Origin of the sequence: Ligilactobacillus aviarius subsp. aviarius DSM 20655 (assembly GCF_001436315.1) — a bacterium.
Lineage (GTDB): Bacteria > Bacillota > Bacilli > Lactobacillales > Lactobacillaceae > Ligilactobacillus > Ligilactobacillus aviarius.
On record NZ_AYZA01000008.1, the window covers coordinates 1 to 57,671 of the forward strand.

General features: G+C 41.8%; 62 protein-coding genes, 2 tRNA genes, 1 other RNA gene and 1 other annotated feature (1 of these 66 running past the window's edge). Of the genes, 15 read left to right on the forward strand and 50 right to left on the reverse strand.

The window, feature by feature from the left end:
• Both FC33_RS00895 and FC33_RS00900 read right to left on the reverse strand, forming a co-directional pair.
• On the reverse strand, positions 1-464 hold a 464-nt coding region (locus FC33_RS00895; protein WP_235803874.1), incomplete at its 3' end, for a glyceraldehyde 3-phosphate dehydrogenase NAD-binding domain-containing protein.
• A 293-nt stretch (positions 465-757) separates the two neighbouring features.
• Positions 758-829: transfer RNA gene (locus FC33_RS00900), tRNA-Arg, on the reverse strand.
• Between the two features lie 67 nt (positions 830-896).
• Here FC33_RS00900 and rpoN point away from each other — a divergent pair.
• Positions 897-2,171 (forward strand): RNA polymerase factor sigma-54, encoded by a 1,275-nt coding sequence (rpoN, locus tag FC33_RS00905; RefSeq protein WP_057826747.1) that lies wholly within the window; start codon positions 897-899, stop codon positions 2,169-2,171.
• A 38-nt stretch (positions 2,172-2,209) separates the two neighbouring features.
• Here rpoN and glmS read toward each other — a convergent pair whose 3' ends face one another.
• The 5 genes from glmS to FC33_RS00930 all read right to left on the reverse strand — a co-directional run bounded on the left by glmS (position 2,210) and on the right by FC33_RS00930 (position 9,526).
• Positions 2,210-4,027, reverse strand: a complete 1,818-nt coding sequence (glmS, locus tag FC33_RS00910; RefSeq protein WP_057826748.1) for a glutamine--fructose-6-phosphate transaminase (isomerizing) — start codon at positions 4,025-4,027, stop codon at positions 2,210-2,212.
• A gap of 213 nt (positions 4,028-4,240) precedes the next feature.
• A complete protein-coding gene (secA, locus tag FC33_RS00915) occupies positions 4,241-6,604 on the reverse strand; it encodes a preprotein translocase subunit SecA (protein ID WP_057826749.1) in 2,364 nt (787 codons plus the stop codon).
• A 238-nt stretch (positions 6,605-6,842) separates the two neighbouring features.
• Positions 6,843-7,391 carry a ribosome hibernation-promoting factor, HPF/YfiA family gene (hpf, locus tag FC33_RS00920; RefSeq protein WP_057826750.1) on the reverse strand — a complete coding sequence of 183 codons (549 nt, stop codon included), beginning with the start codon at positions 7,389-7,391 and terminating at the stop codon, positions 6,843-6,845.
• Positions 7,392-7,509: 118 nt separating this feature from the next.
• Complete coding sequence (locus tag FC33_RS00925; RefSeq protein ID WP_057826751.1) at positions 7,510-8,205, reverse strand: ComF family protein; 696 nt, start codon at positions 8,203-8,205, stop codon at positions 7,510-7,512.
• The gene (locus tag FC33_RS00930) at positions 8,195-9,526 is read right to left on the reverse strand and encodes an ATP-dependent helicase ComFA (protein WP_057826752.1); all 1,332 of its coding nucleotides are present in this window, start codon (positions 9,524-9,526) and stop codon (positions 8,195-8,197) included. Before FC33_RS00930 ends, FC33_RS00925 begins: the two co-directional genes overlap by 11 nt.
• Positions 9,527-9,577: 51 nt before the next feature.
• Between FC33_RS00930 and FC33_RS00935 the strand changes: the two genes are divergently transcribed.
• Entirely contained in the window at positions 9,578-10,216 is a 639-nt protein-coding gene (locus tag FC33_RS00935) for a YigZ family protein (protein WP_057826753.1), read from the forward strand.
• Between the two features lie 169 nt (positions 10,217-10,385).
• Here FC33_RS00935 and FC33_RS00940 read toward each other — a convergent pair whose 3' ends face one another.
• Positions 10,386-11,483, reverse strand: a complete 1,098-nt coding sequence (locus FC33_RS00940; RefSeq protein WP_057826754.1) for a glycosyltransferase family 4 protein — start codon at positions 11,481-11,483, stop codon at positions 10,386-10,388.
• Positions 11,484-11,659: 176 nt separating this feature from the next.
• On the opposite strand from FC33_RS00940, the gene FC33_RS00945 reads away from it, so the two are divergent.
• A complete protein-coding gene (locus FC33_RS00945) occupies positions 11,660-12,349 on the forward strand; it encodes a YjjG family noncanonical pyrimidine nucleotidase (protein WP_057826755.1) in 690 nt (229 codons plus the stop codon).
• Positions 12,350-12,409: 60 nt separating this feature from the next.
• Here FC33_RS00945 and groL read toward each other — a convergent pair whose 3' ends face one another.
• On the reverse strand, positions 12,410-14,029 hold the full coding sequence (gene groL / locus FC33_RS00950; protein ID WP_057826756.1) for a chaperonin GroEL: 1,620 nt from the start codon (positions 14,027-14,029) through the stop codon (positions 12,410-12,412).
• Positions 14,030-14,055: 26 nt separating this feature from the next.
• Complete coding sequence (gene groES, locus FC33_RS00955) at positions 14,056-14,340, reverse strand: co-chaperone GroES (RefSeq protein ID WP_057826757.1); 285 nt, start codon at positions 14,338-14,340, stop codon at positions 14,056-14,058.
• Between the two features lie 194 nt (positions 14,341-14,534).
• On the opposite strand from groES, the gene FC33_RS00960 reads away from it, so the two are divergent.
• Together FC33_RS00960 and FC33_RS00965 are read left to right on the forward strand one after the other, a co-directional pair.
• Positions 14,535-15,170, forward strand: a complete 636-nt coding sequence (locus FC33_RS00960; protein ID WP_057826758.1) for a CPBP family intramembrane glutamic endopeptidase — start codon at positions 14,535-14,537, stop codon at positions 15,168-15,170.
• A gap of 56 nt (positions 15,171-15,226) precedes the next feature.
• On the forward strand, positions 15,227-17,182 hold the full coding sequence (locus FC33_RS00965) for an ABC-F family ATP-binding cassette domain-containing protein (protein ID WP_057826759.1): 1,956 nt from the start codon (positions 15,227-15,229) through the stop codon (positions 17,180-17,182).
• Between the two features lie 34 nt (positions 17,183-17,216).
• Here the strand turns inward: FC33_RS00965 and FC33_RS00970 are convergent, their stop codons facing one another.
• The 10 genes from FC33_RS00970 to tmk all read right to left on the reverse strand — a co-directional run bounded on the left by FC33_RS00970 (position 17,217) and on the right by tmk (position 24,868).
• Positions 17,217-18,401, reverse strand: coding sequence for a CynX/NimT family MFS transporter (locus tag FC33_RS00970; RefSeq protein ID WP_057826760.1), 1,185 nt, complete (start codon positions 18,399-18,401; stop codon positions 17,217-17,219).
• Between the two features lie 93 nt (positions 18,402-18,494).
• Complete coding sequence (tsaD, locus tag FC33_RS00975; RefSeq protein ID WP_373863518.1) at positions 18,495-19,520, reverse strand: tRNA (adenosine(37)-N6)-threonylcarbamoyltransferase complex transferase subunit TsaD; 1,026 nt, start codon at positions 19,518-19,520, stop codon at positions 18,495-18,497.
• Between the two features lie 2 nt (positions 19,521-19,522).
• Complete coding sequence (gene rimI, locus FC33_RS00980; protein ID WP_057826762.1) at positions 19,523-20,092, reverse strand: ribosomal protein S18-alanine N-acetyltransferase; 570 nt, start codon at positions 20,090-20,092, stop codon at positions 19,523-19,525.
• Entirely contained in the window at positions 20,067-20,798 is a 732-nt protein-coding gene (gene tsaB, locus FC33_RS00985; RefSeq protein ID WP_057826763.1) for a tRNA (adenosine(37)-N6)-threonylcarbamoyltransferase complex dimerization subunit type 1 TsaB, read from the reverse strand. The genes rimI and tsaB overlap by 26 nt, the downstream gene beginning before the upstream one ends.
• Positions 20,799-20,868: 70 nt before the next feature.
• Positions 20,869-21,615: an acyl-[acyl-carrier-protein] thioesterase gene (locus tag FC33_RS00990; protein ID WP_057826764.1), complete on the reverse strand. Its 747-nt coding sequence runs from the start codon at positions 21,613-21,615 to the stop codon at positions 20,869-20,871.
• 25 nt (positions 21,616-21,640) lie between these two features.
• On the reverse strand, positions 21,641-22,525 hold the full coding sequence (gene rsmI / locus FC33_RS00995; RefSeq protein ID WP_057826765.1) for a 16S rRNA (cytidine(1402)-2'-O)-methyltransferase: 885 nt from the start codon (positions 22,523-22,525) through the stop codon (positions 21,641-21,643).
• Complete coding sequence (locus tag FC33_RS01000; RefSeq protein WP_057826766.1) at positions 22,503-22,865, reverse strand: initiation-control protein YabA; 363 nt, start codon at positions 22,863-22,865, stop codon at positions 22,503-22,505. Before FC33_RS01000 ends, rsmI begins: the two co-directional genes overlap by 23 nt.
• Positions 22,866-22,877: 12 nt before the next feature.
• Positions 22,878-23,876 (reverse strand): DNA polymerase III subunit delta', encoded by a 999-nt coding sequence (gene holB, locus FC33_RS01005; RefSeq protein ID WP_057826767.1) that lies wholly within the window; start codon positions 23,874-23,876, stop codon positions 22,878-22,880.
• Positions 23,877-23,891: 15 nt separating this feature from the next.
• Positions 23,892-24,224, reverse strand: a complete 333-nt coding sequence (locus FC33_RS01010; protein ID WP_057826768.1) for a cyclic-di-AMP receptor — start codon at positions 24,222-24,224, stop codon at positions 23,892-23,894.
• On the reverse strand, positions 24,221-24,868 hold the full coding sequence (gene tmk / locus FC33_RS01015; protein WP_057826813.1) for a dTMP kinase: 648 nt from the start codon (positions 24,866-24,868) through the stop codon (positions 24,221-24,223). Before tmk ends, FC33_RS01010 begins: the two co-directional genes overlap by 4 nt.
• A 319-nt stretch (positions 24,869-25,187) precedes the next feature.
• On the opposite strand from tmk, the gene FC33_RS01020 reads away from it, so the two are divergent.
• The gene (locus tag FC33_RS01020) at positions 25,188-25,574 is read left to right on the forward strand and encodes an iron-sulfur cluster biosynthesis family protein (protein ID WP_057826769.1); all 387 of its coding nucleotides are present in this window, start codon (positions 25,188-25,190) and stop codon (positions 25,572-25,574) included.
• Positions 25,575-25,610: 36 nt separating this feature from the next.
• Here FC33_RS01020 and FC33_RS01025 read toward each other — a convergent pair whose 3' ends face one another.
• The 6 genes from FC33_RS01025 to FC33_RS01045 all read right to left on the reverse strand — a co-directional run bounded on the left by FC33_RS01025 (position 25,611) and on the right by FC33_RS01045 (position 29,521).
• Positions 25,611-25,868, reverse strand: a complete 258-nt coding sequence (locus tag FC33_RS01025) for a YaaL family protein (RefSeq protein ID WP_057826770.1) — start codon at positions 25,866-25,868, stop codon at positions 25,611-25,613.
• Positions 25,868-26,467, reverse strand: a complete 600-nt coding sequence (gene recR / locus FC33_RS01030; protein WP_057826771.1) for a recombination mediator RecR — start codon at positions 26,465-26,467, stop codon at positions 25,868-25,870. Before recR ends, FC33_RS01025 begins: the two co-directional genes overlap by 1 nt.
• Positions 26,468-26,479: 12 nt before the next feature.
• Complete coding sequence (dnaX, locus tag FC33_RS01035; RefSeq protein WP_057826772.1) at positions 26,480-28,231, reverse strand: DNA polymerase III subunit gamma/tau; 1,752 nt, start codon at positions 28,229-28,231, stop codon at positions 26,480-26,482.
• Positions 28,232-28,294: 63 nt separating this feature from the next.
• Positions 28,295-28,394: signal recognition particle sRNA small type (gene ffs / locus FC33_RS08130), an RNA gene on the reverse strand.
• Between the two features lie 46 nt (positions 28,395-28,440).
• Positions 28,441-28,902 carry a nucleoside deaminase gene (locus FC33_RS01040; protein ID WP_057826773.1) on the reverse strand — a complete coding sequence of 154 codons (462 nt, stop codon included), beginning with the start codon at positions 28,900-28,902 and terminating at the stop codon, positions 28,441-28,443.
• 1 nt (position 28,903) lies between these two features.
• Positions 28,904-29,521, reverse strand: a complete 618-nt coding sequence (locus tag FC33_RS01045; protein ID WP_057826774.1) for a class I SAM-dependent methyltransferase — start codon at positions 29,519-29,521, stop codon at positions 28,904-28,906.
• Between the two features lie 194 nt (positions 29,522-29,715).
• Here FC33_RS01045 and nrdH point away from each other — a divergent pair, with 194 nt between their 5' ends.
• The 5 genes from nrdH to FC33_RS01070 are packed head-to-tail and all read left to right on the forward strand — an operon-like array spanning position 29,716 to position 34,054.
• A complete protein-coding gene (nrdH, locus tag FC33_RS01050; RefSeq protein WP_057826775.1) occupies positions 29,716-29,949 on the forward strand; it encodes a glutaredoxin-like protein NrdH in 234 nt (77 codons plus the stop codon).
• Between the two features lie 26 nt (positions 29,950-29,975).
• Positions 29,976-32,150, forward strand: coding sequence for a class 1b ribonucleoside-diphosphate reductase subunit alpha (nrdE, locus tag FC33_RS01055; RefSeq protein WP_057826776.1), 2,175 nt, complete (start codon positions 29,976-29,978; stop codon positions 32,148-32,150).
• A gap of 33 nt (positions 32,151-32,183) precedes the next feature.
• Positions 32,184-32,624: a class Ib ribonucleoside-diphosphate reductase assembly flavoprotein NrdI gene (gene nrdI, locus FC33_RS01060; RefSeq protein WP_057826777.1), complete on the forward strand. Its 441-nt coding sequence runs from the start codon at positions 32,184-32,186 to the stop codon at positions 32,622-32,624.
• A gap of 19 nt (positions 32,625-32,643) precedes the next feature.
• A complete protein-coding gene (gene nrdF / locus FC33_RS01065; RefSeq protein ID WP_057826778.1) occupies positions 32,644-33,627 on the forward strand; it encodes a class 1b ribonucleoside-diphosphate reductase subunit beta in 984 nt (327 codons plus the stop codon).
• 16 nt (positions 33,628-33,643) lie between these two features.
• The gene (locus FC33_RS01070) at positions 33,644-34,054 is read left to right on the forward strand and encodes a hypothetical protein (protein WP_146993421.1); all 411 of its coding nucleotides are present in this window, start codon (positions 33,644-33,646) and stop codon (positions 34,052-34,054) included.
• 31 nt (positions 34,055-34,085) lie between these two features.
• On the opposite strand, the gene FC33_RS01075 is transcribed toward FC33_RS01070, so the two are convergent.
• The 20 genes from FC33_RS01075 to FC33_RS01170 form a co-directional block, all read right to left on the reverse strand.
• Positions 34,086-34,622: a PadR family transcriptional regulator gene (locus tag FC33_RS01075; protein WP_057826780.1), complete on the reverse strand. Its 537-nt coding sequence runs from the start codon at positions 34,620-34,622 to the stop codon at positions 34,086-34,088.
• Between the two features lie 16 nt (positions 34,623-34,638).
• The gene (locus FC33_RS01080; RefSeq protein ID WP_057826781.1) at positions 34,639-35,175 is read right to left on the reverse strand and encodes a phenolic acid decarboxylase; all 537 of its coding nucleotides are present in this window, start codon (positions 35,173-35,175) and stop codon (positions 34,639-34,641) included.
• A gap of 114 nt (positions 35,176-35,289) precedes the next feature.
• Positions 35,290-37,872 (reverse strand): bifunctional lysylphosphatidylglycerol flippase/synthetase MprF, encoded by a 2,583-nt coding sequence (gene mprF / locus FC33_RS01085; protein WP_057826782.1) that lies wholly within the window; start codon positions 37,870-37,872, stop codon positions 35,290-35,292.
• 166 nt (positions 37,873-38,038) lie between these two features.
• Complete coding sequence (rplL, locus tag FC33_RS01090; RefSeq protein ID WP_057826783.1) at positions 38,039-38,407, reverse strand: 50S ribosomal protein L7/L12; 369 nt, start codon at positions 38,405-38,407, stop codon at positions 38,039-38,041.
• Between the two features lie 39 nt (positions 38,408-38,446).
• Positions 38,447-38,968 (reverse strand): 50S ribosomal protein L10, encoded by a 522-nt coding sequence (rplJ, locus tag FC33_RS01095; protein WP_057826784.1) that lies wholly within the window; start codon positions 38,966-38,968, stop codon positions 38,447-38,449.
• A gap of 22 nt (positions 38,969-38,990) precedes the next feature.
• Positions 38,991-39,106 (reverse strand) — a sequence feature (ribosomal protein L10 leader region).
• Positions 39,107-39,147: 41 nt separating this feature from the next.
• Positions 39,148-39,843, reverse strand: coding sequence for a 50S ribosomal protein L1 (rplA, locus tag FC33_RS01100; RefSeq protein ID WP_057826785.1), 696 nt, complete (start codon positions 39,841-39,843; stop codon positions 39,148-39,150).
• Positions 39,844-39,942: 99 nt separating this feature from the next.
• Positions 39,943-40,368 carry a 50S ribosomal protein L11 gene (gene rplK / locus FC33_RS01105; RefSeq protein WP_057826786.1) on the reverse strand — a complete coding sequence of 142 codons (426 nt, stop codon included), beginning with the start codon at positions 40,366-40,368 and terminating at the stop codon, positions 39,943-39,945.
• Positions 40,369-40,506: 138 nt separating this feature from the next.
• Positions 40,507-41,391 carry a ribose/proton symporter RbsU gene (rbsU, locus tag FC33_RS01110; RefSeq protein WP_057826787.1) on the reverse strand — a complete coding sequence of 295 codons (885 nt, stop codon included), beginning with the start codon at positions 41,389-41,391 and terminating at the stop codon, positions 40,507-40,509.
• Positions 41,392-41,419: 28 nt separating this feature from the next.
• Positions 41,420-42,145 (reverse strand): alpha/beta fold hydrolase, encoded by a 726-nt coding sequence (locus tag FC33_RS01115; protein WP_057826788.1) that lies wholly within the window; start codon positions 42,143-42,145, stop codon positions 41,420-41,422.
• Positions 42,146-42,233: 88 nt separating this feature from the next.
• Complete coding sequence (gene nusG / locus FC33_RS01120; protein WP_057826789.1) at positions 42,234-42,785, reverse strand: transcription termination/antitermination protein NusG; 552 nt, start codon at positions 42,783-42,785, stop codon at positions 42,234-42,236.
• A gap of 113 nt (positions 42,786-42,898) precedes the next feature.
• Positions 42,899-43,063: a preprotein translocase subunit SecE gene (gene secE, locus FC33_RS01125; RefSeq protein WP_057826790.1), complete on the reverse strand. Its 165-nt coding sequence runs from the start codon at positions 43,061-43,063 to the stop codon at positions 42,899-42,901.
• Positions 43,064-43,076: 13 nt separating this feature from the next.
• The gene (rpmG, locus tag FC33_RS01130) at positions 43,077-43,229 is read right to left on the reverse strand and encodes a 50S ribosomal protein L33 (protein WP_057826791.1); all 153 of its coding nucleotides are present in this window, start codon (positions 43,227-43,229) and stop codon (positions 43,077-43,079) included.
• A gap of 59 nt (positions 43,230-43,288) precedes the next feature.
• Entirely contained in the window at positions 43,289-43,810 is a 522-nt protein-coding gene (locus FC33_RS01135; RefSeq protein ID WP_057826792.1) for an NYN domain-containing protein, read from the reverse strand.
• A gap of 3 nt (positions 43,811-43,813) precedes the next feature.
• Complete coding sequence (rlmB, locus tag FC33_RS01140) at positions 43,814-44,536, reverse strand: 23S rRNA (guanosine(2251)-2'-O)-methyltransferase RlmB (protein WP_057826814.1); 723 nt, start codon at positions 44,534-44,536, stop codon at positions 43,814-43,816.
• Between the two features lie 10 nt (positions 44,537-44,546).
• Complete coding sequence (locus FC33_RS01145) at positions 44,547-44,960, reverse strand: Mini-ribonuclease 3 (protein ID WP_086427368.1); 414 nt, start codon at positions 44,958-44,960, stop codon at positions 44,547-44,549.
• Positions 44,960-46,366, reverse strand: a complete 1,407-nt coding sequence (cysS, locus tag FC33_RS01150) for a cysteine--tRNA ligase (protein ID WP_057826793.1) — start codon at positions 46,364-46,366, stop codon at positions 44,960-44,962. The genes FC33_RS01145 and cysS overlap by 1 nt, the downstream gene beginning before the upstream one ends.
• A gap of 66 nt (positions 46,367-46,432) precedes the next feature.
• Positions 46,433-47,923: a glutamate--tRNA ligase gene (gene gltX / locus FC33_RS01155; protein ID WP_057826794.1), complete on the reverse strand. Its 1,491-nt coding sequence runs from the start codon at positions 47,921-47,923 to the stop codon at positions 46,433-46,435.
• Between the two features lie 130 nt (positions 47,924-48,053).
• Entirely contained in the window at positions 48,054-49,169 is a 1,116-nt protein-coding gene (locus FC33_RS01160; RefSeq protein ID WP_057826795.1) for a PIN/TRAM domain-containing protein, read from the reverse strand.
• A gap of 15 nt (positions 49,170-49,184) precedes the next feature.
• On the reverse strand, positions 49,185-50,555 hold the full coding sequence (radA, locus tag FC33_RS01165; RefSeq protein ID WP_057826796.1) for a DNA repair protein RadA: 1,371 nt from the start codon (positions 50,553-50,555) through the stop codon (positions 49,185-49,187).
• Between the two features lie 14 nt (positions 50,556-50,569).
• Entirely contained in the window at positions 50,570-51,106 is a 537-nt protein-coding gene (locus FC33_RS01170) for a dCTP deaminase/dUTPase family protein (RefSeq protein WP_057826797.1), read from the reverse strand.
• 112 nt (positions 51,107-51,218) lie between these two features.
• Here FC33_RS01170 and FC33_RS01175 point away from each other — a divergent pair, with 112 nt between their 5' ends.
• Genes FC33_RS01175 through FC33_RS01185 form a run of 3 tightly spaced genes read left to right on the forward strand, consistent with a single transcriptional unit; the run spans position 51,219 to position 53,556 of the window.
• The gene (locus tag FC33_RS01175) at positions 51,219-51,500 is read left to right on the forward strand and encodes a GNAT family protein (protein WP_057826798.1); all 282 of its coding nucleotides are present in this window, start codon (positions 51,219-51,221) and stop codon (positions 51,498-51,500) included.
• Between the two features lie 14 nt (positions 51,501-51,514).
• Complete coding sequence (gene rpiA / locus FC33_RS01180) at positions 51,515-52,204, forward strand: ribose-5-phosphate isomerase RpiA (protein ID WP_057826799.1); 690 nt, start codon at positions 51,515-51,517, stop codon at positions 52,202-52,204.
• Positions 52,205-52,221: 17 nt separating this feature from the next.
• Positions 52,222-53,556: a C1 family peptidase gene (locus FC33_RS01185; protein WP_057826800.1), complete on the forward strand. Its 1,335-nt coding sequence runs from the start codon at positions 52,222-52,224 to the stop codon at positions 53,554-53,556.
• A gap of 31 nt (positions 53,557-53,587) precedes the next feature.
• On the opposite strand, the gene FC33_RS01190 is transcribed toward FC33_RS01185, so the two are convergent.
• On the reverse strand, positions 53,588-54,286 hold the full coding sequence (locus tag FC33_RS01190) for a 2,3-bisphosphoglycerate-dependent phosphoglycerate mutase (protein WP_057826801.1): 699 nt from the start codon (positions 54,284-54,286) through the stop codon (positions 53,588-53,590).
• 75 nt (positions 54,287-54,361) lie between these two features.
• Positions 54,362-54,919, reverse strand: a complete 558-nt coding sequence (locus FC33_RS01195) for a C40 family peptidase (protein ID WP_057826802.1) — start codon at positions 54,917-54,919, stop codon at positions 54,362-54,364.
• Between the two features lie 129 nt (positions 54,920-55,048).
• Between FC33_RS01195 and FC33_RS01200 the strand changes: the two genes are divergently transcribed.
• The gene (locus FC33_RS01200) at positions 55,049-56,419 is read left to right on the forward strand and encodes an LCP family glycopolymer transferase (protein WP_081037011.1); all 1,371 of its coding nucleotides are present in this window, start codon (positions 55,049-55,051) and stop codon (positions 56,417-56,419) included.
• Positions 56,420-56,453: 34 nt separating this feature from the next.
• On the opposite strand, the gene FC33_RS01205 is transcribed toward FC33_RS01200, so the two are convergent.
• Positions 56,454-57,434, reverse strand: coding sequence for a beta-ketoacyl-ACP synthase III (locus FC33_RS01205; protein WP_057826803.1), 981 nt, complete (start codon positions 57,432-57,434; stop codon positions 56,454-56,456).
• A gap of 158 nt (positions 57,435-57,592) precedes the next feature.
• Positions 57,593-57,671: transfer RNA gene (locus tag FC33_RS01210), tRNA-Leu, on the reverse strand (it continues 6 nt past the right edge of the window).

Genomic DNA, 57,671 nt, shown 5'->3' on the forward strand with positions numbered 1-57,671 from the left:
TTTGTTGTACATGAAGCAGCTGAGATGATGTCTGCATCTGGTGTGATGATGTCATCATTTACGCCGTATACAACTGTTGGCATGTCACCAGCTGGTGCTGATACAAGAACCTTCTTTGCGCCAGCCTTTAAGTGAGCTGATGCCTTTTCTTCTGATGTGTAGAAACCTGTTGATTCAAGTACTAATTCAACACCATCGTTCTTAACCCAAGGAATGTTTGTTGCGTCTGCTTCTGCGTATACAGGGATTTCCTTACCGTTAACGATAAGTGAGTGATCTGTTGCAGAAACTTCTGCATCAAATTGACCATGAGCTGTGTCGTACTTCAATAAGTGAGCCAACATAGCTGGTGATGTTAAATCGTTGATAGCAACGATTTCCAAGTCATCTGAAACTTCAGCAATCCGACGGAATGCTAAACGGCCGATACGACCAAAACCATTAATACCTACTTTTGTAGTCATATTAATATTCCTCCTAAAAGGTAAATTTATACTTAAAGGAAATTAAGAATCCTTAATAACCCTCAACACTTTTGAATTATATCAGTAAAAATAAACGTATGCAAGCATATTCATCTTATAAGAGACTAAATATTTATTATCCCAGTAAAACGTTTTCGCTCAAGGGTTTTATTCTCTTAGTAAAGCGTGTACAATACTTATGCGTATAAAAAATTTGAATAGACTATGTTGCTAATAATCTTTTATTTTTATAAGTACAAAAAAAGAGGTTCAACCTTGAACCTCTTGATGAATGCGCCAACTGGGAGTCGAACCCAGATTACAAGAACCGGAATCTTGTGTGCGATCCATTACACTATCGGCGCATTACTTTATTATACTAACCTATTCACTATAAAATTGCAACACCTATTTTCAATCTGTGAGGAAAAAATGGAAATTTCACAAAATTTGAAACAAAAACAACTGCAAAAGCTTGCAATGACGCAGCAAATGCAGCAATCGATCAAGATTTTAAAATCGACTAACGAAGAACTTACAAAACTGATCAAGCAACGTGAACTCGAAAATCCATTTATCGAAGTTCATGATTCGCATCCGCAAAATTCTGAGACGGTTGATTTCACTAACTTGATTTCCAACCGGCAACCATCGCTCGATGATTACCTGCTTGACCAGGTTCATCTTACGATGCGCAATACCCCGATCCGGACATTGGTGATCTACTTTATTGAAAATCTAGATGATAACGGTTATTTGAAACTTGATGTTGATCAAATGACCCACGACCGAAAATTTGATCCGACATTAGTTGCTGATGCGCTTACTCTCTTACATCAGCTTGATCCGCCCGGAATCGGGGCCCGCAACCTGCAAGAATGCCTTTTGCTTCAAGCTGAACTTGATCCTGATGCGCCCCAACTCGCAGTTCCAATTTTGCAAAACGACTTTGAACAGCTCGTAAATAAAAATTGGAATCAGATTGCAACTAAATATTCGATTACCGAAGATGATGCGGTTGCCATTTTGCAATACGTTCAGACCCTTTCACCCGCTCCCGGTTTAGGGTACCAGCATCCCAACACCGAATACATCTATCCTGACCTGAAAGTTACGGTAAATGGCGGGATTCCTGCAGTTACACTCACCAAGCATGCACTGCCGCAATTAACATTCAATCAGGAATATTTTGAGGAAATGAACCAGTCAGATGATCCTACCGTTCAGTCCTTTGTTAACCAGAAAAAGCGGGAATATGACCAGCTCGACAGCCAGATCAATCAGCGTGAAAAAACAATTTTGATGGTGGGGCAAGCAATTATTGCCCGCCAGCAAAAATTCTTTACGGATTCCACGCATCCGCTCAAGCCGTTACTCTTACGTGACATTGCTCATCAGCTTCAGCTTCATGAATCGACTATCAGCCGGGCTGTTAACGGGAAATATCTGAAAACTGACTTTGGAACGTATGAACTGAAATCCTTCTTTACAACCGCTGCCCGCTATGCGGCTGATCAAGAATTGAGTACCGATTCGGTTCAACGAATGATTCAAAACTTAGTTGCAAACGAAGATCCGCACCATCCGCTTTCTGATCAAAAAATCGTCAATCTTTTAACGGCTAAAGAAATCAAAATCTCACGGCGGACAGTCGCAAAATACCGTTCACAGCTTGGGATTCCATCATCAAGTAAACGAAAGCAATAAAAAACATCATTGGCGAAAATGCCAATGATGTTTTTTTACTATTCAACCGTTACACTCTTTGCAAGGTTCCGTGGTTTATCAACATCATATCCGCGTTGTTCACTTGCATAGTAAGCAAGTAATTGAGCTGGAATAATTGCGACCAATGATGTTAATAACGGGTGAACCGTTGGCAATACGATTTGATCAGTATCCTTTGCTAAATCCTTTGAAACAATCGAAATCACGTTTGCACCCCGGGCAACAACTTCTTCTTCGTTGCTCCGTGTGTGCGATGCAATTGCATGATCGGTGATAATTGAAATTACCGGTGTTCCTTCTTCGATCAAAGCAATTGTTCCGTGTTTCAATTCTCCGGCAGCAAATCCTTCAGTTTGAATATATGAAACTTCTTTCAACTTCAATGCTGCTTCAATTGCCGTATCGTAGTCGATTGCCCGGCCAATGTAAAATGCATTCCGTGCCTTTGCAAGGTACTTTTGAGCAAGCTTTTCAATATCGTGCTTTTCGTCGACCAATTCTTGCATTCCGTTCGCAACAATTGACAATTCCTTCCGCACATCAAAGCCTTTTGCTTCTTGGTATCCCATGTCGACTCCAAGAGCCTTTGCTAGTAAAGCTTCAACTGCAATCTGAGCCGTGTATGCTTTGGTTGAAGCAACCGCAATTTCTGGGCCCGCATACAATAACAAGGTATACGTTGCTTCCCGTGATAGCGTTGAGTTCGCAACGTTAGTAATCGTTAAACTTGGATAACCAGCTTCATTAACCTGGGTTAATACTTGGTGACTATCTGCGGTTTCACCACTTTGAGTCAAGAAGATGAAGAATGGCTTCTTTGATAACAATGGTTGGTTATAAGCAAATTCAGAAGCAACATGCACTTCAGTTGGAATCTTGGCGAATTTTTCAAACAATTCATGACCAACCAAGCCAGCATGGTAGCTTGTTCCAGCAGCCACAATGTAAAGCCGATCCGCATCTTCGATCGCATTGATCAAATCTTGATCGATTTTCATTGAGCCGTCTTCATTCGTATATTCTTGAATTAACTTGTGCATTACTGCCGGTTGTTCATCAATTTCCTTCAACATGAAGTGTTCGTAAGCACCCTTTTCTGAAGCACTTGCATCTTCATCAACGTGGAAGGTCTTCCGTTCAACCGGTTGGCCGTTAGCATCTTGAATCTTAATTTCATCTGCAGTTAATTCAACGATTTCGCCGTCATGTAATTCAATGAAATCATGCGTAACGTTTAACATTGCCATTGCGTCTGAGCAGACAACGTTGAAGCCGTCACAAACCCCAATCAATAATGGACTCTTCTTCTTTGCGATATATAAGGTTTCTGGATTTTCACGGTCGATCATCAAAATCCCGTAAGTTGAACCATCATCTAAAACGCTGATCGTCTTCTTGAATGCTTCAAGGGTTGACATTCCTTCCTTCGCAAAATGACCGACTAATTGAACGATCACTTCAGAATCTGTTTCGCCAGCAAATTTAACCCCTTGAAGATATTCTTCTTTCAATTCCTTAAAGTTTGTAATTACCCCATTGTGAACAAGGTAAAACCGACCATCTTCTGAAACATGCGGGTGGGCATTGGCTTCACTCGGAATTCCGTGCGTTGCCCACCGTGTATGAGCAACCCCAATTGTTCCGTGAACGTCGTCGCCGATCTTCTTTTCAAGTTCTGAGATGCGACCCTTCGTTTTGATTAAATAATCTTTTCCTTTTTCATCATTAACGTAAATTCCGGCTGAATCGTATCCCCGATATTCCAATTTCTTTAATCCGTGAATCAATAATTCAACTGCGTTGTCGTTTCCGACTTCACCGACAATTCCACACATAATGTTATCCTCTTCCTGTTTATCAATTTAAGATTTTTATAATTGGTATAGATTAATTTAAAATGATATTAATCAATGCAATTAATAATATATCCATGTTTTGATTAAATGTCAAACATAAAATCAATTATTGGTATAGGACTATACCAATATCAAAAAAGAGATCAAAAAAGAGGATGCAACCGCAATTGCATCCTCTTAGATATTAATTAATTACCGCCGAATGTTTTGCCGAATTTCAGCTTTCAAGAACAATTTTGTAACGTCCGCTTCAATATCAGCAACCATCCGTTCAAACATTTCGTAACCATCTGCTTGGTATTCAACTAACGGATTCAATTGACCATATCCCCGCAATCCGATTGATTGCCGTAATTGGTCCATTTCATCAATGTGGTTTGTCCAGTGGTCATCAACGACCCGCAAGATAACAACCTTTTCGAATTCAAGCATTTGAGCGGGATCGTTCAGTTGTTTTGCTTTGCCTTGATAGTTTTCTTCTGCAAGGTCCATCAAGTAGTCTTGGATTTCTTCCGGAGTCTTGCCGGCAAAATCATTGACCGTGATGCTGCCTTCCTTAACCATGTTAGCTTCTGCAAATTCAACTAAGCCATCTAAATCCCATTCAGACTTATCACCTTGAGTCCGAACTTCAACGGCGTGTTTAACCGTCCGGCGAATCATTGGCATAATAACGTCTTTCAAACTCTTATCTTCAAGAATGACTTCTTGACGCTGCTTGTAAATGACTTCCCGTTGAGCCCGCATAACATCATCGTATTGAAGAACTTGCTTCCGGGTATCGTAGTTGTTCCCTTCAACCCGCTTTTGAGCAGATTCAACTTGCTTGGTGATCATCTTTGATTGGATAACTGCTTCGTCATCGGCAACCTTCATGCTTTCAAGCAAATCCTTGATCTTTTCTGAACCGAACCGGAGCATCAAGTCATCTTCAAGTGAAAGATAGAATTGTGACAATCCTGGATCACCTTGACGACCTGAACGTCCCCGCAACTGGTTATCGATTCGCCGTGATTCGTGCCGTTCAGTTCCGATAACAGCAAGACCGCCTAAGTCACGCACTCCAGGTCCTAACTTAATATCAGTCCCACGACCAGCCATGTTCGTCGCAATCGTAACTGCGCCGCGTTGACCAGCATTCGCAACAATTTCCGCTTCCTTAGCGTGGTTCTTCGCATTCAAAACAGCGTGCGGAATACCGCGTTTATCAAGCAATTGTGAAAGATATTCAGACGTTTCAACCGCAACCGTTCCGACTAAGACTGGTTGACCAGCTTTGTGACGCCGTTCAATGTCATCAGCAACCGCATTGAACTTGCTCTTCAATGTTGGGTACAACAAGTCTGGACGGTCATCCCGAATAACCGGTTTGTTGGTTGGAATCGTAATAACTTGCATGTTGTAGATTTCACGGAATTCTTCTTCTTCAGTCTTTGCTGTCCCAGTCATTCCAGCTAACTTGCTGTACATCCGGAAGAAGTTCTGGTACGTGATGTTGGCCATGGTCTTCGTTTCTTCTTGGATTTCAACGTGTTCCTTGGCTTCAATTGCTTGGTGCAATCCATCTGAATAACGCCGACCATCCATTACACGTCCGGTAAATTGATCAACGATCAAAACTTCACCCTTTTGAACAACATAGTCTTTATCCCGCAACATAATGTAGTTTGCCCGCAAGGCATTGTCCAAGTGGTGGTTCAATGCCGTGTTGTCTGGATCGAACAAGTTTGTCAATCCAAAGTACTTTTCAGCTTTTTGAATCCCTTCTTCAGTCAATGAAACGGTCTTTGATTCAAGATCAATGTTGTAATCTTCGTCTTCAGTCAATGTCTTCGCAAACCGGTCTGTCCGAACATACAATGAAGTTGAGCCCGTTGCTTGACCAGAAATGATCAATGGAGTCCGCGCTTCATCGATCAAAATCGAGTCTACTTCGTCGACGATTACGTAGTTCAATGGCCGTTGAACCATATCTTCTTTATAAACAACCATGTTATCCCGCAAATAGTCGAATCCAAGTTCACTGTTTGTTGAATATGTGATGTCCGCATTGTATGCTTCCCGTTTTTCTTCTGGTGACTTGCTTGAAACGTTTAATCCAACCGTTAATCCAAGCCACTTATATAATTCACCCATTTCAGTTGCATCACGTTCTGAAAGGTATTCGTTAACCGTAACAACGTGAACCCCTTTCCCTGAAAGGGCGTTCAAGTAAACCGGCATGGTAGCCGTCAAGGTTTTCCCTTCACCAGTTTTCATTTCAGCAATGTTACCTTCATGAAGAACGATTCCACCTAAAATTTGAACGTGGTACGGGTATAAGCCCAAGACACGCTTAGCACCTTCACGAGCAACGGCAAATGCTTCTGGAAGCAAATCATCTAATGTTTCGCCGTTTTGATATCTTTCTTTAAATTTCGGTGTTTGAGCTTTTAATTCTTCATCTGAAAGCTTTGCCATTTGATCAGCATAACTTTCAACCTTATTTGCAATTTTATTTAAGCGTTTAATTTCGCGTTTATCACTTTCAACCCATTTTTTAAGAATATTAACCATATCTGATTCCCTTCTAAAGTTTTCATTTGGTTAATTGAAAAATACACCAAGTCTAATAATATCATTTTTCAACGGCTTTTCAAACCGCTAAAGAAGCGTTTCTTCCCTTTTATGAAAAATTTAATTAAAAAATTTAGTTATTTTGCCGTTAACATCGAAAAGAGGCCGCACTAACCTAGCGCAGCCTCTCCCACGGTAATGCCCACTTTACCGCAATTTCGATTTAGTTTTTAATTAATTATTCTTCATTAATATCAATCAAACCGTACCGACCATCACGCCGCCGGTAAACAATGTTAATGTCGTCATTTTCAGCATCTTTGTAAATAAAGAAGTTATGCCCAAGCATTTCCATTTGCAAAACTGCTTCTTCGCTGTCCATTGGTTTAACGGCAATGTTCTTTGTTCTTACGATTTCAATTTTCTTTTCATCAGCTTCGCCTTCAACGTCGTTAACGAAGTCTGCATGGTCAAAGCCCTTTTCACGTGACTTACGGTTCACCTTTGTCTTGTGTTTCCGAATTTGACGGATCAATTTATCGGTAACCAAATCAATGCTGCCATACATGTCAGTTGATGTTTCTTCTGCACGCAATACCAAGTATGGAAGCGGAATTGTAACTTCCACCTTCGCCGTCTTATCTGGATATGTCTTTAAATTAACATGCGCCGTTGCATTGATATTTTGATCCAAATACTTTTCTAATTTGGAAACTTTCTTTTCGATATAGTCCCGAATTGCCGATGTTACTTCAATATTTTCCCCGCGAACGTTAACCTTTAACATAATAATTTCTCCTTTCACAACTGAGTATCACTACTCAAAAGAGACCTCTCATCTCTTCACTTTTATTATATCCGAAAACGCTTTAATTAACAATCAATTGCATTAATTTAAATAAATCTTAACGTGCAAGGGTAACTGACCGAATCTCGGCCGCGCCGGCTTTTAGTAAAAGATCTTGCGCATGATAAAGGGTGCGGCCCGTCGTGTAAATATCATCGATCAATACTACAAATTGATTTTTGACTTTTGCCGGTGATTTCAAAATAAACGGCTGTTGTGTTTGCATTCGTTCTGCCCGATTTTTATGCGATTGTTTGACCCGATGCCGATCGTCATCCATCACCAGCCACTGTTCCGTTTTCAAACTCGCAGTCAATCCTTTTACCTGGTTAAATCCCCGCTCACTAACCATGGTTTGCTGATCAACCGGAATAATACAGTACTTCCATTTGCGCTGCGGATATTTTTGCTGAATAAACTGCTGAAATTCGGCTTGAAAAACCTTTCGTAAATAATAATCGCCCGCAAATTTGTACTGTTCAAAATAGTCCCGCATTGCTTCATTGTGATAACAATATAATGCCTGATTATCCAACAACGATTTCCCCATTTTTTGCCACCGCATACAATCAGCACAATATTGTGAAGCACACATCCGTCCGCATCCCATACAAGTTGGACCGTCAATTCGCTGGAAACGGCTTTGACAATCATCGCAAATAAATTTTTCTTTAAAAGGATCTGGTGAAAAAATCCACGCAAGGCTTAATGAATAATCTAAGTCACGCTTACATAATAAACATTTACGATTCATGGAGTAATTTAGCCGCCTTTCGGTTTAAACTTTTTATTTGCCTTGCAGCTTGCTGAACCTTTAAAGAATAATATCTGATTACAAAATATACATCTCCGGTTGGCCGCTCCCGACTACGTCCGACCCGGCCAGCAATTTGAACCAACGATGACCGTGAAAAATTCGAATCATTGGCATCCCAGACCATTAAATCCAAATTTTTAAACGTCACGCCCCGCTCTAAAATCGTCGTCGTTACTAAATACCGATATTCTCCATCCCGCAACCGCTGCACCTTTTCGAGACGCTGCGGATCATTGGCATGGACTGTGTCCCCGGTTACCGTTGAAGGGACAACTTTTTGGATTGCTTCATAAAGCGGCGCAAGAAGTTTCACCCGGGGGACAAAAATTAAAAACGGCGTTTGTTGCGCAACCCATTTGAGAATGATTTTCCAAAGCTTAGATGACAGCTTTTGGTGCTCGACCTGCCGTTCCATTTGACGTTCGACCATAAACTTAACTTCAGGAAGCTGATGCTGATGAAACCGTAATGGCAGGTAGTCAAGGGTCAGCTGACGTTTTCGAATCATTTTCATCGAATTTTCGTCTGGCGTCGCCGTTAAATAAAGCATTACACCGTTTTCCTTACACGCATTCTTTGCCCCGGCTGCAAGGCTTAAATTATTTACGTATGGAAACGAATCGACTTCATCGATGACTAAAACATCAAATGCATGATAAAACTTCATTAACTGGTGGGTCGTACACACCGTCAGCTGCGAATAAAAATATTGATTTGCCTGCCCGTGAAGCAGCAAACAATCAACGTTTGCAAACGCTGCTTGGATTCGCGGAAATAATTCATTGCAAACATCGATTCGCGGCGAGGCAAGCGCAATTCTTTTCCCCTGCCGAATACTTTCCGTCAACATCGGAAACAACATTTCCGTTTTCCCCGCCCCGGTAACTGCCCAAACCAAATGATTCTGTCGGTGTGCAGCCTTTTCAATCAGTTGCTGCGCGCATTGCGCTTGAAATGGCGAAAGCGTCCCTTTCCACGTTAAAATTTCAGCTGGAATGTCAAACTGGTTCGGCTCCTTAATCCGATAAAGTTTATTGCGATTCGTTAACCGTCCAAATTGAATACAGTTGCGACAATAATAATCACCGTTGGGCAACATTGCCTCCTTCAACGGTGTGCGTCCTAAACAACGTTGACAACATACTTCAGATCCAGATTTTAAAAGCGCATTCTCACCGATTAAATTTAATTGTATAATGTCATCAGGCGTTAGTTGACGGTCCGTTACTTGGCGACCGTATAATTGGGAAATCTCCATTTTCATCCCTCCACTAATAACTACGCAATTGTTTATCATTTTGGAGCAATCATGAAAGAAAATTATCGCACGATTCGCCAGTCAGGGAATTTTTCGCAGATTATTAAAAAATCGGAATTCATCTGCTCAATTGCCCGCTGTCAATCAGAAAAAGAAGCCCTTGCCTTTATCGATCAAATTTCAAATCAGCATAACAAAGCTCGCCATAATTGCTTTGCGTTTATGGTCGGATTAAACGATCAGATTCAACGTGCAAGTGATAACGGCGAGCCTTCCGGGACTGCCGGCGTTCCCATTTTAAACGCGCTCAAACAAAATCATTTGCATAACGTGGTCGCAGTCGTCACCCGTTACTTTGGCGGAATTAAATTAGGAACCGGCGGATTGATCAGGGCATATAACGGCACAACGGCCGAAGCGATTCGCCAAATCGGAATCGTTGAGCGCATCGGAATGAATGAGGTTCAGTTTCAGGTTGAATATTCGCGCTTTGAAAAGGTTAAATATTACTTAGAACAACATGATGTTCACCTTGCTTCAACTGATTATACGGAAAAAATTACCCTGACTGTTCTGCTTCCACATGCCGAAATCGACCATTTTGAAGAAGCCCTTCAAAACTTTCTCGGCGTTCAATTATCATTTACCATCGGCAAAGAAAGTTATGCTGATCAACTAGTTGAAAAATAAAAAAACGAGGTTGTGACATAAGTCGCAGCCTCGTTGCTATATCCGCATAATCGGGTTCCAAAACAAACGAGCTATGTGGAAAATTCGAAAATCTTCGAATCTATGCTTCGCGATTCGTTCGCTTTTCTGCTTCCACCACGCTCGTTTTTAATGTTTTGTCACACCTTCTCTATTCCTTACCGTTTTTATGTTCGCTTGATTTTAATACGATGCGTTTGATCAAATTCAAAAGCGGTTGGTGATTGCCGCCAACTAATCCAATCAACTCAACAAAAATTTCAAGTCCAAGCAGCGTTGCGATCGTCAGCAACAGTGAACCAAAAATATTTGAGATTGGGTAAAGCAATGAAATAAACGAGAAAATCAATGCGATTCCATAAATCACCAGCACTGTTTGCCGGTGTGATAATCCCATTTGCATCAACCGGTGATGCAAGTGGTGCTTATCAGGTTTCATAATCGGTTTCTTATTTAATGCCCGTCGAATAATCGCAAAAACCGTATCTGTGATTGGAACTCCCAAAATAATTACCGGGATAATGATCGAAATAAACGTTGCGTTCTTTAATCCAAACAACGCAAACACCGAAATCATAAAGCCGATAAATAACGATCCGGTATCCCCAAGATAAATCGTTGCGGGGTGAAAGTTATATGGTAAAAAACCAATCAGCGCAGCCACCAGCGTTGCAATCATCAACGAAATAAACGTATTCGTAACGTTTAAAAAGAAATACCCGGTCAGTGCACTGGTTGTGAGGGCAATGATCGCAATCCCCGTTGCCAATCCATCAAGCCCGTCGATCAGGTTGATCGCGTTTGTAATTGCCAAGATCCAAATCAACGTGATCGGCAAGCTCAGCAATCCGAGCTTGACCGTTCCGGCAAATGGAATCGTCAACGTTGTCATTCGGATATGGGCAACATAGTAAACGACCAGGGCCGCCGTTGTTAATCCAATCAATTTTTGAAATGGTTTTAATTCATAAATGTCATCAATAATTCCTGTAATCAATACAATGCACTGCGCAATAAACAGCGCAATCATCATCCGCATTGGGTATTGGCCATGCAATAAAACAAAGTTTGTAAAGTTAAATGCAATAAAAATTGCTAAGCCACCCATCGTCGGCATTGTTTTCTTATTTACCCGGCGCGCATTCGGCTTATCAACCGCGCCCACGCGAAATGCAAGCTGCCGTACCACCGGAACAAGCAATGCAGAAATTAAAATTGTTGCGAAAATCGACGCAAAAATTTTATACATAGGATGTCCTCTTTCTGTTATCCGTATCATCAATTCGACACGATACTACCTGATATCATATCATAATTAACCTGCCAAGGGGGATGAATATTGAAAATCACACCTTAATTTTCAAATTAAATTCACGTTTAAAGTTCAATATGATACGATACATGGAAGAGAAAGAAGGAATTTTTATGCAATATGATACCTTGCTTTTTGACATTGACAATACATTACTTGATTTTGAAGCTGACGAAAGCCAGGCTTTAAAACGTCTTTTTGATTTTGTCGGAATTGAATTGACCGCTGACCTTCATCAAAAATATTCAGCTTATAATCAAAGTCTTTGGCGAAAACTGGAACGCAATGAAATTACCCGTGAAGAACTCCTTGCCACCCGTTTCAACGTCTTCTTTAAGGAAAACTTCAACCGCGATGTAACGGACTTAAATTTAAATGACCGGTACATTAATTACCTAAGCGACGGTCACGATTTAATGCCGCATGCTACCGAACTTCTTCAACTGCTTGAGCAGGATCCAGCAATTCGGCTTGAAGTTGCCACCAATGGCGTTCCGCAAACCCAATACAAACGCCTTAAGGAAGCCGAAATTATGAATTACTTTGATCAAGTTTTCGTTTCCCAAGAAATCGGCGTCAATAAACCCAACATTGAATTTTACAATTATATCGAAGATCATCTTGAAAACTTTGATGCTCGCCGAACATTGATGATCGGCGATTCACTTACATCTGATATTCAAGGCGGTAATAATGCCAACATCGACACGGTATGGTTCAATCCGCAACACCTTGAAAATTCATCATCGGCCCAGCCAACTTATGAAATTGATGATTTATTACAAATTAAGAAACTTATCTAAATAAACAAAAAAACAGTGTGATTTTTCAATCACACTGTTTTTATTTCAAATTATCAGATTTTACATCATACCGCCCATGCCGGCATCTTGTTGAGGAGCATCCTTCTTTTCTTCTGGCTTGTCAGCAACAACTGCTTCAGTTGTTAATAACAATGCTGATACGGATGCGGCATTTTGAAGAGCTGAACGGGTAACTTTAGTTGGGTCTACGATTCCGGCTTCAACCATGTCTTCCCACTTGTCTGCGGCTGCGTTGTAACCAATACCGTCTTTTTGTTCTTTAAGTTTTTCAACAATTACAGAACCTTCAAGACCTGCGTTTTCAGCGATTTGACGAACTGGTTCTTCCAAAGCACGTTTTACAATGTTGATTCCAGTTTGAACGTCACCTTCTTCTTTCAATGCAGCAACATCCTTGATGGTATTTACTAATGCTGTTCCACCACCAGGAACGAAGCCTTCTTCAACGGCTGCACGAGTAGCGTTCAAGGCATCTTCAATCCGGTACTTTTGTTCTTTCAATTCAGTTTCAGTTGCGGCACCAACCTTGATTACAGCAACTCCGCCAGCTAATTTAGCTAACCGTTCTTGCATCTTTTCTTTATCAAAGTCAGATGTTGTTTCAGCAATTTGCTTCTTGATTTGGGCAACCCGTTCTTCGATCTTGTCCTTGTCGCCTGAACCTTCAACAATTGTTGTGTTTTCCTTTGTAACAGTTACCTTTGCAGCTGAACCTAATTGATCGATCGTTGTGTCTTTCAATTGTAAGCCAAGGTCATCTGTGATTACGGTCCCGCCTGTCAAAATAGCGATATCTTGAAGCATTTCTTTCCGGCGATCACCAAATCCAGGAGCCTTAACGGCAACAACATTGAATGTTCCCCGAATCTTGTTCAATACAAGAGTTGGTAATGCTTCACCATCAACGTCGTCAGCGATGATCAATAATGGACGACCTTGTTGAACAACTGATTGTAACAATGGTAAGACTTCTTGAATGTTTGAAATCTTCTTGTCAGTGATCAAGATGTATGGATTGTCTAAGTCAGCTTCCATCTTGTCTTCATCAGTTACCATGTATTGTGATAAGTAACCGCGATCGAATTGCATTCCTTCAACAACGTCTAATGAAGTATCAATTCCCTTTGATTCTTCAACGGTGATTACCCCATCGTTACCAACCTTTTCCATCGCATCAGCAATAAACTTGCCGACTTCTTCATTGGCAGCTGAAATTGAAGCGATTTGTTGGATATCACTCTTTGATTCAACCTTGTGTGACATCTTGTGTAATGAATCAACGGCCGTCTTCGTTGCCTTTTCGATTCCTTTCCGGATTCCAACAGGGTTAGCTCCAGCAGTAACGTTCTTCATTCCTTCGTTTACGATTGCTTGGGTCAATACCGTTGCAGTTGTTGTTCCGTCACCGGCAATATCATTTGTCTTTGAAGCAACTTCAGCAACTAACTTAGCACCCATGTTTTCAAAGTGGTCTTCTAATTCGATTGCCTTGGCAATTGTAACCCCATCATTGGTAATTGTTGGAGCACCATATGATTGTTCCAAAACAACGTTGCGGCCTTTAGGACCAATTGTTGATTTAACTGTGTTAGCTAATTTATCAACACCTGCAAGCATCTTTGCACGTGCATCTTCTGAAAACTTAATTTCTTTTGCCATAAAATATCACCTCTAAGTAAATTTAATTAGTCTACGATTGCCATGATGTCGCTATCACGGACAATTAAATAATCTTCACCATCGTACTTAACTTCAGTACCTGCATATTTATCAAATAAGACTTTATCGTCAACTTTTACACTAGGAACAGCCTTTTGACCGTTATCTAACATCTTACCATCGCCAACTGCGATTACTTTTCCGGTTTGTGGCTTTTCCTTAGCATTGCTTGCTAAAACAATTCCGCCAACGGTTTCTTCTTTTTCTTTTTCAACTTTTAAGACTACACGGTCTCCTAATGGTTTAAGCACAATAAATCCCTCCATTTTTTAGCACTCGATAGCTCTAAGTGCTAACTGATTACAACTATTACTATATACGCTTTGTTTCTAAAAAGCAAGGATTTTTTATCACTCGAACATCGAGAGTGCTAATTTAATTTTTGATGATGGCTGAAACATGCTACAATACAAGTAAATTCACAATAACGAAAGAAGTTGAACTCATGGCAATTGAGAAGAATTCACTCTCAATTTTGATTAGCTACTTAGCCCTAATGATTGCCCAAATGCTTGCGCAAAAACTTTGCTGGGGAACGCAGATGCTTTACCCCGTTTTAACCGTGATCGGTTTGCTGGGAGCATTAATTATTTGGAAACTGAACCAAAAATACAGTTATCAAAATATCATTGAAGAAAAGCAATCCAACCTTAAAAAGACTATTTTATGGGGATTAAGCGGTGCGTTGCTGGTCATTTTAGGTCAGGCAGCAACCCTAACGCTTGCCCACGTTCTTTTTCATCAATCACTGATTTCGCAAAATACGAATGCCCTAATCACCGTTTTTCATCATTCGCCAATTTATCTGCTTGATATCGTGATTGCGACCCCCATTGTTGAAGAACTGATTTTCAGAAAAATTTTCTTTGGAAACTTAACTTACTATTTTAAGCCATGGATCGCCGCAATCATTTCAAGTTTTCTCTTTGTGATTGCCCACCATGATGGTCATTTTCTCACGTATTTTGTTATGGGATGTATTTTTGAATTCATCTATTATAAAGCACACGATATTCGGGCATCAATGATCGCCCACGCGGGATTAAATTTAATTACCCTTCTTTTATGGGGAATTCACTAAAAAGAATTTGACGTGATAAAATAGGAAACAGGACTTTTTAGAAAGCAGGTGACATTTTGCTCCTTCTTCAAGCACAACACGTCGCACGCCACTTTGGAGCGGATGTTTTATTCGAAGACGTTAACCTTGATATTCAGGACCACTCCCGGATCGCCCTTGTCGGCCGGAATGGTGCTGGAAAATCAACCCTGATCAAAATGATTATCGGTGAACAGGAGCCAAGTGAAGGCCAAATCGTAAAGAAAAAGGGCCTTTCAATCGGCTATCTTGCCCAGAATACCGGTTTAGAATCTAATCAAAAAATTTATGATGAAATGGAAAGTGTTTTCCAACCATTAATTGAAATGGAAAACCAGATCCATCAGCTTGAAAGTCAAATTGCGGACCCGAATGCCGATTCGGAATCAGCAGCTTACCAGCAGCTTTTGAAAAATTATGATCAGCTGATGCACGACTTTAAAGAACAAAACGGCTATGGCTATGAAAATGAAATTAAAGCTGTTTTACACGGATTAGGCTTTGAAGATTCCGACTTTGACCGTCCTGTCAGTTCACTTTCCGGTGGTCAAAAGACCCGGTTGGCCCTTGCCAAACTCTTGCTTGAAAAACGCGACCTCTTGATCTTGGACGAACCAACAAACCATTTGGACATTGACACCCTTACCTGGCTTGAAGGTTACATCCAAAATTATACGGGCGCATTGCTGATCGTTTCGCACGACCGGTACTTTTTAGACCGGATCGTCAACGAGGTCTACGAAATCAGCCATCATAAGTCAAGTCACTATACCGGCAATTACAGCCAATATATTAAAGAAAAAGATGCCCGGCTAAAAGCTCAATGGAAAGCGTATGAAAAACAGCAAGCCGAAATCAGCCACCTTAAAGACTTTGTTAATAAAAATATTGTCCGGGCTTCAACAACTAAACGGGCTCAAAGCAAACGCAAGCAACTTGATAAGATCGACCGGCTTGAACGCCCCGAGGGATATGAAAAAGGTCCCCACTTTGAATTCACGAGTGATCAGGAAAGCGGCGACATCGTTCTTCAAGTTGAAGACGGCGCCATTGGTTATGACCAGCAAATTCTTGCTGAACCAATCAACTTTGAGCTGCGGAAACACAAGGTGCTTGCCATTGTCGGGCCAAACGGAATTGGAAAATCAACCCTTCTGAAGAGTATTTTAGGGCAAATTCCATTTATTAAAGGCAGCGCCCGGTTCGGCACCAACGTCCATCCTGGATACTATGATCAGGAACAGCAAAACCTTCATGAAAATAAGACGGTTTTAAATGAAATTTGGGATGAACACCCGACAACTCCGGAAAAAGATATTCGTTCAATCTTAGGAAGTTTTCTTTTCCAAGGTGACGCCGTTCAAAAGATGGTTCATAGCCTTTCCGGAGGGGAAAAGGCCCGCTTGATGCTGACAAAGCTCGCTATGCGGCACGATAATTTCTTGATTCTTGATGAACCGACGAACCACTTAGACATCGAAAGTAAAGAAGTTTTAGAAAAGGCATTATTAAATTTCAACGGAACGGTGCTGTTTGTTTCACACGACCGGTACTTTATTAATAAAGTTGCCACCGAAGTGATTGAAATTAGTCCAGAAGGCAGCACCCTTTATCTTGGAAATTATGACTACTACGTTGAAAAGAAACAGGAACAAGAAATGCTTGCCCAAGCAGCGGCTGCAAAGGAAACCCCCGCTTCAGCCGAACAACCGAAGCAACCGTCCTCCGGAATGCAAAACTATAAGCAAAGCAAGGAACGGCAAAAACAAGAACGGAAGCTCCGCCGAACAGTTGATAAACTTGAAAATCAAGTTGCCGACCTTGAAGATCAGAAAACAGCAATCGAACAGCAAATGACTGATCCGGAAGTCTTTAGTGACGTTGCCAAAATGCAGGAGCTGCAAAAACAACTTGAAAAGGTAACAACTGACCTTTCAGCTGCTGAAGATGAGTGGGAAGAAAAATTACTCGAACTTGATGAATTTGAAGACTAAAAAATCAGTGACTTCACAAAAGTCACTGATTTTTTTAATAAATTTTTTCTTCGCGTTCCAATAAAAGGTTGGCAATCGTCATGATAACAATCAATCCCAAGAAGCATGCCGTTACAAACGTCCACGAATGGAATAGTGTATGACCGTACCCAAATAAAAACGGTCCAACCGAAGCAATCAAATAACCGCCTGATTGGCTCATTCCGGATAATTCCGCACTGTGTTCCGGAGTGGTTGCCTTTAATGAAAACGTCGTCATCAAGTATGGGAATAGGGCTCCAGCAGCACACCCGATCAATAAACTGACAATTAACCAATATGTAAAGGATGATTGTTGCCAGAAAAGCATCACGATTCCAATGATTCCCAGAGCATCAAAGAATCCCATCAACAACTGGCGTTTGCGCAGCGAAATGGCTTCAACAATTGCCGGTAAAACGAGTGCAAGCGGAATTCCAATTAATGAATAAATTCCTGACAAGTTTCCGGCAAGGGTTTGCGAAAGTCCGGCTTCCGTTGCCATTGTTGGCAGCCACGTTAACCCAGTATAAAATAACAAAGACTGCAAACCGCTAAATACAAGCATGATCCAAGCTTTCGGGGTCCGCCATGCTGATTCGCGGTGCTTGGTTTGTTTTTGCTCATCCGTCGAAGAATGGACTTGAACTTGCTTTTCACGTTTAATATTCGGTAACCAAATTACGAACGTAATTGCTAACAAAACGGTCAATACAATAATGACCATTTGCCATGAGCTATGTTGGGTAATCGGAACTGCCAATGCCGACATTAACGCGGTGGCACAGGTCATCACGGTCGTGTAAATCGCTGTCAGTTTGCCGATCTTATTTGGAAAATACGTCATTACCGCTGACGGCATCAAAACATTTAGCATTGCGATGCCGATTCCAATCAACGCGGTTCCGATAAACAGGAACGGAACATTCACGATTCGAAGTAACGATCCGATCATCAATAAGATCAACACCCCGGCAAATGTTCGGGCAATTCCGAATTTCTGGGCAATCCGCGGCGCAATCGGCGAAAAAATTGCAAACATCAGCAACGGAATCGTTGTTAAAATTCCCAACGAACTGACACTAATATGCAGCCCGCGGGCAATGTCCGTTAAAATTGGTGGAATTGACGTGAATGGAACCCGCAAAATCAGCCCCATCATGATCAATCCGAAAAATAAAAATTTTGAACTCTTCTTCATCGTAATCTCTTTTCTAAAAAGAAAACCATATCCTTTGCGAGCAAATGTTTAACAAAACATCACCGTCAGATATGGCTCTCTTACTTATTTATTCTATTCATTGATCCAGTCAAATTCCAAACTTGGATCAGCATTCAAATCAAGGCCGGCCCGGACACTATGCTTGTATCCAACGTATCCGGCAGCTCCGATCATTGCGGCGTTATCCCCGCATAATTTAAGTGGCGCTTTTAATAATTGGACATCTGGAAAGGCCTTTAATTCTTGATCAAGCCGTTCCCGTAAGCCTTGGTTGGCAGCAACTCCGCCTGCAAGGATCAATTGTTTAACCGGGAACTTCTTTAACGCATGAACAGTCTTGGCAGCTAAAACATCAACAACACTGGCTTCAAAACTGCAAGCTAAATCGGCTTTATCCAGCGTTTCGCCAACTTGTTCAGCGTGATGAACCGTATTGATAAAGGCACTCTTTAATCCGCTAAAACTGAAATCAAAGTTGTCTTCCTTTTCCATTGCCCGCGGAAAATGGAATGTATCTTTTCCTTGATGAGCTAACTCATCAATTTCCTTGCCGGCAGGATAATTGATTCCAAGAACCCGGCCGACCTTATCAAAGGCTTCACCGGCGGCATCGTCCCGGGTTTCACCAATGATTTGGAACTCATTTTCCCGTGGCAAATAAACCAGTTCCGTATGTCCGCCAGAAACCAATAATGCCAAGGCCGGAAACTTAATTTCGTCAACAAACCGGGCTGCATAAATATGACCTGCCATATGGTTAACCGGAATCAATGGTAAATGATGAGCAAACGCAACGGCTTTGGCTGCCATTACCCCAATCAAGAGTGATCCCACAAGTCCCGGACCGTATGTTACCGCAACGGCATCCAAATCATCATAGGTTACCCCCGCTTCTTCAAGGGCATCTTTAATGCAAGTTGTAATAATCTCGATGTGGTGCCGGCTGGCAACTTCAGGAACCACGCCGCCAAACCGTTGATGACTTTTAATTTGAGTTGCAACAATATTGGCCAGTACTTTACAGCCATTTTCAATTACCGCAACACTGGTCTCATCACAACTCGATTCAAATGATAAAATTAAATTCCGCTTTTCCACGATTACTTCTCACCTTTAAGTAAATATCCATATTCATATGCATTTTCATCATTGTCGCTAAAATAATGATGCTTAATGCGTTCTTTCTTAAATCCTAAATCGCCATAAAACTTTTGACCTTGGAGATTGCTTTGACGAACATCGAGTGATACCCGCCGGCAGCGCAATTTCTGTGCTTCAGCAATCACAAACTTCAACATCTTAGTTGCAATTCCACGGCGCTGAAACCGCGGAACGATTGCAATATCCGTAATCCGCGCTTCGCCATGCGCATAATTGCAGGCAACATATGCAACCACGCGGTCTTCAAACCGCACTAACAACACAAGCTGGTTAGCAACATCTTGGATCTGCTTTTCAAACACGGCGTAGTTAATTGGCGTTTTCCCGTTATAAACCGCCCGTTCAACCGACAACATTTCCGGAATTGATGAAACGACTGCCCGACAAAAAAGGTAATCCTGATCATCAAGGGTTACGGTTTGATTTTCAAAGTCAATTTTCTTATCATCTGCTCCTGGCGAAAGCAAATGTTCAAATTTCTCTTTAAACTTTTTCAATATAGTTGGCATGCCGATCCTTCTCCTCAGGGTGTTTTTCCATCCATTGTAATTCAGCTTGAGTTAACCGCCGATATTGAGGAACAAAGAAATCAATATCAACCGGATCCATTGTTCTTCCCAATCTGCCTAAAACTGCAGCTTGCGGAAGTTGAAAGTCAGCTGATGCAAACGTTGCTTGAGCGCCTAAAACCTGAGCACTCATTTCAGCAAACTCGTCCTTTTGCGGACCAACAAACATGATTGGCTGGTGTAAATCTTGAAGTTGAGCAAGTAGGTTCTTAAAACTGATATGCTGATCTTCAATCACACTAACTAATTGACCATCTTTCCATTGGTATGCCCCCGCAAACACATTTAAGTTCCGGGCATCAAAGTATGGAACAATCACCCGGTCTGTCTCCGGGGCAATATTGACTGCAACGGTCTTTAAACTTGAAACCCCAACAAGTTCCTTGTTAAGGGTCGAAGCTAAAACTTTCGCCGTTGTTACTCCGATTCGAAGTCCTGTATATGATCCAGGGCCTTCAGCAACGACAAACCGATCGATGTCTTCAACATCTAAGTGACTGTCTTCCAGTAATTCAGCCACGACCGGCATTAACGTTGTACTGTGATTGCGTGAAATATTCATCGTCTTGGTTGCCAAAAGATGATCGTCATCTAAAACCGCTACGCTTAGCGGCTGGTTTGACGTATCAATTGCTAATATTTTCATTTTTTTCGTCCTTATTAATTAAAATCATAAACATAATACCACATACATGAAGAATAACAACCTTCACAGCCTACTTCAATTCTTGCCATTCAACCTTTGCGGTACAGCTGACCTTATCTCCGACCCGAATTTCATGGATCGATTCCAACCGTTCTTCATCAAAGTGCGTCAAACTATCAACGACTTCGCCAGACCGAACTTCATTTTTATAAACGATGTTAAACTGTTTAACTTCGTGCGTCCGCAAAAATTCTTCCGGTAATGTATCAAGCATCCAATCAAAGTAGTGAATGTTATTCACGTGCTGGTTGCTGTCGATGTCCATAAAGCGGACACGATACTTCTTCGTGATCTCCGCTTCTTCCGGTTTCAAAACCGGTGGAACTGCTAAGCGTTCAACCTTCGTCGTATAATCGCCTTCATACGGACCAACGATTTCATCTTTAATTCGGGCAATTTTCCGCTTTTCCTTATCCATTAAGCAAAAGACAGTATGCATCTTAACAATCTCTTCACCCTGTTCATCTTCCATCATAAAGTCCCGGTAGCAGAAATACCGGTTATATGATTCAGCCTGGGTCGTGATCTTAACCTTTTCATGATCGACTGGAAGCCGTTTGACATCAATAATATTCTGGCTTACGATCCATCCATATCCCATTGAATCAAGCTTTTCGGTTGAGATTCCAAGATTCGAACTTTGATCAGTTGAAACCAACATGCACAGGTCGACCAAATTTCCAATATTCAACCGCCCAGTCACATTGGTTTCAAAATAAACAACTTTATGTTCTTCGGTATACTTTTTTCCTGGCACAGTGCCCACTCCTTAAAACTAACTTTTAATTCAGCCCATGATACTCGTTATAAACGTCCTGTTTCTTTAAGTGATTGTTCTTTGCAATTTGTTTAATAGCGGCATTCGGTTTCATTTGATGATCATCGATCAATTGTTGAACCTGATCTTTCAGTGACCCGCTAACCTTTTCCGGTTGAGTTTCTTCCGGATGTGCGTTGCCTTCAACGATCAAGACAAACTCGCCGCGAACTTCTTCCTGCCCGCTCCATTCAACCGCATCGGTAAGTGTTCCGCGTAAATACTCTTCATACCGTTTTGTCAGTTCCCGGCACAAAACAATTTTCCGCTCTTCGCCAAAAACGGCCATCAAGTTTTTCAACGTTTTATTCAAGCGGTGCGGGGCTTCATAGAAAATCATCGTTACCGTTTGCGAATTCAACTTTTCAAGAGTCGCTACCTGTTCCGTCTTCTTCCGTGGTAAAAAGCCATAGAACAAGAATGGTTGGGGAACAAGACCAGAGGCGATCAAAGCTGTCAATGACGCACTGGGCCCGGGAAGCGCAATCACCCGGATTCCTTCGGCCGCGCATGCTTCAACCAATTCATGTCCCGGATCACTGATCGACGGCATCCCCGCATCACTGACTTGAGCAATACTTTTACCATCTTTCAACATTGCAATCAATTCAGGAATGCGTTCCTGAGTATTAAACTTGTGAAAACTGATCTGCTTTGTGTGGATATCAAAGTGATTTAATAATTTTTGAGTATTCCGTGTATCTTCGGCAGCAATATAATCTGCCTGCTTTAACGTTTCAACCGCCCGGGGAGTCATATCGTTTAAATTTCCGATCGGCGTTGGAACTAAATACAGCGCTCCAACTTGCGGATCGACATTTTGAAAACTACTTACCTTTTGAATCGCCATCGATTTCTCTCCACTTTTCTCCGTAAATTATATCCTGGCAAAAAATACATTCATCATCTGTCCGGCGCGAACCAAAATATTGGGTACATACATGGAATCCTTCATGATAAAGGTTTTCCAAGTTTTGCCGCGACCGGGAAAGACCGCTGTTTTTCTTTATTTTCTTATTATTTTCAAGTTCAGCAAGCCGCTCGCGCAAATGCGTATTTTCAACTTCAAGCTGGTTGTTCTTTTCAATGATCTGCGTCATTTGATTCCGCATCAATGAAAGGGTCGCTGCCATTTCATTTGCTTGAGCTTCCATTGTTTCAAAACTATCGTATAATTCTCCTTTATCCATTCCTATCATATCCTATCTTTTGTGGTAGCAGCGGCATAACCGCAATGTTAATCCTTCTAATACATTTTGATATGAAACGTTAACTGCCAGTTGGTTCCAGCAATTCATCACCAATTCAACGCCCTTGGTCAGCTGGGAAGCTGGGATTTGTTCAGCTGCCTGAGCAAGCATCTGCTTTTCGGTGATAAATGCAACTTCATCGTCCTGATGATACCGCAATAAAATCAAATCCCGACAGATCATGACCATCAATTCCAAAAGACGTTCCTGAGCAGGCCGTTCATCAACTAACGGCATCAACCGGGTTTGAACATAGACAAATGCCCGCCAGTCATCCGCTAAAATTGCCTTCATCCAATTCACAACTTCGGTAAGCAATTTCTGAAACTGTTCATCGGTCCCTAACGCGACCAGTTCATCAAAATCAGCATTTAAGTTCACCAAAACAGATCCAACCACCTTATCAACTCCAGCATCCATGAGCTTTTTTAATTGAGTTTCCCGGTTTAAGCTCGCCATTTCAACAACCTGGCACCGCGAAACGATCGTCGGCAAAATCTGATTGGCATGACTTGAAAGGAGAAACGCCGTAATGCTGCCATTGGGTTCTTCGATGAATTTCAGCAAGCTATTGGCTGCACTGGTCGTCATCTTTTCAACGTCTTGAATGATGAAAACTTTCCGGTTACCTTCCAGCCCGCTTTTAGAAAATTCCGATTTTAAGTACCGGACTTGATCAACCTTAATCGACCGTCCTTCAGGAATGATTCGCACCACGTCAGGATGTTCATTCGCAGCAATCCGTCGGCATTCCGAGCATTTTAAACACGGCGTTCCATCCGCATTCCGCTGATTACAGAAAATTCCCTGTGCGATCCAAACCGCAAGACTAAGCTTGCCTGTTCCGGATGCTCCGCTTAATAAATACGCGTGTGCAAGGCGATTTTCATTTATCAATTTCGCAAAATGCTGCGTTAATTGTGGTTGAATTGCTGTGATCTCCTGCTCCATGATTCCTCCATCAAATCAATACTGTTCAAATTGAGCAACATCGAGGACAAAAACCGTTGCACCGCCAATGCTGACTTGGCGCGGATAATTATTCCGCACCCCTTCAACATGGGTGTCGACTCCAACCGGCGGGGTAATAAACTTCCGCCGTTTCTTCGAGACATGCTTTATAATTTCGAGCACCTCATCGACCCGCTGATCATCAATTCCAATCAAAAAAGTTGAGTTTCCGGATCGCAAAAAGCTGCCGCTCGATGCAAGCTTCGTCGCCCGCACGTCATGCTCGATGAACTGGTTGCTTAATTGATCGCTATCTTTATCCTGAACAATTGCGATTACTAATTTCATTCGTGCTCCTTAACCTTTAAAAACTGCTTCAAAATTGCAAGCACATCGTCAGTTACCTTCTCAATTGACTGACTGGCATCAATAACCTTTATGCGTTGCGGATTATCCTGAGCAAGTTTCAAGTATCCCTGATGGACCCGGCGGTAAAAATCAAGCTGATCTTTATCCAGCCGGTTGACTTCATCTTGCCGATTATTTTGAATTCGATTTAACCCGACTTCCGGGTCAATTTCAAAATACAGTGTCAGGTCCGGTGTCAAACCGTTCGTCGCAAACTCGTTGATCTTTGCAACGGCATCCATTCCGATTTCACGTCCGGCTCCCTGATATACCAGCGAACTATCTACAAAACGGTCGCTCATAATAATTTTGCCATCCTTCAACGCTGGCAAAACATTTTCAACCAGATGTTGCCGCCGGGCTGCAGCAAACAATAATGCTTCTGTCCGGGCATCCATTTCGGCATATTCTTCGCTCAAAATAATCTTCCGAATTGCCTCCGCAATCCGATTACCGCCGGGCTCGCGACTGTACATAAAGCGGTCAGCGTCCGGCGACTGTTCAAAGGCTTTAATTACATTTCGAATGACGGTTGTTTTCCCTGACCCGTCAAGTCCTTCAAATGTAATAAACTTTCCACTCAATGCCAACAACTCTCTTCAATATTAATACTTTAATTGTACTTTAAGTTGAGAGATTTCTCCAATAGATTTATTAAATTGTCTTTTTATTTTTTCCAATCAAAAAGCATACAAAAACACCCTGCAAACTTTCACTTGCAAGGTGTTTCCCCCTAACAAATATCCTAAAATATCTTCCTGATTCTCTAAGTCCTACTTCTACCTTATCAAAATTTGCATAGTTTAACAAAATATAATCATTATACTAGTATCTATTCAAAAAGCATTTTAACTATTTTCTAACCTAAAGTAAGTTATACTAACAATGAAAGGAGTCTTTACAATGAAATTATCGCTTACCCCTGAAGCGGCATCAAAGTTAGCACCGTTATTTGATGACCCAACTTCAATTGTCCTGCTTGATTATGGTGACGGCAATGGCTTTTTAGCAGAAGGCAAAACCGAATGCACCTTGAACCAAGCGTTTCGAATTTTGATTGTCCACAAAGACTGTGATTTTCACGAATATAATCAACATTTAGCCACTTCTTTAGGAAATTTCTATTATAAGGATTACACCAAGATGTTTATGGATGACGAAATGACAATCAAATTAAATCCTCATGACCAGCAATTATCCTTGCATGGAAAATATCGCGGAGTCATTACTGCAAACCTGAAAATTTTAGACTACCGCAACCAGGAAAATAATAATCGATATCATCTATAAAAAAATAGGCTTGCGCCTTTCAGCGCAAGCCTATTTTTATCGTACGATCACTGATTCTTGAATCTTAGCCTTCACTTTTCGATGCTTGGCTTCCCGGAAAAGAAATTCAAATTTAGCCCGAGCAATTTGCTCACTTGCCAGCAACTCTTCCGTTGACATGGTCGCTAACAAATCGTCGTTGTGCCGGATGTTATTAAATTCATCCTTTGCCAACTCAATATCAGCTAACAATTTCCGGTCATATTGTTTCTTCAATGTTTCTTGATTGCGTTTTTTTCTTCCAAATCCAAACATTATAGTTCCGTCCGCCCTTCAATTGCCTTAAATAAGGTCATCTCATCTGCATATTCAATGTCGCTGCCGACCGCCAATCCATGAGCCAAACGAGTAACTTTTACCCCCGCCGGTTTGATCAGCCGTGCAATGTATGTTGCCGTTGCTTCCCCTTCTGGAGTTGCGTTAGTTGCTAAAATCACTTCTTTGATTTGGTCATTTTGCTGCAGGCGCTTGATCAAGCCCGTGATATTGATATCTTCCGGTCCTTTGCCTTCGATTGGAGATAACACGCCATGCAAAACGTGGTACAACCCGTGGTATTCCCGCATCTTTTCAAGCGACATCACATCTTTTGGTTGTTCAACAACGATCACTTGGCTCTGATCACGTGATTTATCTGCACAGATCACACATGGATCGCTTTCAGTAATGTTGCCGCAAATACTGCAAAAATGCAGATCTTTCTTTGCTGACACAAGGGCCTTGGCAAAGTTTTCCACATCTTTTTCATCCATATCAAGGGTGAAAAATGCAAGCCGGGTCGCTGTTTTGCTGCCAATTCCCGGCAACTTCGAGTAACTATCGATCAATTTTGCAATTGGTTCTGGATATTGCATTTAATCACCTCACTAATCTTCTTTAACTTGAACTGCTTCTTTTCCAAACAATTTTTGAGCCTCCGCAACGATCGGCGGTTGAGCTGGTTCTTCGCTTTGCGAATCAGCCGCATCATTCTCTGCTTGAGCGGCCGGTTGCGCATTTGCCTTCCCGTTTTTCCGTTTTGCGAGATAATCCTGCCGAATCTTCAACCATTGTTCATTTGGTAAGAAAAGCAAACTCAGATTCTGGTCTACAATCCGGCTTAATCCATTAGTCAGTGCATCCTGAAGTTCGCGATCATCAATCGCTTTTTGACAAAGATACGGATATTCAAACCCAATCACAACGCCCTCAGAACTGGCAGCTACCGGCTTGCTGACACTCATGATCGCCCGTTGCGGAACTGTTAGCATGTTGACCAAATCGCCCCAAACTTGTTGGAAACGATTCAGGTCTGCCCGCGTAGCATTTCCTAAGACTTCATTGATTTTTTCGTAGTTGACCTTAACTTCTTTGACCTTCGTTTGGTTCGTTGAAACCACTTGCCGCCGAGCAGGCCGGGCTGCTTGCGGTTGCGTCTGTTGTAAACTATTGATTTGATCTTGAAGTTGTTGAATTCGGTTCATTAACCGGTCGATCTGAGCTTGATCCGCGCTGATTGCTGGTTGAGAGTTTGCCTGAGAAACTTGCGGTTGATTTTTAAGCTGACTTAATTTAACCGTTAAAACTTCCAGGTAAACCGTTGGATGCGACGTATAGCGCATATTTTCCTGTTGTTCATTCAAAATATTGATCATCTGATAAACGATTTCAGGTTCAATTTCCTGAGCAAACTTCTTAAAGGCTTCATCGAGCATTCCAAGTTCAGTTTCCTCAAGCATTGCTGGGGATTGTTGATAAAGTAATAAATCCCGGCAATATTCAACTAAGTCTTCCACAATGCGGGAAGCATCCTTGCCGTCTTGAACCAATTTGTGGATCATTTCCAATGCTTCCGGCGTCTTTTGATCCACAACCGCCTGTAAGTAATTCAAAAGATCCGTTTTCGTCACGCTGCCCGTTACCAGCAATGCATTCTCCAGCGTAACGTTATTTTCACCAAACGAAATAACCTGATCAAGAATACTTAACGCATCCCGCATTCCGCCTTCTGCAGCCTTGGCAATCACCTTTAACGCCGCATCTTCATACTGGATATCCTTTTGATTCAAGATGTATTCCATCCGTTTTAGAATCGTTGCTGAAGTAATGCGCTTAAAGTCAAACCGTTGTGTTCGTGAAATGATCGTTGCCGGAATCTTGTGCGGTTCCGTGGTTGCCAAAATAAACACAACATTGGCCGGCGGTTCCTCAAGGGTTTTCAACAGAGCATTAAATGCGCCCGTGGATAACATGTGAACTTCATCAATGATGTAGACCTTATAGTCGGCCTGAGTTGGAGCATATTTAACCTTATCACGGATATCACGGATCTCTTCGACCCCGTTGTTTGAGGCCGCATCAATTTCAAGCACATCATTCAAACTGCCGTTTGTGATGGCTTTACAAATTTCGCATTCGTTGCATGGTTCACCGTTTTCCTGGTGGTGACAGTTAATTGCCTTGGCAAAGATCTTCGCTGTCGACGTTTTCCCGGTTCCCCGGGGACCAGTAAACAAATATGCATGGGACGTTTGATTCGTCATCACTGCATTGCGAAGAGTTTTAGTGATCATTTCCTGTCCCACAACATCTTCAAAACGTTGCGGCCGCCATGTTCGATACAAAGCTTGATATGCCATGAAAGGTTCCTCCTATCAATAAATTTCTAAAAAAAATCTCCCGATCCCTAAGACCGAGAGTTTAAATTCATATCAACTTAAGACACATACCGAACAGAACTTAGTGCTGCTTCCTTCCGGACCTGACACGATTCGCTAAGACGATATTGTCTTAAGGCCTTACGGCAATTAATATGATACCGTAACTCCACTAAAAATTCCAGTCTTTTTTATGATTTTTTTCGAGCCTGTGCAAAAAACGACTTCAAAAGTTTCAAACTTTGTTCCTGCATCAAGCCCTTGTGGATAATTGCTTGATGATTCAACCGCGGATCATTCAACAGGTTATCAAGTGTTCCGGCCATTCCCGCTTTTTCATCGGCCGCGGCATAATAAACTTCCGGAATGCGGGCGTTTAAAATCGCTCCCGTACACATTGGGCATGGCTCCAAGGTAACATATAACGTACAGTCTTCAAGCCGCCAACTTTGAAGCGCCTGATTGGCCATTTGAATTGCCCGGATCTCCGCATGGTCCGTCGCCAAGTTTGAGTGTTCGCGATAATTAAATCCGCGGCCAATAATTTGATCGTCCTTCACAATTACACAGCCAATCGGGATCTCCCCAATTGTGGCTGCTTGCTGTGCTTCATGCAGGGCAGCCTGCATAAATTGCGCGTGCTTTTCTTCCATTTTATGATTCCTTTTGACTTTGCAAGATTTGGTATCCCTTATTACGGGCAATCATTTGGCAATTACCGAAAACTTCTTCCATTTTCTTTTTCGCAGACGGGGCGCCCTGCTTCTTTTGAATCACAACCGTCAGGGTTCCCCCAGCTTGAAGATGATCAAATGCGCCCTCAAGAATTTGATGAACGATTTTCTTGCCCGCGCGAATCGGCGGATTAGAAACAATTGCCTGATAATCTTTTTTATCCACCTGGGTATAAACGTCGGATGCAAAAATATCCACATTGTTGATTTCATTTAATGTCGCATTTTCCTTAGCAAGGTCAAGTGCCAGATGGTTGACGTCGACCATTTCAACCGTTAATTGCGGATAACGTTTTGCAAGCGCCAATCCAATCGGACCATATCCACAACCGACATCGAGGACCGTTCCTTGAAGATTTTCAAACATTCCCGTTGCTTCCAGTGCGTCCAACAGGGTGCGGGAACCAAAATCAACCGTGCGTTTTGAAAAAACCCCATTATCAGTCACAAAATAAAATTCATTTCCTAATAAATCAAAATTCCACCGCCGTTCCTGATGCTCAACATCTGGGTGTTCTGAATAGTAATAATTTGTCAAAATTTTCCGTCCTTTCTCTTTGTTTTTATGATACGAATTTTTAAAATTAAAAGCAAACCCTTTGATGACGCGATTCTTGAATATCCACCATATATATGCTTATCAAATTGTTAAACAACTACATATTGTATTATTTTCTCAAAAGTGTATACTTACATCACGTACACGAAATTAACGGAAAGAGGGACATCCAGATGAATTTAGTTTTATATACAAAAAACAACTGCATCCAATGCAAAATGACCAAACGCTTCTTAGAACAAAACAATATTACCTTTGAAGAACACAACATTTCAGAAGAACCTGAATACGTTGATTACTTAAAAGAAAAAGGATTTCAAAGTGTTCCCGTCCTTGAAAACAATTCAGAACCAATCATTAACGGCTTCCGGCCAGACCAACTAAAGGAACTTGTTGCTGCTAACTAAACCCTCACAGAAAGCAGGCGATCATCTTGGGAATTAAAGACATCGATATCAGCAATGTAACCTACTATGACTTAAATAACCAGATCAACATTCCCGTAAACAATAAAATTCCATTGGAAAAAGATAAGGAAGCTTTACAAGCCTTCCTTAAAGAGAATGTTGAACCAAACACCAAACGCTTCTCTTCATTAGAGGAACGTTTTAAATTTCTCATCGAAAATGACTACATCGAAAAAGAATTTGTTGAAAAGTACGATTTTGAATTTATCAAAAAACTGTATGCCTACCTTGAAGACCAACATTTCGAATTCCAATCATTCATGGCAGCTTACAAATTCTTCAATCAATATGCCTTAAAAACAAATGATGGCAATTATTACCTTGAAACTTATGAAGATAAAATTGCAATGAACGCCCTTTACATGGCAAACGGCGATGAAGACCTTGCAATGCAGCTTGCTGATGAATTGATCCATCAACGTTATCAACCCGCAACCCCAACGTTCTTGAATGTCGGGCGGAAACGCCGGGGAGAATTCGTATCCTGCTTCTTACTTCAACCAACTGATGATATGAATTCGATCGGCCGGTGCATTAACTCTGCATTGCAGCTTTCAAAGATCGGCGGCGGCGTTGGAATTACCTTGAACAATCTCCGCGGTGCTGGGGCTCCAATTAAAGGAATCGAAAACGCGGCTTCGGGAGTTGTTCCGGTAATGAAACTTTTGGAAGACAGTTTTTCTTACTCAAACCAACTCGGCCAACGTCAAGGGGCCGGCGTGGTTTACTTAAGCGTCTTCCACCCCGACATCATCGAATTTTTAGCAACTAAACGTGAAAATGCCGATGAAAAGGTTCGGATGAAGACCCTCTCCCTTGGGGTAATTGTTCCTGATAAGTTTTATGAATTAGTTCAACAAGACGCCGACATGTACTTATTTGAACCATATGACGTTGAAAAGGAATACGGCGTTCCATTCTCATACGTTGACATTACCAAGGAATATGACAACTTAGTCAATAATCCAAAGATTCATAAAAAGAAGATCAAGGCCCGGGAACTTGAAGAGGAAATCAGTAAGCTTCAACAAGAATCCGGCTACCCGTACATCGTCAATATCGATACTATGAACCGGGCTAATCCCGTTGACGGTAAAATCATCATGAGCAATCTCTGCTCAGAAATTGCCCAAATTCAGCGGCCATCAAAGATCAACGACCTTCAAGAATACGAAGTTCTTGGATCCGATATCAGTTGTAATTTAGGATCGACCAACATCGTCAACTTGATGGCTTCACCTGATTTCGGCAAGTCCGTTGAAACCATGATGCGGGCATTAACATTCGTTTCTGATCAAGGAAACGCCAAAGTCGTGCCATCAATTTATGAAGGCAACAAGTTAAGCCACTCAGTTGGATTAGGAGCAATGGGCCTGCACGCCTTCTTAGCCAAGAACCATATTCAATACGGTTCGCCAGAATCAATTGAATTCACCAATGTTTACTTTATGTTATTAAATTACTGGACATTGGTTGCTTCAAACAAGATTGCCAAGGAACGGCAAGAAACATTCTTTGAATTTGAAAAGAGTGCATATGCTGACGGTTCATACTTTGACAAGTACGTTAACCAAGATTGGGGGCCAAAGAGCGATCGCGTTAAGGAATTATTCGCCGGTATCTTTATTCCAACTAAGGAAGACTGGGCTAAGTTAAAAGAAAACGTCATGCGTGACGGCTTGTACAACGCCTACCGGATGGCAGTTGCTCCAACCGGCTCAATTTCATACGTTGGCAACACAACTGCTTCCCTTCAACCAATCATTCAAAAGGTCGAAGAACGGCAAGAAGGTAAAATTGGGAAGGTTTACTATCCGGCTGCTTACCTTTCAACCGATACAATGCCATATTACAAGTCTGCGTATGACTTAGATATGCGGAAGATGATCGATGTCTACGCTGCAGCTCAAGAGCACGTTGACCAGTCAATCTCAATTACCTTGTACTTTAAGTCAACGATTGCTGAAGGCCTGTATCCATGGAAGGACGGCCGCACAGATAAGATGACGACCCGCGACCTGTCGATCATCCGGAACTACGCATGGCATAAGGGAATCAAGAGTTTATACTACGTCAGAACATATACTGACGACGGCTCAGAAGCATTCAGTGTGAATGAATGTGAAAGCTGTTCAATCTAACATTCTTTTTAGGGGAAGAAAGGAATTTATTTTATGAAAATCAACATTTTATTTACCTCAATTGAAGGCAACACACGGTCATTTATTGAAAAGTTAAAAGACTATGCTGAAGCTCATCGGCCGGACGACACGATCAACGCAAAGGAGATCAGTGAAGCCGATCCGTTTGATGACGAAACTGAAGATTATTTTGTTTTCGTTCCAACCTACCTTGATGGCGGCAACGGAATTGATAACGGCGTTAAGGAATTAATGACGAATGCATTAGGGGAATACATTGATTACGGTGATAATGCCACTCACTGTTTAGGAGTTATTGGTTCAGGAAACCGGAATTTTAACCAGCAGTTCTGTTTGACTGCTCGCCGGTACGCCCAACAATTCAACGTTCCGTTTCTCGATACATATGAACTTCGGGGGACTAGTCGCGATGTGGAACGGATCTATCAAACAATGCTTGACGTTTTAGCATAGGAAAGTGAGGAAATTTCTGATGAGCAATAATTACAAAGCAATCAACTGGAATAAGATTGATGACGCAATTGATAAAGCGACGTGGGAAAAATTAACGGAACAGTTTTGGCTTGATACCCGGATTCCGGTTTCAAACGACTTGAAGGATTGGCACCAACTTGATGACGATCACAAGTACCTTGTTGGCCATGTCTTTGGCGGCTTGACTTTGCTTGACACCGTTCAATCCCAGGATGGAATGGCATCATTAAGACGGCACGTTCGCACGCAACATGAAACAGCCGTTTTAAATAACATTCAATTCATGGAATCAGTACATGCCAAAAGTTACTCAACGATTTTTTCAACGTTGAATACTCCGGACGAAATTGACGAAATCTTCCAATGGAGTGATTCTGAAGAATTTCTTCAAAACAAAGCCAAATGGATCAGCGATATTTATAACGATACGGCTGAAGATCCGTTGAAACAAAAGGTTGCGAATGTTTTTCTTGAAACATGTCTTTTCTATTCGGGATTCTACACTCCCCTTTACTACTTGGGCCACAACCAATTGCCCAACACCGCTGAAATCATCAAATTGATTTTACGGGATGAATCTGTTCACGGAACATACATCGGCTACAAGTTCCAACTTGGATTAAAGGAACGCGGCGAAAATGAACAGCAACAAATGAAGGACTGGTTGTATGACTTCTTGATGAAACTTTACGAAAACGAAGAAAAGTACACCCACCTTCTTTACGATCCAGTTGGCTGGACGGAAGACGTATTGACCTTTGTCCGGTATAACGCAAATAAAGCGTTAATGAACCTCGGTCAAGATCCGCTCTTCCCTGATACAGCCGAAGACGTTGAACCAACCGTCATTAACGGAATTTCAACAACCACATCGAACCATGATTTCTTCTCTCAGGTCGGCAATGGCTATCGTCTTGGGGAAGTTGAAGCCATGACCAATGAAGATTACGAAAAATGGGCAAATGATGACCCTGAAAAATAAAAGCGAGGAATATTTTATGCAATCAAAGGAAGTTACAACGTTTCATAATATCATGCGGTTTAAAAAGGAAAATGCCAGTTCAGGACTGATCGATATTGATCACCTGTACATCGATCTTTCAAACGAGAATCAAAATGAATGTTTCATTCAAAACACAGCAAAACAGATTCTCAAAGATCATCTGTGGTATACCGGCGTCCAGTTTAAACTTAAGAGTGACCAGCAAATTCGTGATTTTATAATTGATCACTACCCACAAATTGCCCATGCAATTCAGCAACTTGACCCCCTTGTCGTTGCCAAGGATGAACAAGCAAATGATCAAAATGCAACTCAACTCTCAAAATGGCTTAAAGTCAATGATTTTCTTGCAGTTCAACTTGCCCGGATCAAGGTCGAAGATGTCGAAGAACCGTTTATTAAGTAAAATAAATAAAAAATCGATGATGGATTTTTCATCATCGATTTTTTTTGCTCTTATTCATTTTAAGCCAGTCTAAATATGCCTTTTCACGCCGAATTGCCCGGGTAAGAATCAAATAGTGGCCATATTCATTATTGATTTGTTCTTGATTCTGAAATAGCATTTGCCTTCGTTCTTTCAAATGCTTTAATTTTTGATTATGCAAATCAAACTCTTTTTCAAAAATTTCAGATAATAAAGGAGAACGACGGTCAACAATACAGTATAGTTTGACCGATGTTAAATCATCATTTTTAAGATTGATTGATTCACTAAACCATTGATTAAGCTTTTCAATTCCATTCTTTGTAATCTGATAATTAATGACTTTAAGATTTGATGAACCTTTCCGAACTTCAATATCGCCTTCTTCAAGCATTCGTTGAAGCTCAGGATAAAGCTGACTGTGCGATACACTCCAAAATTCGCTGATTTCATTCTTGAATTCTTTAATCATATCTCGCCCAGACATTGATCCATTTTTATTCAGTAATCCTAAAATAATAAATGGTAATACACGTGGTCGTGGCACTTTGATTCTCCTTTAACTATTTTTTAATCCGTTTATAGTTTGAATCATAATACTTTCCGGTCCGAATGTCATCTGTCATTCCTTTATACGGAGCTTCGGCAATTACATCCTCATTATTTTGGCCTGCATCACCCATGTAAGTGATCGTTGCAAATTCAGGAACTAATAATTTCGGATAAGTATCATATTTTTCCCGGGCTTCCTCCATCACATCAATATGTTCATTTTGGAAAGTAACCGTGATTTCTGGATGTTCTTCAACCCATTTGGGGAAGAAAATTGTTCCATGCATTTTCTTTTCGTTTGGCATAAAGTCGAGCGCCACATCTGTTCCAGTTGGTTCAGTCCATGTGATCTTATAAACGCCTTCAGTCAACATTACAATATCAGCTTCCTGGTCTTTAACCCAACGACCAGCAACCATTCCACCATGAATCCGATAGTCAACTGTATGATCATTTTTGGCATACCATTCATATTCCCAACCATTATCATATGTATAAATAAAATGAGTTCCTAAAAAATCATCAAGGGTTTTAAATTGTTTTTCCATTTTGCTCCTCCTTCAATTTGTGTCGTTATCAACATAAATATTATATCAAGTTTTAAAATACTTTTCAAAACAAAAAAAGAACACTGCATCCGCAATGTTCCTTTATCATCATAATTATTGTTGCAAGAATTTCGGTGCTAAGACCGTAAACTTCTCCGGTTTCCGTTTCTTGTTAACAACCATTACCAATTGCAACATCGTAATTGCAATCGAACTCCTTTTCCGGTAAGTCGTGTACTTTGAATGCCAGTCATTTGCATATTTATTCTTAAATGACTTTAATCCTTGGAAACCATATAACTTGTAGCCATATTCATAAATGAAATGGGCAACCCGCTCTTCAATAAAACTGTACTTTGAATCCCCAACGTTAGATAACGGAGCCATTCCAAGGTCAAAGTACTTATAACCATTCTCCTGACCGTATTTGAAAAGCTCAATAAAGACCTTGTCCATGATTCCCGATGGGGCATCGCTTCGATGCCGCATCAAATCGATCGACAACGTGTCCTTTTCCATTGGCATTAAGGTTGCAAATGATACTAACTTTCCGTCTTTGTCGCGAACAATTGCAACCGGTGCGCGTTGAATATAACTTTCATCAAAGAATCCAAGGGAGAAGCCCTTTTCGTTCCGGCTGCCTAGCCAACTATCAGAAACTTCCTTTAATTCGATCATTAATTCTTCGCTAAACGGCGGTTCAACTATTGAAAACTCGTAGCCTTCGCGTTCGAACTTGTTCATTAAAGCCCGCTGTGCCCGTTGTTTCTTTCCGCTCAACGTAAACTTATCAAGTTCAACGTAACCTTCTTCCCCGGTCTTGATAAAGTCAAAACCAAACTCGTGAAGGATCATCGTTAACTTCGAATTAATTTCGTAGAATACTAACTGATAACCATATTTATCCGATAGTGAAACTAATTCCCGCACCGCGTCCTTCAAATACCGCTGATTTCCGACCGGTTCGCCCATAATGATAATTTTATCAGCTTTGATCTGGTACATCAGGTAAAGCTGATCTTCATTATCTTTTTGGAAAATGTAAATAAACTTATCTTTTAAGTAAGCAAGATGACTAACTTCATTCCCGCCGTACTGATCAATGATCGCCTTGATGCGTTCTTCAGGGAATTCCATCTGATTAAACGGATCTTTACCCTTTGTAAAGTAATTCATCATGACTAACAAAATCAAGCCGGCAATAATCATTCCAACTAATCCGTACAGCCAAACTTGCTGATCAGGGAAAATCAACCCGCTTGGGATCCGGTGATGGTGATGTTGATGCGGCCGGTTTAAGATTCCGACTAACATGTAGAGCAAGAAAGCTCCTCCGAACATCAACATACTTAAGACCGTACTTTCAAATGAAAACTGCATCTTTTCCCGGTATAATTCTTTGCGTGAAAGCACAATGCAAATCATTACAAAGACCAAGAAAATTGCCAAGGTCGGGGTATACTCTTTCCACAACGTGTTCACAACCCCAATTGCCAAAATAATCAAGGTTGGAACATACGCTTTGCGTTGCTTGAGTTGAATTGCCCGCGCCATTCCTAACAACAGGAACGCAAACAAAATATTCGTCATCTGATTCAGGAAAAAGAAAGTGTACGGCATAAACTTCATCAAAATTGAATTTGAGAAGGTAAAGTTTGGCAACGCAGATTCAAGTAACATAAAGATTCCTGAAAAGTACATGAACAACGTTACTAACCCATGGGCAACCTTTTGAATAACCGATTGCGGAATCCCGTCAAAGTTTTCGTTGATTTGATGTCCCATGTCATGGACGAAGAATACGCCCCCTAAAATAAACGGAACAATGTAGTAGAACAACCGGAAGAAAAGAATCCAAACAACCGCTAATTCACTTGAAACACCAAGGTGCGTCAATTCCAAAATCATGAACACATCAAATGAACCTAATCCACCCGGAACCATTGAAATGATCCCCAAGATTTCAGCGATGATGTACAACGGCACAACATCGATCAACTTGATATGGATTCCCATCAAGGCGCCAATCACAAGGAAGAATAAGGCCGCACAGCCCCATTCAACCGTTGACCCAATGATCAATGCAAATTCGCGTTTCCACGTTAAATCCTTGAAAAATTCATTATCTTTAAACTTCGTAACAAAGAATAACACCGGGAAATACAATCCGCCGGCCAACAACCAAATCGAATACTTATGGAAAATTGCTTCTGATGGAATGGCAAACATCATTACCAATGAGATCCAACAGAAAATTGAAAGGCCGGCTAGCAGGAACAATGCAATCTTGGAAATCGCATATAAGATTTCCTTTTTGCTTGCGCCATCCTTATAAAAGTTCGCCCGCAGCGTCGCTCCAAGCAAACCGCCAAAGCCCGCAACGTTCGTAAAGGTATTGGTTACCCAGCCGCTGCGCGCAATGTAGCCGGTCGAAAAATCACCCGGTAAAAATTTAACGATCACAAAGTCATAAATCAACATTGGCAAAACCGCAATCAACCCGCAAATCAGCATTGCGATAATGACAACCGGTGGTTGATCTGACAGGGCTTCGCCAACCTGATGCCAATTTAATTGATGAAAAATTCTTCCAATTTCAGTAAAAACAAACAACAGCACTGAAAGGATGAAAACCATTTTCAGCAACGTGGCATGTTTTTCATAAAAATCTTTTACTCGCGTAAATGCTTTTCGCATTATCGCTCCTCCTTAATCTAAAAACAGTCCTAATTAAAATAATATAATAAGTTCGTTTTTGATAAAAGGAAAAAGGAGAAATCCATTTCAAATTAAAAACTATTTTTAAAAAATTCAATAAAAAAAGGAGGATGGAAATCCATCCTCCTTGAAGACATGCTCTTAATTATTTAAGAGTAACCTTTGCGCCAACTTCTTCAAGTTTAGCCTTCATGTCTTCTGCTTCGTCCTTAGCAACGCCTTCCTTGATTACTGAAGGAGCGTCATCAACTAAGCCCTTAGCATCTTTCAAGCCAAGACCTGTAATGTCCTTAACAGCCTTGATTACCTTAACCTTAGCTGAACCTGCGTCTGTTAATTCAACGTCAAATTCTGACTTTTCAGCAGCGCCGTCTGCACCTGCAGCACCTGCAGCAGCAACTGGAGCAGCAGCTGAAACACCAAATTCATCTTCGATAGCTTTTACTAAGTCGTTTAATTCAAGAATGCTAGCTTCTTTTAAGTCAGCAATGATCTTTTCTGTATCTAATGCCATTTTATTTTCCTCCGAAATTTAAAAATTATTTTTAATTAATTATTCTGCATCTGCTTCTGCGTCAGCACCTTCGTCCTTGCTATCTGCAACAGCCTTAACAGCATATGCAAAGTTGCGAACTGGTGCTTGTAATACAGAGAGTAACATTGAAAGCAAACCGTCGCGGTCTGGAAGTTTTGATAAAGCGTTGATTTCGTCTAATGATGAAACCTTACCTTCGATCATGCCACCCTTGATTTCAAGGTTTTCGTGATCTTCAGCAAACTTAACCAAAATCCGGGCTGGAGCTGTAACATCTTCTTCAGAGAAGCAAACAGCTGTTGGACCAGCAAATACGTCGTCTAAGCCTTCAATTTCAGCCTTAGCTGCGGCACGCTTTAAGTATGTGTTCTTAATAACGCGCATTTCAACTCCGGCTTCACGTAATTGTTTACGTAAGTCTGTAACTTCTTCAACAGTTAAACCACGATAGTCAACAACAACGTTTGATACTGAATTTTTGAACTTGTCAGCAACTTCGTCAACGATCGCAGCCTTCTTAGCGATAATTTCTTTAACCATGTTTTCACCTCCTAGTTGTAGATTAGAGTAATAAAAAACTCTATGTCTACACTAAGACATAGAGAAAGAACCGTATTCTCCTCGGCAGGATTTTGAGGCTTACGCCACCTGAGTCTTAGGTAGAACTATTATCAACTTTTTTAGTTTATCATAACCGATTTTATCGGTCAATTACTTTTTTATTTAAGAGTGTTAACGTCGATTGTAACACTTGGTCCGAATGTTGAAGCAACTGATAAGTGCTTGATGTATGTTCCCTTAACAGCAGCTGGACGAGCCTTCGCAATTACTTCGTAAATTGCCATGAAGTTTTCATTTAATGCCTTGGCATCAAATGAAACCTTACCAACTGGAACGTGAACGTTACCGTCACGGTCTGTCCGGTATGTTACTTGACCTGACTTAGCGTCTGTAACAGCCTTCTTAACATCCATTGTAACTGTACCAGTCTTTGGGTTTGGCATTAAGCCTTTAGGACCAAGAACCCGACCTAAACGACCTACTTGAGCCATCATGTCTGGGGTTGCGATTGCAACGTCAAAGTCTAACCAGCCATCTTGAATCCGTTGTGCCAAGTCGTCGTCACCAACAACATCTGCACCGGCATCCTTAGCTTCTTGAGCTTTAGGGCCCTTAGCAAATACGATAACTTTTTGGTCTTTACCTGTACCGTTTGGTAAAACCATTGCGCCCCGTAATTGTTGGTCAGCTTGCTTTGTATCAAGGTTTAAGTTAAATGCAGCTTCAACAGTTGCATCAAAGTTAGCAAAGTCGATCTTCTTAACTAATTCAAGGGCTTCTTCTGATGTGTAGCTCTTGTCAGCTTCAACTTGCTTTGCAGCTTCTAAATATTTCTTGCTTTTCTTTTTAGCCATTAGTGTTTTCCTCCTTGCAAAATGTGGTCATCGGATAAACCTCCCACTTGACATCTTTACTTTCGCAAAGTGTCCGACTGGGAAGCATGTTAGTTATGCTTAGTCTTTAACAACAAAGCCCATGCTCCGTGCAGTACCTTCAATCATGCGCATAGCAGCTTCAACGTCTGCAGCGTTTAGATCTTGCATCTTTGTTTCAGCGATTTCCTTAACTTGGTCTTTTGTAACTGTTGCGACCTTCTTTGTGTTAGGTTCGCCTGAGCCTTTTTGTACACCAGCAGCCTTCTTAAGTAATACTGAAGCAGGTGGTGTCTTTGTAATGAAGTCGAATGAACGGTCTTCATATACATTGATAACAACAGGAATAATCATGCCAGCTTGGTCAGCTGTCCGTGCATTAAATTCCTTTGTGAATCCCATAATGTTGATACCCGCTTGTCCTAAAGCTGGACCTACAGGAGGAGCTGGAGTTGCTTTTCCAGCAGGAATTTGTAACTTAACTACGTTTACTACATTCTTTGCCACGGTAAAAAACCTCCTCTTCCGTGTGTGGTTCGGATGGCCATTCAGATTTGACCTCCCACTAAGTATGTGTAAAACATACTTTTAAAATATACCACAAAAAAAGTTTCAGTGCAATGGTCTGCACTGAAACTTATGTTTTTAAACAATGACTGTAATTGCAGCCGCAGCGATGATCAAGATCAAGCCGCCAACTGTAACTGCCATTTCACGATGCGTTTTCTTTTGTCCTAAGAACCAGATTCCGGTCAACGTTGCTAAAACAACGGATGTTTGTGACAGAATAAAGCCGGTTGCCAATCCATTCATATTCGGCTGTGCTGAAATTAAATATGTAAGGGCCGCAAACGCAAAGAAAAATCCTGAAATAATTTGCTTATAGGTTACCTTTTGCGTAAACGGATTGCCTTGCTTCCGAGCCAGCGTAATAATTCCGTAGATCACGCCAACAATTACCATTCCGATTGCTTGCGGCAAGAAAGCCTGTTTCCCGTTAATGCTTGCTGCTTGCGGAGCGGCTGAGTAAGCCAAATATCCAATTTCACCAATCAGCAAAACAATAACTGCTTTGCGCAAAGAATTGCTGTCTTCCTTTGTTTTATGCTCACTCCAGACTGTCATCCAAGCACCGAGAATAATTACCGCCAAAGCAACAAAGCCAACAACTTTATCGACCATCGTTGGCCAATCGCCAAGCGCAACAACGCCCCAAAGCGAAGCTCCTAAAAGTTGAAAAGCCGTTGTAACCGGCATTGCCCGCGAAGAACCGATCAACGTAAATGAATAAAAGGTGATCACTTGCGCCACTGCCCAGCCAATTCCAGAAAGGATTGCCAGCAGCAGGTCTTTACCCTGAGGAAAGCCTAAATGCTCGAGCAGATTATAAACAATCGCAAAAATCAGCGTTCCAATCGTTGATCCAAGAATTTGATTTACGGGCTTGCCGCCAAATTTAGATGCAATCGTCGGATAGATTCCCCATCCGATCAACGGCCCTAATCCAATTAAAATCGCAACTAACTTCATTGAATTTCACTCCATTTCAATTCTTTTATTAGTGAGTTAAAAACTTGCCGATAATTTGATCGACCTGTTCGTTTTCATGTAAAAGGCTATGTTCAGCCTGTTTCCCATGAATAATATACTCCTGATATTGCCGCCGAACATCCCTGACCAAGTAACGCAATGACAGCGCCGAATTGACCGAAACCTGACCGTCAGAAAAAGTCCCGTTCTGCAAATTTCCCGCAATGTTCAGGAAACGAATGTCTGCGGGCATCCCAATATTATTGGCTTTCATCCACCGGTAAAGAGGAGACATTTTAACCGGGCCCGTTGTCGTTAACGGATGGTCTTCAATGTACGGCGTTCGCTTCCCAACTTCAAGGTCATTGAACGGAGCCCCAATCGTAACCACCCGTTTGACCTTCGAATTCCGCTCATCATATCCATATTGATTCAAATACATTAAAACCGATACGCATCCCATCGAATGGGCAACCAGATTCACATGCGGAATCCCATAATTTGTCTTCAACTGGTTCAATAATTTCCAGATCCATTTAACTTGATGGGCAACATTATCGCGGTTTTCTAAAAATAAAACTTGAATCAATGAACGCGGCCGTCCCCAAAAATAAATATGTCCCGTTCGCGAAATGATCGCAATACATGATTTTTCTCCCCAATGGTTCTTCGCAAACCGTTTCAGCATCTTGCGAAAAGAAAAATACGTTCCCGAATAACCATGAATGAAAAGCGTTGGTTCTTGAACTCGCATTTTTATCAATTCTTTCTATTGCTTAATAAAAATGAGGTTGTTTCCGCAACCTCACCCATTATAGTTAATCTTAAAACTGAATCTCAAATTAAACGATCTTGTCGATTTCATCAAAGCCGACTTCAACGTTTGTTTCGTGGCCCATCATTAAGATGTTTCCTTTGATCTTCATCTTTTCGCCGTCAACTTCTGTTACCTTGATTACTTGACCCTTAAATGGTCCATCGATAATTGCAACGGAATCACCCACGTTAACCTTAAAGTCTTGGTGACGGGTACTCATGCCAAGGCCATGTAAAATCGTTTGGATTTCTGAATCCAATAATGGTGCTGGCTTGCTTCCGGAACCGTGAGAACCGACAAATCCGGTAACCCCTGGGGTATTCCGCACAACGTACCATGATTGATCCGTCATTACCATTTCAACTAACACGTAGCCAGGGAAGGTCTTTAACGTTTCGACCTTTTCCTTTCCCGTCTTGGTTGTTTCATGCTTTTCTTCTTCCGGAACAACTACCCGAAAAATGTAGTCTTCCATTCCCATTGATTGGGCACGTGATTCCAGGTTTGTCTTGACCTTGTTTTCATATCCAGAGTATGTATGCAAAACATACCACTTTTTTTCTGATGTTTCTGCCATTGTGATCCTTCCATTCATCATTAATTCATTTGATTTCAAAGCAAAATAAAAAAACCTCGCAAAGCGAAGGTTCTTTCAACTGACATTAGTATAACAAACTTTTCTGCGTTTGACTAGATAAAGGAAATCAAACCTTGAACAGCAGCGTCAATGACTGCAAAAAAGATAATCAAGAGAATTGACATTGTAACAACCGTTGATGTATCTTTCCGGGTTTCGCGTGCATTTTCCCACGTTGTATCCTTCATTGTTTGAATAACTTCTTTAAAAAATTTCAACGTTCTCGCTCCTTTATTTCGTTTCTCGGTGAAGAGTATGTTTATTACAGTATTTACAGAATTTCTTTACTTCAAGGCGTTCAGTCCGGTTCGGATTCTCAGTGATCGTATAGTTCCGTGAACCGCAAACTGAACAAGCTAATGCAATTTTACGTTTTGAAGACATAATTCTCTCCTTCTAAAATCTCAAGATAACTATACAATTAATTCTTTGCACGTGTCAAATTATTCTGAAAGTTCATCCCGTAATTGCGCAAGTTTTTCCAACTGCTGCTCATCCCACGGACTTTTTCGAACCGTTGACTGAATTTGATAATTCTTCGTTGCCTCACTGACTTTTCGCCGGGCATGCTTAATATCCTGATATAATTCCCATGCCGGCTTCCGAAGAGCCCCCTGTGAAAAGATCGTCCATTGTTCGGCCTGATCACTGGTGGCGACTGTTACCTGCGTCAATGGTGAAAGGAGCCTTCCAGCCAAAGATTCAATATAACTGTCAGCATTCTGCCCTTCATCCGTCCAAATGATCGTTAAGTCGTATTGCTGATAACTTTTTGAAAGTCCCGGAACGTACATTGCATCAAAGACAACAATGATTTCCATGTCCATTTGTTTCCGGTAATTCGAAAGGACTTTCAACAGCTGATCGCGTGCATCTTCCAGCCGGTCAGCCTTTTTTAACTTATCGAGCTGCGGCCAATTTCCAATCATATTATAGGCATCCACAATTAAAACCCGCTTTTTCATCGGTTATTCTCCTCGCGACGAAAATGCTTGATACATCAATAAACTAGCAGCCACACTGGCGTTTAAACTTTGAACATGCCCAACCATCGGGATCGTCAGCATTTCATCACATTCCTTTTTCAAAAGCGGTGAAATTCCCTTTCCTTCATTTCCAATGACCATTGCCGTCGGTCCCTTAGCACTCCACTTCCGGAAATCTTGGCCTTTCATATCCGTTCCAAAGACCCATACTCCGCGTTCCTTTAACTGCTTTACGGTTTGAACTAAATTGGTAACCCGCGCTACTGGAACGTATTCAATGGCGCCGGTTGAAGTCTTCGCAACCGTTGACGTCAGTTGAACCGCTCGGCGCTTGGGGATAATAATTCCATGAATACCGGCTGCATCCGCGGTCCGTAAAATCGATCCTAAATTGTGCGGGTCTTCGATCCCATCAAGAATCAAGAAAAGCGGATCTTCATTGCGCTTGGCGGCCCGCGCAAATAAATCATCAACCGTTGCGTATTCAAATGGCGAAACCGTCAAAACAACGCCTTGGTGATTCTGATTATTACTCAGTTGATCCAATTTCGTTTTCGGAACTTGGGAAACAATGATTCCCTTTTGTTTCGCCCGGGTCACGATCTCAGCGATGGCATCTGAATTCGATTCCGCCTGGACAAACACCTTATTGATCGTCTGCCCCGACTTGAGCGCTGCCATGGCTGGATGCCGCCCGATCACCATATCATTTGTATTACTTTGAGCCACTTAAATTCTCCTCCTCAACCGTTTTAATACACCATGCTGCAATTTCATCCAACCGGTCCTTTTGTTCACTTAAATATAAGTAGCCGAAAAGGGCTTCAAACCCCGTCGAGATCCGATAAGTCATTACCGATGTGTTCTTCGCTGATGTATGACTTTTCGCATTCCGGCCGCGCTTAAAATACTCTTGTTCTTCTTCTGTCAGAAGGTGCTGATCTTCCATTCGTCCGACCAAAAACGCTTGGGCCTTTGCCGAAACATACCGGGTTGCAATATGGTGCAACTTAGTTGGTTTGGTAAGTCCCTTTTGAAGCAAATGCTGCCGGACATATACTTCATAAATTGCGTCGCCGATATAAGCGAGGGCGATTCCGTTCATCTGATTATAATCTGCAATTGCCATTATTCTCTTCTCCACCGTGTTCCTTGCGCAGTATCTTCAAGAATGATTCCTTGGCACTTCAATTCATCCCGAATTTCATCACTGCGGGCATAGTCCTTATTTGCCCGGGCTTCGGTTCGTTCTTGAATCAACTTTTCAATTTCTTCGTCCAATAATTCCTGCTTCGGCATCTTGATTCCGATAATCTGGGTCAATGCTTCAAACTTCGTCAACATTGCCTTGGCAAGTTTCTTTGAAACCTGCTCCTTTTCAGCGTAAACGTTCATTAACTTAGCAAATTCATAAAGCGAAGTCATTGCATTTTGAACATTAAAATCATCGTCCATTGCCGTTTCATAGTCGCTGACTAATTGTTCGAATTGCCGCTGAACCGCTTCATCAGCTGAAATTTCACCGGCATCCTTCATCCGGTAATCGAGATTTCGGTAAGCCGTTGTCAACTTTTCAAGATTGGTCTTGGCTTCGGCAAGGTTTTCTACCGTATATTGAACTGGCCGCCGATAATGCGTTGTTGCCATAAAGAACCGAATTACTTGCGGATCGGCCTTCTTTACCAGGTCATGAACCGTGACAAAGTTCCCCAGCGACTTGCTCATCTTTTCGTTTTCCTTGCCGATCGTTACAAACCCGTTATGCATCCAGTAATTAACAAATTTATGTCCTGTCTTGGATTCGCTTTGGGCAATTTCATTTTCATGGTGCGGGAATTCAAGGTCAACTCCGCCAGCATGAATATCGATCGTGTCTTCAAGATACTTAGTTGCCATCACCGAGCATTCAATATGCCATCCAGGACGGCCCTTTCCCCACGGTGAATCCCAGGCAATCTCACCCGGTTTGGCCTTTTTCCAAAGAGCGAAGTCAAGCGGATCATGCTTTTTGGCTTGTTCTTCATCCGTTACCCGTTCGCTTGCTCCCTGTTCAAGGTCGTTGATTGATTGACCTGAAAGTTTCCCGTAAGTCTTAAACTCGCGAGTCTTGAAGTACACATCGCCGTCAACAACATAAGCAGCGTCTTTTTGAACTAATTCGTCAATAAACGCAATGATATCATCCATATTTTCCATTACGCGCGGATTTAACGTTGCCCGTTCAACGTTTAACGCATTAATATCTTCATAAAATGCTTTGATGTATTTATCTGCTAATTCAGGGACTGTCATTCCGGTTTCCTGACTTGCCTTGATCAGCTTATCATCAACATCCGTGAAGTTTGAAACATACTGAACATCAAATCCCTTATATTCTAAATACCGGCGAATAGTATCAAACGCAACCACGCTCCGGGCATTACCGATATGAATGTAGTTGTAAACGGTCGGTCCACAAACATACATCATGACCTTGCCCGGGTGAACCGGCTTAAATTCTTCTTTTTGATTAGTTAATGTATTGTAAATCTGCATTTTGCTCTCCTGTACACAAAAGAGGGTGACCAACGTCCGCCCTCTTTTATCAAATATTTGCCTTCATTAAGCACCAATTTCCTTTAATGTTTGTTCAAGGTGCTTCAATGCCTTTTCCCGTCCAAGCAATTCAATTGATGGTGCGAGGTCCGGACCGTGCATTGCGCGCGTTGTGGCAATTCGAATCGGCATGTATAATTGCCGTCCGCGAATCTTGGTTTCCTTTTGAATTGCTTTGATCGTGTTTTGAATTTCAGTTGCATCAAAAATTGGCAGCTTCTTTACGCGTTCTGCAAATTCTTTTAACACAACCGGTGCCGTTTCAACTGCAAGTTCTTCCTTAGCAGCATCATCCAGCTTGTCTGGTTCACTGAAGAAAACATCAGCCATTTCAACGATTTGACCCGTGTATGACATTTGTTGTTTGTATAAGCTTGTCAATTGACGTGCCCATTCGATCTTCATTGTGTCTGGGTTTTCTTCAACCTTACCCGCTTTAATCAATTGCTTCAATGCTGAATCAGCAATTACGTCTGAGTTTGCAGCCTTGACGTATTGGTTGTTGATCCATTCAAGTTTCTTAATGTCAAAGGCAGCCGGTGACTTGCTTAACCGGTTTGGATCAAACATCTTGATAAATTCCCGTTGGTTAAAAATTTCTGATTCGCCAACTGGTGACCAGCCTAACAATGTAATGAAGTTAAACATTGCGTCTGGTAAGTAACCAAGTGAACGGTATTGTTCGATAAATTGAAGAACCGTTTCATCCCGCTTACTTAACTTCTTCCCGGTTTCTGAATTAATGATCAATGACATGTGACCAAATTGAGGAGCTTCCCATCCAAAGGCTTCGTAAACAACCAATTGCTTTGGTGTATTAGCAACGTGGTCGTCACCCCGCAAAACGTGGGTGATTTCCATCATGTGATCGTCAACAACAACCGCAAAGTTGTAAGTTGGCATTCCGTCCCGCTTTTGAATGACAAAGTCGCCGCCGATCGTGTCTGATTGGAAACTGATGTGGCCCTTTACAATGTCATCCCATTCATATGTCTTGTTGTGCGGAACGTGAATCCGAATAACCGGCTTGATGCCTTTTGCCCGTGCAGCTTCTTGGCTTGCCTTGATTTCGTCATCTGACATTCCTTCATATTCATAAACATACCGCGGAGCTTCGCCACGTGCTTTTTGTTCTTCACGTTGCTTTTCAAGTTCTTCTTCGGTCATGTATGATTCATATGCTAAGCCCTTATCAAGCAATTCTTGAATTAATGGCTGATAAATGTCTTTCCGTTCTGATTGACGGTATGGACCATACTTGCCTGGCTTGTCTGGACCTTCATCCCAGTCGATTCCAAGCCACTTTAAGTTTTCCATTTGGCTCTTTTCGCCATCGGCAACGTTCCGCTTTGTATCGGTGTCTTCGATCCGTAAAACGAAAGTTCCTTTGTTATGCCGAGCAAAAAGATAGTTAAACAATGCTGTTCGAGCATTTCCAATGTGTAAGTGTCCTGTTGGACTTGGTGCGTAACGCACTCTGACTTTATTCTTAGCCATTAATAGCGCCTCTTCCTTGTTATTTTTATCTAAAGCTGCAACAAACCGCAATCACGCTTTGCCGTTCTTATTTATAAATATTTACCGTTTAATTTTACAATGAAATCTTAAAAAAATAAATGCTTCACCATTAATTATCATTTTTTTCATTCAGTTCGCGTTTGGAATGAGCCAACTTCGCAAAGATCATTCGGCCGGCATCCGTTTGAATTGCACTTGTAACTTCAACTTCGACCATTTTATTCATGAAGAATTTTCCGTCTTCAACCACAATCATCGTTCCATCGTCAAGGTATGCAACTCCCTGTTGCCGTTCAGTTCCATTTTTGATGATCGTGACCTGTAATTTTTCACCCGGAATGACCCGCGGTTTCAATGACTTCGCTAACTGATTGATATTCAAGACCCGCACGTTTTGAAACTCGCTGACCTTGTTCAAATTATAATCGTTCGTAATGATTTCAGCGTCCATCAGTTTCGCCAGTTTGATCAATTTACTATCAACTTCTTGAATATCATCAAAGTCCCCATCATACATTTCGATCGGGACAATTTTTTCAGCCCGTAATTTATTCAAAATGTCCAAGCCGCGCCGGCCGCGAACCCGCTTGATACTATCACCGGAATCAGCGATATACTGAAGTTCATATAATACAAAGTTGGGAACGACCAGGGTTCCTTCAAGAAAACCGGTTTTGGCCAGATCATAGATCCGTCCATCGATCAAAATATTGGTATCCAGTAATTTATAGTGATAGAAATTCTGTCCGGCCTTACGTTCCAGAACCGTTCCATCCGGTGAATTCTTTTCCTTCTTTTTGCGATTAAAAAGATTCCGGAATTCAAGTGTCCGGGAGCGTCCGACCACAAAGCCGAGATACCCAAATAAAATTAAAATCGCAATTGGCAAAAAGGCATTCACGAAAAGCGAATGGGACCGCGTCAATGGGGTCGTGATCAAAAAACCGAGAATCAACGCTAAAATAATTGCAATTACTTCTGAAATCAGGCTATCCGTTTGCTGGTGCAGTAAATTCTTTTCAATCCGATCGATTATCCGGTCAAATGGATCAACAAGCAAAAATGAAAGCAACGTAAAGGCGATCAATCCAATCAGCATGTCCATCGGGGCATTTGCAAGCCACGGATTATGAACATGAAACATTGCCCAAAGTGCTGGTAAAAATGAGTACCCGGCACCGATTCCTAAAATCATTAATGCAATGCGAATCAACTTTTTCCGCATAATCTCACCTTCTTCCTATCTAAAAACCATCTTTAATGTTTCTGCAAGGGTTTGAACGCCGACAACTTGAATATTGGCCGGAATCTGCCAACCATCAAGATTGTTTTTCGGAATAAAAACACGTTTGAAACCCAGTTTGGCGGCTTCAGCAACCCGTTGTTCGATGCGGTTGACCCGCCGAACTTCCCCCGTTAATCCGAGTTCCCCGATGAAGCAATCTGTCGGCGACGTTTCTGCATCACGGTAGCTGGAAACAATACTGACCGCAATCGAAAGGTCAATCGCTGGTTCATCGAGTTTCACTCCGCCGGCCGCTTTCAAATACGCATCCTGATTTTGCAACAGCAAGCCCGCCCGCTTTTCAAGAACCGCCATGATCAAGGCCACGCGGTTGTGATCAAGCCCTGTTGTTGTTCGTTTGGCATTTCCAAAAGCCGTTGGAGTTACCAGAGCTTGGATCTCAACTAAAATCGGGCGCGTTCCTTCAAGTGAAACCACTACTGAGGAACCCGTTGCGCCGCGTAACCGCTCTTCAAGAAAAACTTCAGATGGGTTCGCAACTTCAACCAAGCCGCCCTGCTTCATTTCAAAAATTCCAATTTCGTTTGTCGAACCAAACCGGTTTTTGACTGCCCGTAAAATCCGGTAAGCCCGGTGCTGGTCGCCTTCAAAGTAAAGCACCGTGTCAACCATGTGTTCCAAAATTTTCGGTCCGGCAATCGCTCCGCCCTTGGTAACGTGACCAACAACGAAGACGGTTACGCCGTTCGTTTTCGCAATTTTCATCAAATCGGATGTTACTTCACGAATTTGGGCAACGCTGCCGACTGCCGAAGTCATTTCCGGTTCCTGCATGGTTTGAACCGAATCAATAATAACGTAATCCGGTTTTAATTCTTCAATGTTTTGCCGAATACGGTCCATATTTGTTTCTGGATACAGATAAAAGTTACTGCCGCCAACGCCCAGCCGGTTAGCCCGTAATTTGATCTGAACTGCACTTTCTTCGCCTGAAACATACAGGACCTTTTGCGTTTGAGCCAACTGTCCGGAAACCTGCAACAGCAACGTTGACTTTCCAATCCCGGGATCCCCGCCAATCAGCACAAGGGAGCCCGGAACCACGCCGCCGCCAAGCACCCGGTTAAATTCTTCATATTGCGTTTTGACCCGCGGCGTTTCCGAAGTTGAAACCTCATCAATCAACTGGGGTTTAACTTCGTTGCCCGCAAATGTCATGTGAGGCTTCTGCTTAATTGCTGATGGTTGTTCTTTAACCTCTTCAATTAATGAATTCCATGCCCCGCAATTCGGACACCGCCCAAGATAACGGGGTGAAACGTACCCGCATTCCTGACATACATACTGTGTTTTTGTTTTTGCCATTTTCAATCATCCTATTATTTTCCTGATGAACCAAAGCCCCCGGTCCGTTTCATTTGCGGAGCTTGTTCATTATCACTTGTTAAATATGGAATAAAGATTCCCTGACCAAGCCGTTCACCCTTTTTGATCACTTGATCGCGGACCCCGAAATTCACTAATTGGAAGAAGATCTCGCCTTCGTTATTTGCATTGCCGTAATAATCGGCATCCACGATTCCAACCCCGTTAGGAAGAACGATACCGCGCTTTAATGGTGAACTTGAACGGTTCGCCAACATCAAAAATTCATCATCACCCATGTAAGCTTTGATGCCCGTTGGAACAAGATATGGTTTCAAAACATGATTAGCATCTTCATAATCTTGATCAGTAAGGGGCTTTTGCTCCCGTAATGCTTTAAAGATTTTAACAAAGTTCAATTTCCAAATGCTTGGAAGAACAAAATCTTCGGCCGCACAAAAGTCATAGCCGGCAGCATGCTGGGTTGCTCGTTGAGGCAACGTCAAGCCCGCATTTTGATAACGTGAAACAACTTCAAAACCACGATTCATAGTAATTCTCCTCTGCTCATTCTTATTTATTAATCATACCATTAAAAACTTGAATATGGATAACTTTATTAGCCCGAATATGCTAAACTTTATGGTAAGTGGAGGTTTAATTATGGAAGCAATTTGGAATGAAAACGAACTGATTTACCAAGAGAACGATGAAATGATCGCTAACCTTGGATTCCGTCATTTTTCACCTTCATCCCTCTATGTTATTGAACGGGTGTGGGTCAAAGATGACCAAAGTTTGAAAATTAAATTAATTCAGGACGTTATTCAGCACTTTAAAGCCGATGATTTGCAAATTATCCCGCTTTGGCCTGAAGCCCTTGAATTTTTCAACCACCATCCTGAATTTAATTCATATTTAGCCAAACCACTTCACTCAATTTAAAAGGAGGATTACTGATGGATCAAAATCAACTTAAAAAACTCGTTGGAGAAAAATCAGTCGAATTTGTCAAAGATAACATGATTCTTGGACTTGGAACCGGAACAACCGTTAAATACATGGTTGATGCTTTGGGCAAGCGCGTTCAAGAAGAAGGCCTGCACATTACCGGGGTAACAACTTCCGAACGGACAGCCCAACAAGCTAAGAGCCTTGGAATTCCGTTAAAGTCCGTTGATGAAGTTGACCACATCGACTTAACGATCGACGGCTCAGATGAAATCAGTTCTGATTTTCAAGGAATCAAGGGTGGCGGTGCCGCATTGCTTTTTGAAAAAATCGTTGCGATCAATTCGGATAAAGTAATGTGGATCGTTGATGAAAGCAAGCTTTCACCAAAGTTAGGCTCATTCCCGCTTCCGGTTGAAGTCATTCCATATGGTAGTCAAAAAGTGTTTGAACGGTTTGAAAAGAAAGGCCTTAACCCGAAATTCAGAATCGACCCGCAAACAAATGAACGCGTCCGGACCGATTCAAATAACTATGTCATCGACCTTTACTTGCATGAAATCGATCACCCCCACACATTGGCAAAATATTTGATCAGCCAAGTCGGAGTGGTTGAACAAGGTTTGTTCCTTGACATGGTCAACACGGTAATCGTTGGCCGGCAAGATGGTCCAGAAGTAATTCAGGTTAAACGTTAATTTTGAGGTGAATATTTATGAGTAAAGCAATTAGTCAAGAACAATTACAAAATTTCCAAGCTGACCTTGATAAGCATGAAGGTCACGAAGTTAATGAACGTGCCGTTACTAAAAACGGAATTTTAAGTGTCAGTGCCGACTACCGTTCAGAAGTCGCAATGGACCGGGTCTTTTCAATCGACATTGACACCGGCAAGGTTGCTGATCAAAAACGGTCAGGCCGCTGCTGGATGTTTGCTGCTTTAAACACAATGCGGCACTCAATGCGCGAAAAGTTGCACATGAAAGACGACTTTGAACTTTCACAAAACTATACCTTTTTCTGGGACAAGCTTGAAAAATCAAACTACTTCCTTGAAAATGTCTTGCAAACCGCTGAATTACCAACTTCTGACCGGAAAGTTACATGGTTGATGCAAACACCGCAACAAGATGGTGGTCAATGGGACATGTTAGTCGCATTGATTCAAAAATACGGGGTCGTTCCGCAAACCGTCATGCCGGAAACATTCAACTCATCAAACTCAATGGAAATCAATAAGCAACTCAACCTTAAACTTCGCAAAGATGCCGTTGAATTGCGTGAATTAGTTGCCGCTAACAAGAGTGATGCTGATATTCAAAAAGCAAAGGAAAAAATGCTGAACGAAATTTACCGGATGTTAGCTTACACATTCGGTGAACCACCGGCAAACTTTGATTTTGAATACCGTGATACTGAGAACAACTATCACCGGATCGAAAACATTACGCCGCAAGAATTCTTCAAGAAATACGTTGGTTGGAACTTAGACGATTACGTTTCAATTATCAATGCCCCAACCGCTGACAAACCATTCAACCACATGTACACGGTTGAAATGCTTGGAAATGTTTTAGGCGGCCGGCAAGTTCGCCACTTGAACCTTGATATGCAAACCTTCCGCAAAGTTGCCATCGAACAACTTAAACATGGTGAAAGTGTTTGGTTCGGTTCAGATGTTGGTCAAGAATCCGACCGGAAGAAAGGAATCATGGACACGAACCTTTACCACCAAGACGAACTTTTCGATGTTGACTTTTCAATGTCAAAGGCTGAACGGCTTGACTACGGCGAAAGCATGATGACCCACGCCATGGTATTGACCGGCGTCGATTTGGTTGATGGTCAACCAACAAAATGGAAAGTTGAAAATTCATGGGGCGATAAGGTCGGCGAAAAAGGATTCTTCGTAATGAGCGATGACTGGATGGAAGAATTCTGCTACCAAATCGTTGTTAACAAGAAATACTTGCCAAAGGACCTTCAAGAAATCTTGAAGGAAGAACCAACTGTTCTTGCCCCATGGGATCCAATGGGTGCATTGGCTTAATAATTAATTCAATCCAAAATAAAAAATCTGCCTAATTGGCAGATTTTTTTTCGTATGACAAAACTTTCTTATCCAAAACTTCAAGGGTTTGATCATCTAACGTATAAACAATTGGTTCACCATTATAAACTTCAACCCCATCAATGCCTTCATCACTGATGCGTTCCAAGTATTTTAACAATGCCCGTAAGGAACTTCCGTGAGCGACAACCAGCTGATTTTTCCCTGCTTTAAGGCGGGGAGCAATTTCATCGACCCAGTATGGAATAATGCGGGCTGAAGCCATTTCCAAACTTTCAGATAACGGCAGCAAATCATGCGGAACGCTTGCATACCGCCGATCATCATCAAATTTCTTTAATTCTGGCGGAACCGAATAGTACGACCGCCGCCAAAGCGCAACCTGCTTCTTTCCATAAATTTGACGGGTATAATCCTTATTTAATCCCCGTAACGCGCCATAGTGCCGTTCATTCAACCGCCAAGTTTTATGTTCCGGGATCCATAATTGATCGATTTCATCTAAAACAATATTAGCGGTTTTAATTACCCGCACTAAAACCGACGTATGAACATCGCTGAATTGGATTCCTTCTTCACGCAAAAGCCGACCGGCCGAGTGGGCTTGCGCCTCCCCTAACGCTGTCAACGGAACATCTGACCATCCGGTATATTCATTTTTTTGATTCGCAATACTCTGTCCGTGGCGGAGTAAAACTAACTTAACCATTAGTTCACCTTCTTACGCTTTTTAACCAATTTTTATCATATCAAAATCCCTCCGGACGATAAAGCAGAAAGAATTTTAATCAAGCCGAATTGCGAAATCCGGCCGGAAAAATTGGACATCCGAAACCATTACGGATTGACCTGGCGCAGGGGCCTGAATAAACTTCCCGTTTCCGCACGCAATTGCAACGTGATACGTCTGTCCCGGAAATCCCCAGAAATATAAATCTCCTGGGTGGGCTTGATCGAGCGGAATCTTTTTGCCGCAATGTTCCTGTTGGGTCGTCACCCGCGGCAACTGCTTCCCGCAATGCGCATATACATATTGAACAAGGCCTGAACAATCAAACCCGTGCGGGGTGGTCCCGCCCCAAACATATGGCACTCCAAGGTATTTTCGGGCTTCACGAATGATTGGATTGTCGTTTTGTTCGTTTTCTAAATTATCTTCGCTCTTTTCAAAATCATGATTCACTGCACTTGGCAATTCAATTTCCGGACCAGCCGAAACCGTTACCTCAACGTCATTAATCTTCGTCTTTGGCGCCCAGTAATAACTTGAAGCGTGAACTTTTTCCGCCCCGCATAGTAATAATAATGCGGTGACACCACTAATTATTAGTCTTTTTATCATTATCATCCCTCCATTTATTAAATTCGCAATTTATTCAACTTTTCAATTATTTTTTTTGGTATAATTCAATAGATAAGCGAAAAATAAAATTGAAATGTAAAATTTTGAAGATAAAATTAAGGAGTCAATATGGATAATAACAAACGCGAAGATTCATCATTATATGATGAAATTCCTTCACGAACCGAAGAATATCATAAGCGGAACCGGGCGAAACAAAGTCTCCGCAAGAAGATCTGCGCGATTTGCTTAGTTGTGTTACTGATTGGATTCTATGGAATTGGCGCATTTGCCCTGAACATCTTAAATCATACGCGAACAGCAATGTCCAAGGCTTATTCACCAACGGGCAAAGATCAAACAATTTCCCAAGTTTTGAAGGATAAAAAGCCGTTTTCAGTCTTGCTGATGGGAACCGATACCGGTGATCTTGGACGAACGTTTAAGGGGCGGACCGATACGATGATCGTAATGACCGTCAATCCGCAAACGGAAAAAATCACCATGACAAGTATTCCGCGGGATACGGCCGTTCATATTTCAGGTTCAAATAACGAGTATGACAAGATCAACTCGGCTTATACATACGGCGGAACCGATTTGGCGGTCAAGACCGTTGAAAAGACGCTTGATATCCCGATCAACTTCTATATGCTGATCAACATGGGCGGCTTAGTTAAAGTGATCGACGATCTTGGCGGCGTAACCGTTACCCCACCATTGACGTTCTCATACCAAAATGTTTCAGTTACAAAAGGGAAAACCGTCAAACTTGATGGTAAACAAGCATTATCGTATTCACGGATGCGGGATGACGACCCTCAAGGAGATTACGGCCGGCAAAAACGGCAAAAACAAATTTTAACGGCCATCATCAAAAAGGCAATGTCCGCTTCTTCATTAACGAAATACAACAAAACGATCAATGCGATCCAAGGAAGCTTGAAGACTGACCTTTCATATGATGATTTAATGATGATCGAATCATATTACAAGGATGCCGGCAAACACGTTTCATCGCGAGTCCTTCAAGGGCATACCGAAATGTTAAGCGGCTTATCATACCAAGTCGCAACTGCCGCTGAAAAACGGAAGATTTCAAATGAAATTCGGCACCAATTAAGATTAAAAGATTCGGATTATAACTTTGAAAAAGACTCACTCAGCCAACTTGAAGGTGATGGCAGCAGTGATGATGATTCAACCACAGACACCACTTCAACCGGTAACGGATACGGCTCAGCAACGGGAAATGTTGGGACTGGTTACGGAACCGGAACAGGTTATGGAAACCAAACAACAACGGCTTCTCCTCGGACCCAAACTCAAGGATACGGAACGGGGACCGGTGCAGGCACCGGAACTGCTAATCAAACAGCAGGGACTGGAACCGGCGCGGCAACGGGAAATGCAACCGGCGGCAACTATGGGCGGACTGCTGGAGCAACCGGTACGGGAACCGGAACAGGTGCAGGAACAACCGGAAATTACGGATACTAAAAAAAGATTGTGCGATTTTTTCGCACAATCTTTTTTAGTAATCACTTAAATCTAACAATAAACTGCCGTAAACTAATCCTGCACCAAAGCCCGTCAATAATGCTTTCTTTGGTCGCTTTCCATTTGCCAGCTGCTCGCTTAATGCCAACGGAATTCCCACTGAAGAAGTATTCCCAGCGTGATCAACGTTGACGGCAAACTTTTCAAATGGAATATTTAATCCTTCGGAAATCTTTTCAAGCAACCGTAAATTTGCTTGGTGAGGAATCACTAAATCAATTTCTTGCGGATCGATCTGATTTTCATTTAAAAAATCTTTCATGTGGTCAATAACCGTTGTCGTTACAAAATTAAACACGGCCGGGCCATCTTGATAAAACGCTTTTGCTTGCGGATAATTTTCAGCCTTAACATCTGAAATCGGCTTGATTCGACCGCTGTTGACGGCTTCCATGTTGCCATCGGCCCGCATTTTTTCAGCAAGCAGTGAATCCGTTGCATCTTCCTTCTTTTCTAACAATGCGCCGGCAGCCCCATCGCCGAAGAAAACAGCCGATGTCCGGTCCGTAAAGTCCATCATCTTTGAGTTATTTTCAACACTGATCACAATTGCTTTATTGTACTGCGGACTGTGAAGAAACTTATCTGCGGTACTGTAACCGAAGATAAATCCGGCACAGGCTGCTGACAAGTCATAGGCAAAGGCTTTTTTCGCCCCAATATTCTTTTGAACAAGGGCAGCGGTTGATGGCGTCAATGCATCCGGTGAAATTGTTGAAACGATGATCAAATCAATTTCTTCCGGAGCAACATGCGCCTGTTGCAAAAGCTTTTCCGCAACCTTGGTTGCCATTTCAGATGAATCTTCATCAATTGCATAATGACGAGTTTTGATTCCTGTATGAGCTTGAATCCATTCATCAGAAGTATCCATAATTTTACTTAATTCATCATTTGTAACGACCCGTTCAGGTAAATACCCTGCACTGGCTGTTAATTTAACACCAACTGACATTATGTTCACCTCAAAATTCTTTTTTCTCATTACCCTTCAAGCAGATATACACCTAATTTAAAATCTTAATCTAAGATACTCCTGAAAGGAAATGAATGCAAAATATTTGTGTTTTTAGGTAAAAAAAAGCTGAGGCCTAATACCTCAGCTCACCTTTATGCGGGTAAATGGATTCGAACCATCACGAGCGCAATGCTCACCAGATCCTTAGTCTGACGCGTCTGCCAATTCCGCCAT

Coding starts and splice junctions, on each gene's coding strand:
- gltX (WP_057826794.1), bottom strand. CDS start 47,923: ATGGCTAAGAATAAAGTCAGAGTGCGTTACGCACCAAGTCCAACAGGA.
- holB (WP_057826767.1), bottom strand. CDS start 23,876: ATGGAGCAGGAGATCACAGCAATTCAACCACAATTAACGCAGCATTTT.
- rsmI (WP_057826765.1), bottom strand. CDS start 22,525: ATGGCGATTCAAAAGGTAAGTAGTTTTCAAAATGTCGATCCGCAAGTT.
- FC33_RS01025 (WP_057826770.1), bottom strand. CDS start 25,868: ATGTTTGGATTTGGAAGAAAAAAACGCAATCAAGAAACATTGAAGAAA.
- rpiA (WP_057826799.1), top strand. CDS start 51,515: ATGGATCAAAATCAACTTAAAAAACTCGTTGGAGAAAAATCAGTCGAA.
- FC33_RS01070 (WP_146993421.1), top strand. CDS start 33,644: ATGCAATCAAAGGAAGTTACAACGTTTCATAATATCATGCGGTTTAAA.
- nusG (WP_057826789.1), bottom strand. CDS start 42,785: ATGGCAGAAACATCAGAAAAAAAGTGGTATGTTTTGCATACATACTCT.
- FC33_RS00945 (WP_057826755.1), top strand. CDS start 11,660: ATGCAATATGATACCTTGCTTTTTGACATTGACAATACATTACTTGAT.
- rlmB (WP_057826814.1), bottom strand. CDS start 44,536: ATGGTGATCGGGCGGCATCCAGCCATGGCAGCGCTCAAGTCGGGGCAG.
- FC33_RS01135 (WP_057826792.1), bottom strand. CDS start 43,810: ATGAAAAAGCGGGTTTTAATTGTGGATGCCTATAATATGATTGGAAAT.
- cysS (WP_057826793.1), bottom strand. CDS start 46,366: ATGCAGATTTACAATACATTAACTAATCAAAAAGAAGAATTTAAGCCG.
- rplJ (WP_057826784.1), bottom strand. CDS start 38,968: ATGGTTAAAGAAATTATCGCTAAGAAGGCTGCGATCGTTGACGAAGTT.
- radA (WP_057826796.1), bottom strand. CDS start 50,555: ATGGCAAAAACAAAAACACAGTATGTATGTCAGGAATGCGGGTACGTT.
- FC33_RS01205 (WP_057826803.1), bottom strand. CDS start 57,434: ATGTCAGTTGGTGTTAAATTAACAGCCAGTGCAGGGTATTTACCTGAA.
- rpmG (WP_057826791.1), bottom strand. CDS start 43,229: ATGTCTTCAAAACGTAAAATTGCATTAGCTTGTTCAGTTTGCGGTTCA.
- FC33_RS01040 (WP_057826773.1), bottom strand. CDS start 28,902: ATGGAAGAAAAGCACGCGCAATTTATGCAGGCTGCCCTGCATGAAGCA.
- FC33_RS01145 (WP_086427368.1), bottom strand. CDS start 44,960: ATGGCAATTGCAGATTATAATCAGATGAACGGAATCGCCCTCGCTTAT.
- FC33_RS01175 (WP_057826798.1), top strand. CDS start 51,219: ATGGAAGCAATTTGGAATGAAAACGAACTGATTTACCAAGAGAACGAT.
- FC33_RS01160 (WP_057826795.1), bottom strand. CDS start 49,169: ATGCGGAAAAAGTTGATTCGCATTGCATTAATGATTTTAGGAATCGGT.
- FC33_RS00930 (WP_057826752.1), bottom strand. CDS start 9,526: ATGGAGATTTCCCAATTATACGGTCGCCAAGTAACGGACCGTCAACTA.
- groL (WP_057826756.1), bottom strand. CDS start 14,029: ATGGCAAAAGAAATTAAGTTTTCAGAAGATGCACGTGCAAAGATGCTT.
- rimI (WP_057826762.1), bottom strand. CDS start 20,092: ATGCCAACTATATTGAAAAAGTTTAAAGAGAAATTTGAACATTTGCTT.
- FC33_RS00925 (WP_057826751.1), bottom strand. CDS start 8,205: ATGAATCGTAAATGTTTATTATGTAAGCGTGACTTAGATTATTCATTA.
- FC33_RS01080 (WP_057826781.1), bottom strand. CDS start 35,175: ATGGAAAAACAATTTAAAACCCTTGATGATTTTTTAGGAACTCATTTT.
- tsaB (WP_057826763.1), bottom strand. CDS start 20,798: ATGAAAATATTAGCAATTGATACGTCAAACCAGCCGCTAAGCGTAGCG.
- rplA (WP_057826785.1), bottom strand. CDS start 39,843: ATGGCTAAAAAGAAAAGCAAGAAATATTTAGAAGCTGCAAAGCAAGTT.
- nrdI (WP_057826777.1), top strand. CDS start 32,184: ATGAAAATCAACATTTTATTTACCTCAATTGAAGGCAACACACGGTCA.
- rplL (WP_057826783.1), bottom strand. CDS start 38,407: ATGGCATTAGATACAGAAAAGATCATTGCTGACTTAAAAGAAGCTAGC.
- nrdH (WP_057826775.1), top strand. CDS start 29,716: ATGAATTTAGTTTTATATACAAAAAACAACTGCATCCAATGCAAAATG.
- FC33_RS00960 (WP_057826758.1), top strand. CDS start 14,535: ATGGCAATTGAGAAGAATTCACTCTCAATTTTGATTAGCTACTTAGCC.
- rpoN (WP_057826747.1), top strand. CDS start 897: ATGGAAATTTCACAAAATTTGAAACAAAAACAACTGCAAAAGCTTGCA.
- FC33_RS01170 (WP_057826797.1), bottom strand. CDS start 51,106: ATGAATCGTGGTTTTGAAGTTGTTTCACGTTATCAAAATGCGGGCTTG.
- nrdF (WP_057826778.1), top strand. CDS start 32,644: ATGAGCAATAATTACAAAGCAATCAACTGGAATAAGATTGATGACGCA.
- hpf (WP_057826750.1), bottom strand. CDS start 7,391: ATGTTAAAGGTTAACGTTCGCGGGGAAAATATTGAAGTAACATCGGCA.
- glmS (WP_057826748.1), bottom strand. CDS start 4,027: ATGTGTGGAATTGTCGGTGAAGTCGGAAACGACAACGCAGTTGAATTA.
- FC33_RS00970 (WP_057826760.1), bottom strand. CDS start 18,401: ATGAAGAAGAGTTCAAAATTTTTATTTTTCGGATTGATCATGATGGGG.
- FC33_RS00940 (WP_057826754.1), bottom strand. CDS start 11,483: ATGTATAAAATTTTTGCGTCGATTTTCGCAACAATTTTAATTTCTGCA.
- FC33_RS01020 (WP_057826769.1), top strand. CDS start 25,188: ATGAAATTATCGCTTACCCCTGAAGCGGCATCAAAGTTAGCACCGTTA.
- FC33_RS00935 (WP_057826753.1), top strand. CDS start 9,578: ATGAAAGAAAATTATCGCACGATTCGCCAGTCAGGGAATTTTTCGCAG.
- recR (WP_057826771.1), bottom strand. CDS start 26,467: ATGCAATATCCAGAACCAATTGCAAAATTGATCGATAGTTACTCGAAG.
- rbsU (WP_057826787.1), bottom strand. CDS start 41,391: ATGAAGTTAGTTGCGATTTTAATTGGATTAGGGCCGTTGATCGGATGG.
- FC33_RS01200 (WP_081037011.1), top strand. CDS start 55,049: ATGGATAATAACAAACGCGAAGATTCATCATTATATGATGAAATTCCT.
- mprF (WP_057826782.1), bottom strand. CDS start 37,872: ATGCGAAAAGCATTTACGCGAGTAAAAGATTTTTATGAAAAACATGCC.
- FC33_RS01190 (WP_057826801.1), bottom strand. CDS start 54,286: ATGGTTAAGTTAGTTTTACTCCGCCACGGACAGAGTATTGCGAATCAA.
- FC33_RS01185 (WP_057826800.1), top strand. CDS start 52,222: ATGAGTAAAGCAATTAGTCAAGAACAATTACAAAATTTCCAAGCTGAC.
- FC33_RS01000 (WP_057826766.1), bottom strand. CDS start 22,865: ATGGATAAAGGAGAATTATACGATAGTTTTGAAACAATGGAAGCTCAA.
- FC33_RS01010 (WP_057826768.1), bottom strand. CDS start 24,224: ATGAAATTAGTAATCGCAATTGTTCAGGATAAAGATAGCGATCAATTA.
- FC33_RS01195 (WP_057826802.1), bottom strand. CDS start 54,919: ATGATAAAAAGACTAATAATTAGTGGTGTCACCGCATTATTATTACTA.
- FC33_RS01115 (WP_057826788.1), bottom strand. CDS start 42,145: ATGCGAGTTCAAGAACCAACGCTTTTCATTCATGGTTATTCGGGAACG.
- secA (WP_057826749.1), bottom strand. CDS start 6,604: ATGGTTAATATTCTTAAAAAATGGGTTGAAAGTGATAAACGCGAAATT.
- dnaX (WP_057826772.1), bottom strand. CDS start 28,231: ATGGCATATCAAGCTTTGTATCGAACATGGCGGCCGCAACGTTTTGAA.